Origin of the sequence: Nonomuraea sp. NPDC049649 (genome assembly GCF_040675175.1) — a bacterium.
Taxonomy (GTDB): Bacteria; Actinomycetota; Actinomycetes; order Streptosporangiales; family Streptosporangiaceae; genus Nonomuraea.
In genome coordinates this window covers 222,065-265,634 of record NZ_JBFAOH010000008.1, presented here as the reverse complement: position 1 = coordinate 265,634, position 43,570 = coordinate 222,065, and the positions used below count along the sequence as shown (strand labels likewise).

The 43,570-nt window shown below is 72.8% G+C and carries 39 protein-coding genes (1 of these 39 only partly in view); 10 read left to right on the top strand and 29 right to left on the bottom strand.

Going from position 1 to position 43,570, the window contains the following annotated elements; genetic code table 11:
* Positions 1–90: 90 nt before the first annotated feature.
* From AB0J42_RS14325 to AB0J42_RS14290, 8 genes are read right to left on the bottom strand one after another with little or no spacing between them, the layout of a single operon-like run.
* Positions 91–1,401 carry a hypothetical protein gene (locus AB0J42_RS14325; protein WP_364293335.1) on the bottom strand — a complete coding sequence of 437 codons (1,311 nt, stop codon included), beginning with the start codon at positions 1,399–1,401 and terminating at the stop codon, positions 91–93.
* The gene (locus AB0J42_RS14320; protein ID WP_364293332.1) at positions 1,401–2,354 is read right to left on the bottom strand and encodes a DMT family transporter; all 954 of its coding nucleotides are present in this window, start codon (positions 2,352–2,354) and stop codon (positions 1,401–1,403) included. Before AB0J42_RS14320 ends, AB0J42_RS14325 begins: the two co-directional genes overlap by 1 nt.
* A gap of 21 nt (positions 2,355–2,375) precedes the next feature.
* The gene (locus tag AB0J42_RS14315) at positions 2,376–3,863 is read right to left on the bottom strand and encodes a PLP-dependent transferase (RefSeq protein ID WP_364293329.1); all 1,488 of its coding nucleotides are present in this window, start codon (positions 3,861–3,863) and stop codon (positions 2,376–2,378) included.
* A gap of 1 nt (position 3,864) precedes the next feature.
* Positions 3,865–4,554 carry a transglutaminase-like domain-containing protein gene (locus tag AB0J42_RS14310; RefSeq protein WP_364293326.1) on the bottom strand — a complete coding sequence of 230 codons (690 nt, stop codon included), beginning with the start codon at positions 4,552–4,554 and terminating at the stop codon, positions 3,865–3,867.
* Between the two features lie 6 nt (positions 4,555–4,560).
* Entirely contained in the window at positions 4,561–5,709 is a 1,149-nt protein-coding gene (locus AB0J42_RS14305) for an acyl-CoA dehydrogenase family protein (protein ID WP_364293323.1), read from the bottom strand.
* Between the two features lie 13 nt (positions 5,710–5,722).
* Positions 5,723–6,097 carry an ectoine synthase gene (locus tag AB0J42_RS14300; protein ID WP_364293321.1) on the bottom strand — a complete coding sequence of 125 codons (375 nt, stop codon included), beginning with the start codon at positions 6,095–6,097 and terminating at the stop codon, positions 5,723–5,725.
* A gap of 16 nt (positions 6,098–6,113) precedes the next feature.
* Entirely contained in the window at positions 6,114–6,386 is a 273-nt protein-coding gene (locus tag AB0J42_RS14295; RefSeq protein WP_364293318.1) for a hypothetical protein, read from the bottom strand.
* 1 nt (position 6,387) lies between these two features.
* Positions 6,388–7,788 carry an AMP-binding protein gene (locus AB0J42_RS14290; protein WP_364293315.1) on the bottom strand — a complete coding sequence of 467 codons (1,401 nt, stop codon included), beginning with the start codon at positions 7,786–7,788 and terminating at the stop codon, positions 6,388–6,390.
* Positions 7,789–7,964: 176 nt separating this feature from the next.
* Between AB0J42_RS14290 and AB0J42_RS14285 the strand changes: the two genes are divergently transcribed.
* The 4 genes from AB0J42_RS14285 to AB0J42_RS14270 all read left to right on the top strand — a co-directional run bounded on the left by AB0J42_RS14285 (position 7,965) and on the right by AB0J42_RS14270 (position 11,833).
* Positions 7,965–9,176 carry a hypothetical protein gene (locus AB0J42_RS14285; RefSeq protein ID WP_364293312.1) on the top strand — a complete coding sequence of 404 codons (1,212 nt, stop codon included), beginning with the start codon at positions 7,965–7,967 and terminating at the stop codon, positions 9,174–9,176.
* A 238-nt stretch (positions 9,177–9,414) separates the two neighbouring features.
* The gene (gene metK, locus AB0J42_RS14280) at positions 9,415–10,602 is read left to right on the top strand and encodes a methionine adenosyltransferase (protein ID WP_364293309.1); all 1,188 of its coding nucleotides are present in this window, start codon (positions 9,415–9,417) and stop codon (positions 10,600–10,602) included.
* 218 nt (positions 10,603–10,820) lie between these two features.
* Positions 10,821–11,381: a hypothetical protein gene (locus AB0J42_RS14275; protein ID WP_364293306.1), complete on the top strand. Its 561-nt coding sequence runs from the start codon at positions 10,821–10,823 to the stop codon at positions 11,379–11,381.
* Positions 11,378–11,833 carry a hypothetical protein gene (locus AB0J42_RS14270; protein ID WP_364293303.1) on the top strand — a complete coding sequence of 152 codons (456 nt, stop codon included), beginning with the start codon at positions 11,378–11,380 and terminating at the stop codon, positions 11,831–11,833. The genes AB0J42_RS14275 and AB0J42_RS14270 overlap by 4 nt, the downstream gene beginning before the upstream one ends.
* Positions 11,834–11,855: 22 nt before the next feature.
* Here AB0J42_RS14270 and AB0J42_RS14265 read toward each other — a convergent pair whose 3' ends face one another.
* The 4 genes from AB0J42_RS14265 to AB0J42_RS14250 all read right to left on the bottom strand — a co-directional run bounded on the left by AB0J42_RS14265 (position 11,856) and on the right by AB0J42_RS14250 (position 15,537).
* The gene (locus tag AB0J42_RS14265; RefSeq protein WP_364293301.1) at positions 11,856–12,581 is read right to left on the bottom strand and encodes an alpha/beta fold hydrolase; all 726 of its coding nucleotides are present in this window, start codon (positions 12,579–12,581) and stop codon (positions 11,856–11,858) included.
* Between the two features lie 19 nt (positions 12,582–12,600).
* Positions 12,601–13,341: a 4'-phosphopantetheinyl transferase superfamily protein gene (locus AB0J42_RS14260; protein ID WP_364293298.1), complete on the bottom strand. Its 741-nt coding sequence runs from the start codon at positions 13,339–13,341 to the stop codon at positions 12,601–12,603.
* Positions 13,338–13,658, bottom strand: coding sequence for a hypothetical protein (locus AB0J42_RS14255; RefSeq protein ID WP_364293295.1), 321 nt, complete (start codon positions 13,656–13,658; stop codon positions 13,338–13,340). The genes AB0J42_RS14260 and AB0J42_RS14255 overlap by 4 nt, the downstream gene beginning before the upstream one ends.
* Positions 13,659–13,926: 268 nt before the next feature.
* Positions 13,927–15,537 (bottom strand): acyl-CoA carboxylase subunit beta, encoded by a 1,611-nt coding sequence (locus tag AB0J42_RS14250; RefSeq protein ID WP_364293292.1) that lies wholly within the window; start codon positions 15,535–15,537, stop codon positions 13,927–13,929.
* 71 nt (positions 15,538–15,608) lie between these two features.
* Here AB0J42_RS14250 and AB0J42_RS14245 point away from each other — a divergent pair, with 71 nt between their 5' ends.
* Positions 15,609–16,007: a hypothetical protein gene (locus tag AB0J42_RS14245; protein ID WP_364293289.1), complete on the top strand. Its 399-nt coding sequence runs from the start codon at positions 15,609–15,611 to the stop codon at positions 16,005–16,007.
* A gap of 141 nt (positions 16,008–16,148) precedes the next feature.
* Here AB0J42_RS14245 and AB0J42_RS14240 read toward each other — a convergent pair whose 3' ends face one another.
* On the bottom strand, positions 16,149–17,114 hold the full coding sequence (locus AB0J42_RS14240) for a helix-turn-helix transcriptional regulator (protein ID WP_364293286.1): 966 nt from the start codon (positions 17,112–17,114) through the stop codon (positions 16,149–16,151).
* A gap of 115 nt (positions 17,115–17,229) precedes the next feature.
* Positions 17,230–18,237 carry a hypothetical protein gene (locus tag AB0J42_RS14235; RefSeq protein ID WP_364293283.1) on the bottom strand — a complete coding sequence of 336 codons (1,008 nt, stop codon included), beginning with the start codon at positions 18,235–18,237 and terminating at the stop codon, positions 17,230–17,232.
* 222 nt (positions 18,238–18,459) lie between these two features.
* Between AB0J42_RS14235 and AB0J42_RS14230 the strand changes: the two genes are divergently transcribed.
* The 3 genes from AB0J42_RS14230 to AB0J42_RS14220 are packed head-to-tail and all read left to right on the top strand — an operon-like array spanning position 18,460 to position 21,943.
* On the top strand, positions 18,460–19,962 hold the full coding sequence (locus AB0J42_RS14230; RefSeq protein ID WP_364293280.1) for a benzoate-CoA ligase family protein: 1,503 nt from the start codon (positions 18,460–18,462) through the stop codon (positions 19,960–19,962).
* Complete coding sequence (locus AB0J42_RS14225) at positions 19,959–20,747, top strand: tryptophan 2,3-dioxygenase family protein (protein WP_364293277.1); 789 nt, start codon at positions 19,959–19,961, stop codon at positions 20,745–20,747. The genes AB0J42_RS14230 and AB0J42_RS14225 overlap by 4 nt, the downstream gene beginning before the upstream one ends.
* Positions 20,744–21,943: a kynureninase gene (locus AB0J42_RS14220; protein WP_364293274.1), complete on the top strand. Its 1,200-nt coding sequence runs from the start codon at positions 20,744–20,746 to the stop codon at positions 21,941–21,943. Before AB0J42_RS14225 ends, AB0J42_RS14220 begins: the two co-directional genes overlap by 4 nt.
* Before the next feature lie 120 nt (positions 21,944–22,063).
* On the opposite strand, the gene AB0J42_RS14215 is transcribed toward AB0J42_RS14220, so the two are convergent.
* From AB0J42_RS14215 to AB0J42_RS14195, 5 genes are read right to left on the bottom strand one after another with little or no spacing between them, the layout of a single operon-like run.
* A complete protein-coding gene (locus tag AB0J42_RS14215; RefSeq protein WP_364293271.1) occupies positions 22,064–22,870 on the bottom strand; it encodes a TIGR03084 family metal-binding protein in 807 nt (268 codons plus the stop codon).
* A 20-nt stretch (positions 22,871–22,890) separates the two neighbouring features.
* On the bottom strand, positions 22,891–24,027 hold the full coding sequence (locus tag AB0J42_RS14210) for a carboxymuconolactone decarboxylase family protein (RefSeq protein WP_364293268.1): 1,137 nt from the start codon (positions 24,025–24,027) through the stop codon (positions 22,891–22,893).
* Between the two features lie 10 nt (positions 24,028–24,037).
* A complete protein-coding gene (locus AB0J42_RS14205) occupies positions 24,038–25,684 on the bottom strand; it encodes a GMC family oxidoreductase N-terminal domain-containing protein (protein ID WP_364293265.1) in 1,647 nt (548 codons plus the stop codon).
* On the bottom strand, positions 25,681–26,241 hold the full coding sequence (locus AB0J42_RS14200; RefSeq protein WP_364293262.1) for a DUF5987 family protein: 561 nt from the start codon (positions 26,239–26,241) through the stop codon (positions 25,681–25,683). Before AB0J42_RS14200 ends, AB0J42_RS14205 begins: the two co-directional genes overlap by 4 nt.
* Before the next feature lie 9 nt (positions 26,242–26,250).
* Positions 26,251–26,784 (bottom strand): SigE family RNA polymerase sigma factor, encoded by a 534-nt coding sequence (locus AB0J42_RS14195; RefSeq protein WP_364293259.1) that lies wholly within the window; start codon positions 26,782–26,784, stop codon positions 26,251–26,253.
* A 226-nt stretch (positions 26,785–27,010) separates the two neighbouring features.
* Between AB0J42_RS14195 and AB0J42_RS14190 the strand changes: the two genes are divergently transcribed.
* Together AB0J42_RS14190 and AB0J42_RS14185 are read left to right on the top strand one after the other, a co-directional pair.
* Positions 27,011–27,862, top strand: a complete 852-nt coding sequence (locus tag AB0J42_RS14190; protein WP_364293256.1) for a metallophosphoesterase — start codon at positions 27,011–27,013, stop codon at positions 27,860–27,862.
* Between the two features lie 208 nt (positions 27,863–28,070).
* A complete protein-coding gene (locus AB0J42_RS14185) occupies positions 28,071–28,841 on the top strand; it encodes a helix-turn-helix transcriptional regulator (RefSeq protein ID WP_364293253.1) in 771 nt (256 codons plus the stop codon).
* A gap of 29 nt (positions 28,842–28,870) precedes the next feature.
* Here AB0J42_RS14185 and AB0J42_RS14180 read toward each other — a convergent pair whose 3' ends face one another.
* From AB0J42_RS14180 to AB0J42_RS14135, 10 genes are all read right to left on the bottom strand, one after another.
* Positions 28,871–30,229, bottom strand: a complete 1,359-nt coding sequence (locus AB0J42_RS14180) for a cytochrome P450 (protein WP_364293250.1) — start codon at positions 30,227–30,229, stop codon at positions 28,871–28,873.
* Entirely contained in the window at positions 30,226–30,765 is a 540-nt protein-coding gene (locus AB0J42_RS14175; protein WP_364293248.1) for a flavin reductase family protein, read from the bottom strand. The genes AB0J42_RS14180 and AB0J42_RS14175 overlap by 4 nt, the downstream gene beginning before the upstream one ends.
* 22 nt (positions 30,766–30,787) lie before the next feature.
* On the bottom strand, positions 30,788–31,216 hold the full coding sequence (locus AB0J42_RS14170) for an acyl-CoA thioesterase (RefSeq protein ID WP_364293245.1): 429 nt from the start codon (positions 31,214–31,216) through the stop codon (positions 30,788–30,790).
* Between the two features lie 3 nt (positions 31,217–31,219).
* The gene (locus AB0J42_RS14165; RefSeq protein WP_364293242.1) at positions 31,220–36,955 is read right to left on the bottom strand and encodes a type I polyketide synthase; all 5,736 of its coding nucleotides are present in this window, start codon (positions 36,953–36,955) and stop codon (positions 31,220–31,222) included.
* Entirely contained in the window at positions 36,952–37,926 is a 975-nt protein-coding gene (locus AB0J42_RS14160; protein ID WP_364293239.1) for an enediyne biosynthesis protein, read from the bottom strand. The genes AB0J42_RS14165 and AB0J42_RS14160 overlap by 4 nt, the downstream gene beginning before the upstream one ends.
* Before the next feature lie 4 nt (positions 37,927–37,930).
* Positions 37,931–39,871, bottom strand: coding sequence for a CRTAC1 family protein (locus AB0J42_RS14155; RefSeq protein ID WP_364293236.1), 1,941 nt, complete (start codon positions 39,869–39,871; stop codon positions 37,931–37,933).
* The gene (locus tag AB0J42_RS14150) at positions 39,868–40,845 is read right to left on the bottom strand and encodes a DUF1702 family protein (protein ID WP_364293233.1); all 978 of its coding nucleotides are present in this window, start codon (positions 40,843–40,845) and stop codon (positions 39,868–39,870) included. Before AB0J42_RS14150 ends, AB0J42_RS14155 begins: the two co-directional genes overlap by 4 nt.
* Positions 40,846–40,997: 152 nt before the next feature.
* A complete protein-coding gene (locus tag AB0J42_RS14145; protein ID WP_364293230.1) occupies positions 40,998–41,990 on the bottom strand; it encodes a DUF1702 family protein in 993 nt (330 codons plus the stop codon).
* Positions 41,991–42,111: 121 nt separating this feature from the next.
* Complete coding sequence (locus AB0J42_RS14140) at positions 42,112–42,300, bottom strand: acyl-CoA carboxylase epsilon subunit (RefSeq protein WP_364293227.1); 189 nt, start codon at positions 42,298–42,300, stop codon at positions 42,112–42,114.
* Positions 42,301–42,353: 53 nt separating this feature from the next.
* Positions 42,354–43,570: the final stretch of an AAA family ATPase gene (locus AB0J42_RS14135; protein ID WP_364293224.1), read on the bottom strand. It continues 1,552 nt past the right edge of the window; only the last 1,217 of its 2,769 coding nucleotides appear in the window; its start codon lies beyond the right edge, outside the window — the gene reads right to left on this strand; its stop codon occupies positions 42,354–42,356.

Genomic DNA, 43,570 nt, shown 5'->3' with positions numbered 1-43,570 from the left:
GCTCGACGGTGTCCCCTACGACCCCGCCAAACACGGCGCCGCAGCAGCGCTCAACGAGTTCGTTGCTGCCTGAGGTTGACACAGGGAGTGTCATGACGGCTCCCCGACGTGGAAGACGCCCGCGGAGCGGACGTGCTTGTTGGTGGTGAGGCTGATGACGGAGCTGTGGCCGGCGGGGGCGACGCGGGCGTGCACCCCGGCGTAGCCGGCGGGCGTGTAGTAGAAACCGTAGACCGCGTGCCACGGCTCCTCGGCCGCGCCGGGGCGGGCGACCGGCTCGGCGCGGGGCGCGATCCGTTCCTGGACGACGCCGCCGGTCGCGGCGGCCTCGCGCAGCGCCTCCCGCCACTCGGCGTCGGTGCGCTCCCAGCCGGGTACGACCCCGTACCCGCCATAGAGGCCGCCCGGTTTGAGTATCAGCCGGTCGCGGCGGGCGCGGCACTCGTCGATCAGGTCATCCGGCGAGTCCCGGGTGAGCAGGCGGGTCCACGGCAGCACCCGGTCGATCAGCGCCCGCTCGGCGGCGGAGCAGGCGTCCCCGGCGGACAGCAGGGCCAGGCCGCCCTTCTCGCAGAACAGGTTGCTCTCCAGCGGGGTCCACAGCAGCAGGCCGCCGGACTCGTGCAGGCGGAAGAGCCGTTCGGCCTGGGCGGTCGCGCCCGCGTCGCCGAGCAGCTGGTCGGTGTCGAAGCAGCGGAACAGCACGTCGATCCGGTCCCCGGCGAGGTACGCCCGGCCGCCGCGGACGGTGAGGTCGCCCAGCTCGCCGAGGTGGCAGCGCAGCCCGGCGCCGCGCAGCGCCTCCCGCAGCGGGCTCCAGGTGCCCGCCCACTCCGCCAGCGCGCCGGGCCCCTCGACCAGCGCCACGACGGGCTCACCGCCGGCGGCCTGCCGCAGCGCGTCCGCGAGCAGCGTCGGGCTGTGGGTGTAGCCGAGCCGCCGCTCCGCCGCGAACGCGGCGAACGCCTCGTCGCGCAGGAACGCGCGGGGGACCTCGCCGCTGCGGTCCCACCCGCCGAGCTCGCTGCCGATGCCGATCTCCAGCAGCCGGTACGCGGTCCCGTCGTGATAGACGTCGGCCCGGCCGCAGGCGGGGGGCGGCGTGCCCAGCCGCCGCATGAGCGCCGACCGTTCGCCCTCGACGCCGACGGCGGCGGCGAACCGGCCGAGGTCACCCCCGAACAGCCGGCCCGGCAGCGCGAGCAGCAGCTCGACGACCCGCGACAGGTCCTCGGCGAAGGCGCGCAGCCCGGCCTCGGGCAGGAACAGCGGCCGGTCCAGGTAGGCGCCGTCCCACGCGGACAGCGAGGGCAGGCGCTCGGCCTGCTCGACTGCCCTGCCGAGGCGGGACCCCGGCGCGGCGGCGGCGTCCAGGTAGGCCCTCGTCACCCGGTCCGTCATCACGCCACCCCCGCCGCGTCCTCGGGGGCAGGCAGCACGGCGGGCGGGGGCCGCCGCTCGTGCCTGGCCCGGACCACCACACCCAGCGTCACCAGGGCCGTGATGCCGAGCAGCCCGGCGAAGGTGAGCGGCGAGGGCGTCAACCGGCTGTCGAAGAGCTGCAGCAGGAAGGCGAAGATCGGCGACAGGGTGCAGACGAGCGCGGCGGTGATCGGCTCGACGTGCTTGATGCCGACCTGGCTGAGGTAGTTGGGCAGCGCGATCCCGATCAGCGCGATCACCGCGGCGGGCAGGAACGCCGCGCCCAGCATCGGGTCGCCGCCGGTGAGCACGAACACCCACGAGACGGCGATGGTGCCGAAGTACCGGACGGCCAGCGACGACGACGGGGTGAACCCGGCGTCGCTGAGCCGCTTGGAGTAGATGACGTTGCCCGTGCAGCCCAGCCCGCAGGCGATGGTCAGCGCCAGCCCCAGCGCGGCGTGCTCGGAGTCGAGCGTGCCCAGCCCGCTCAGCCCGCTCGCCGAACCCCACATGAGCAGCCCGATCAGCGCCAGCACCCCCAGCGAGACGGCGATCTCGGTGCGCAGCACCGGGGGTCCCTTGCGCATCAGCGGACCGGCCAGCGCCACCAGCGCGGGGCCGATGGCCAGCGCGATCACGTTGACGATCGCGGGCTCCAGGTACTTGAGCGCGTACAGCAGCGTCAGCCACGTCAGCGCGGTCACGATGTTGATCGCGATGACGTCGTGCCGGTGCCGGGCCATCGGGCGCAGCACGCTCCGCACCCCGTTCCGGCCCGTCTCCTGGATCAGGAAGTAGGCCGCGGCCAGGGAGAAGGAGATCGCCGCGACCGCGAACGGGTCGAGCGACTGCAGCCGGTTGCCCGCGTACACGTCGACGGCGGCGAGCATGACGCCGTAGGCGACGAGCGGGGGGAGACCGCGGGCCATGTTCGACATCGGCGAGTCCAATCAGTGCTGGTGGAGGGCCTGGGCGAGCGCTTCGGCCAGGAGTCCGGCCTGGGCGCCGCGGTCGCCCGCGTACAGCCGCAGGAAGGGCGGCTCGCCTTCGGCGAAGGCGTCCGCGGCCGACAGCCTCGGCACCGAGAAGCCGAAGCTGGCCCCCTTGGTGAGCTGCGCGCCCGACAGCCGGGCCCGCTCGATCGCCCGGTCGATCACCGCGTTCAGCCCGTCCTTGGTGTTGTGGTCCGGGTCGTGGAAGAGGAAGGTGACGCAGCCTCCGGCGAACCCGAGGTCCCGCGCCACGGCGGCGTCGGGGTGGTCCGGGAGCGAGGGGTGGCACACCTGGCCGGCCGCCTGGACGCGCGGGTCGGCACCGAGCAGGGCCGCGATCCGGCGGGCACCGTCGCCGATGCGCCGCATCCGGGCGCGGTAGGTGGCCGGCTGGAACCGGGGGAACATGTCGGCGGCGTGCCGGTAGAGGATCGAGCCGCTGTTGCGGCGCAGCAGCCCGAACCGCTCACCCAGGTGGGCCGGGTAGGCGACCAGCCCCGCCATGTTGGAGTCGAGGCCGAGCTGCATGTACTTGGAGCAGCTCTCGTAGTAGAGGATCTCCACGGCGTCGTCGCCGGCGAGCAGGCCGGGCGGCAGCATGCCGGAGGTCATGGTGCCGTCGACGACCAGGGTGATCGGCCAGGTGACGACGGCCCGCAGCCGCTCCACGAGGGCGCCCAGGTCGATCATGCGCTGCTGGGCGGTGTTGGTCAGCGGGTCGGCGAACACGCAGCGCGGCCGGTGCCGCAGCACGTCGGCCACCAGGTCGTCGGTCTCGTACCGGGCGGCCCAGCGGATCTCGACGTGCGGCGGCAGCGCGGACAGCTGCTCGGCCGCCTCGAAGTAGACGTAGGGCGCGATCAGCACCGTGTCGCCGGGCCGCAGCCGGTCCCGGAGCAGGAACGACTCCACCAGCGAGTACGCGGCGACGCCGGAGGAGGTGACGCTGAGCCCGTGCCGGTCCGGGGTGAGGCCGAGCGTGTCCAGCAGCTGGCGCTCGACCCGCTCCACCGCGGCGTGCTCGTACCGCTCGTAGTTGACCTTCGGGGAGTCCTGCTGGGCGAGGTCGAAGAACTGGACGGCGCCCGCCTGCGCGTACGACGCCGAGCACCACTCCAGCGCGTCCCGGACGTAGGCGAGCGTGGCCAGGCCCCACCGCAGGACGCCCTCGGCGGTGGACAGCGGCTGCCCGGCGACGTCGTCGGCCGCCACCAGGGCGCTGCGCCGTTCGGCGATGCACCGCCTGGCGTACTGCGCGCTCTCCGCCAGGTGGGAGATCACGGGCTCGTCGTAGGGCAGCCCGCGGCTCCGGCAGTAGGCCACGTGCTCGTCGAGGTCGAGTTGCGCCCGGTACAGCCCGCGCAGGCAGGAGTCGAAGTGCTCGATCAGGTCCACCGCCTGGTCGAGCAGCCCGTCACGGCCCGCGGTGAGCAGCGGCCCGGCCATGTCAACGGCTCCGCTGGTCGGCCTCGACGACCAGCGAGCCGCTGGTCGTGGCGTGCTCGCCGGCGAACAGGCGCGGGTGCGCCGCCCGCAGCCCGTCCACCACGAGCCGGTACGGGAAATCGGCGAACTCCCCGTGCTCGCCGAGGAACTCCATGTGCCGGCGGCCCTTGCGGTCGTAGGGGTGGTACATGCTGTCGGAAGTGCCGTCGAACTCCAGCGGCGTGATGCCGTACAGCCGGCACAGCAGCTTGTTGAAGACCGGGGTGGCCCGCACCCAGCGGCCGTCCAGGAGCACCGAGTTGAGCGCGTGGAAGCGGAACACGTCGCCGCCGACCAGCTCGCGCAGCCGGGGCGAGGCCAGGTGGTTGCGCACGTCGGTGAGGACGATCCGGCTGGGGATGCCCGCCGCCCGGCACACCGCCGCGTAGACGATGGACTTGTGCACGCAGAAGCCCTGACCGCGGGCGATGATGGCGCTGGCGCGCAGCCCGGCGCGGCTCAGGTCGGCGTTGTAGACCTCGTAGTCGAGCCCGTCACGGACCGCGTAGTAGAGCGCGACCGCGTTCTCCTTCGGCGTGCCCCAGCGGCCGGCGAGCGCGTCCGCGACGAACGCGGTGACGGCCGGGTGGTCGTGGTCGAGGAACTCGGTGACAGCCAGGAGCTCCCCGGGCGTGGTGTCGACGATCATCATTTCGCCTTACGTTCGCTGGATTCCGAGCATGCGGGCGATCTTGTCCCGCTGGATCTCCGAGGTGCCGGAGTAGATCGTGCCTCCGGTGGCGTCGCGGAGCTCCTTCTCGATGCCGTACTCCGTGAGGTAGCCCCGGGCGCCGAACACCTGCACCGCGTCCGCCGCGGACCTCAGGTTGGCCTCGCTGGCGAGCAGCTTGGCGATGGCGATGTCCACCATCACGTCGGCGCCGGAGACGAACCGCTCCGCGGTGTCGTACAGCCATTTGGCGGCGGTCTCGACGCCGATCCGCATGTCGACGATCTTGTCGGCGATCAGCTGGCAGGAGCCGATCGCGGCGCCGAACTGCGTCCGCGACCTGGCGAACTCGGCGCACCGCTCCATCCGGTGCCGCATCGCCCCGACGCTGATGATGAAGGAGCAGAGGATCTCCCACTTCATCACGTGGTCGAGGATGAAGAAGCCGCGGCCGGGGCGGCCGACGACGTTCGCGGCGGGCACCACGCAGTCGTCGAAGGTCACGTCGCAGAAGGGCGAGGTCCGCAGGCCCATCTTGTCGATCGGCGGGCCGACCGTCAGGCCGGGCGTGTCCCGCTCGACCACGAACGCCGTCATGCCGAACGCGCCCTGCTCCGGGTCGGTCTTGGCGTAGACGAGGAACAGGTCGGCGACCGGGCCGCTGCTGATGAAGCGCTTCTCGCCGTTCAGCACGTACGAGTCGCCGCGCGCGATCGCCGTCATCCGCATGGCGGCGGCGTCCGAGCCGCCGGTGCGTTCGGTGATGGCGTGGGCGCCGATGGCCGAGCCGTCGCAGATCCCCGGCAGGTAGCGGGCCTTGAGCTCGGCCGACCCGAAACGCTGCACGGGGATCCCGGTGCTGACGACGTGGGTGGACACGGCGAAGTTCAGGCCGCTGTCGCGGCAGCCGTACCCGAGCCCTTCCAGCACGTACATGGTGGTGAGCAGGTCCTGCCCGGACCCGCCCCATTCGGTGCCGAACGGCAGGCGGAGCAGGCCGGCCTCGGCCAGGAGCTTCCACTGGGCATGCGAGAACTCCGCACTCCGGTCCCGCTCCAGGTGTCCCTCGCCGCAGGCGGCGAAGACCGCCGCGAAGGATTCGCGGAGCCGTTCCTGCTCCTCACTCCACACCCGCATACCCGCGCTCCTCTCAGTACTGGGAGAAATCGAGCCGGCTGAAGTCGTGCCGTTCCTGGCCCTCCAGGGCCGGCGCGAAGACGCAGATGAGGCGCAGGTCCTCCAGCGGCGAGGCGATCAGGTAGTGGGCGTCGTGCTGGTCGAGCGCGTAGACGGTGCCGGGCTCGATCGGATACTCGTTGCCTTCGGAGTCGACGACCATCCCGGTGCCGGAGACGCAGTAGCAGGCCTCCAGATGGTTCTTGTACTGCAGCGGCGACCGGGTGCCCGCCCACACCGTGGTGTCGGTCAGCGTGTAGCCCATGTTGTCGTCGGCGACGAGCAGGCGGCGGCTGATGCCGTTGCCCCACTCGACCCCCGGGACGTCGTAAACCCTGCGGACGATCATGAGTGGTCCCCCTCGGTCAGTTCTCGGCCAGCGCGGGCACGGGCTGCCGCGCGGTGCGCTCGACGAAGCGGCGGATCGCCGCCACGCAGACGACGTCCTTGAGCGAGACGTCCACGTCGTCGAGCGGGATGTCGTAGGTGTCGGCCAGCCAGTTGACGATCTTCAGCAGGCTCAGGCTGTTGACCACCCCGTTGGCGACGAGGTCGTACTCGTCGTCGAGCTCCTCGGGGGTGACGTCGGGGATGAACTCCCGGACGATGTACTGCTTGATGGCGTACGAATGATCCACGTCAGCTCCCGTTCCGGAGGTTCTCGATGATGGATCGCCGGTCGGGCTTTCCCGTCGGCGTCGAGGGCAGCGGGTCGTCGACGACCTGGATGGTGCTGGGGATGGCGGCGCGGGGCAGCCGGGTGCGGCAGTAGTCCCGCAGCGCGAGGCTGTTCAGCGCGCCGGGCGCCGTCCGGCGGACCACGGCGTGGATGCGCACCCCGGCCAGCTCGTCGGGGACGCCGACCACGGCGGCGTCGGCGGCGGCCTCGTGCGCGAGCAGCAGGTGCTCCACCTCTTGCAGGTTGACCCGGGTGCCGCGCACCTTGACCTGGAAGTCGTTCCTGCCGACGAGGGTGAAGACGCCGTGCTCGTCGCGGCTGACCACGTCTCCGGAGCGGAAGCGGCCGTCGGGGAAGGCGTCGCCGCCCACGTACCCGCGGGTCTGGAACGGCGTGCGCACCAGCAGCTCTCCGGTGGCGGGGCCGTCGAGCACGGCGCCGGTCTCGTCCACCACGAGCGCCTCGACGCCGGGCAGCGGGCGGCCGATCGGCACGCTCTCCTCGGTGCCGGTGATCTCGTACAGGAAGCTGTCGTTGGTCTCGGTGCAGCCGTAGACGTTGTAGAGGCGGGCGCCGGGGAACAGCTCCGGCAGCCGGCCGAGCAGCCGGGGGGAGAGCTTGTCGCCGGTCACGATGACGTGCCGGACTCCGGGCAGCGGGCTGTCGGACGCGTCGGCGATCAGGCGGTACAGCAGGGGCACGCCCTGGACGACCTCCACGCCTTCGCTCTCCACGAGCGCGGCCAGGTGGCGGCCGTCGGAGGCGCGTTCCTGGTCCACCAGGACGACGGTGCCGCCGGCCTTGAGGGTCGCCCAGACGTCGAGCAGGCACAGGTCGAAGGTGAGCGGCGCGTAGTTCAGCACCACCGTGCCCGGCCCGATGCCGAACCGGCCGCCGGCCCAGTCGGTGAACCGGTCGACGGCCCCGGCGTCGAGCGGCACGATCTTCGGCACGCCGGTGGAGCCCGAGGTGGTGAGCATGAAGGAGACGTCCTCGCCGACCGGCGGGCCGGCGGTGAGCCTGGTGGTGGCGGGGCCGTCCAGCAGCGCGGCGCATCCGGCCCGCGCGAGCAGCGCCTCCAGCGCGTGCTCGCCCAGCTCGGCGGAGGCCAGCAGGACCGGCCGGCGGGTCAGCAGGCAGGCCGCTATCACGGCGATCGTCTCGGGCGACTTGACCGCCCGCACCGCCACGCTCGCGCCGGGCGGCAGGTCCAGGGCGCGGAGCCGGGCGGCGGCGCCGGTCGCCATCGCGTGCAGCCCGGCGTAGCTGACGCGCTCGCCGTCCAGGACCAGGGCGACCGCCTCGGGCTGGACCCGGGCACGCTCCAGCAGGCGGTCCGGCAGCGAATGAGAGCGCCCCACCGTGAGTCTCCGATCCGGCCCGGAGAGCGGAAGCCGGGCACAGCAGCATCGTGTTACCTCGGCGGTGCGCGGGACATCTCCCAGGTTGCCCAGCGTCGACACGCTGGGAGAAGCCGCCGCGGGCGCCGCGTGTCACCCTGGTGGCCGTCCCCCTGCCGAGCAGAGAGGTGTCCGCGATGCGCGCGTCCGTCCTGTACCTCGGATGGTGGGAGGAGACGGCCGACTCCCTGGCCCGTCACGGCTGCGACGTCACCTTCGTGGTGCCGGCCGCGGAGAGCGGGGCGCCCGCCCGCCACGGGTTCACCGGGCGGACGGTCGTGGTCCCGGACGTGACCCGGCTGGACGACGTGGTGGCCGGGCTGGCCCGGGACGGGGTGGACGTGCGCGGCTTCGACGCGGTCTGCTCCGAGCACGAGGAGTGCCTGGTCCAGGCGGCGGTGCTGGCGGCGGCGTACGACCGGCCCGGGATGCCGGTGGCCACGGCGGTGGCGCTCCGCGACAAGCTGGTGCAGAAGCGGCTGGTCCGCGAGGCGGGGCTGGCCGTCGCCGGCTGCCGCACCGCCTACGAGCTGCCGGAGACCTACCCCGGCAGGCCGTTCGTGGTCAAGCCGCTCGACGGCGTCTCCACCCAGCACACGCACGTGGTGCGCGGGCCGGAGTCGCTGGAGCGGGCCAGGGCCGCGGTCGCGGCGTCGGGGCGGCCGGGGCCGTGGCTGGTCGAGGAGTTCATGACGGGCGCCGAGATGCACCTCGACGGCGTCGTCAGGGACGGCGCCGTGCTGTTCCTCGGCCTGTCCCGCTACCTGCAGAACGTGATCGAGATCCAGGACGGCGGCCTGGTCGGGTCGGTCACCGTCGACCCGCTGGCGCACGCCGACCTGTACGGCCGGGTGCGGGAGCTGGCCGCGACCGCGCTCAACGCGCTCGGCCACACCGACGGCGTCTTCCACCTGGAGCTGTTCGACCAGGGGGACCGGCTCGCGTTCAGCGAGTGCGCCGGGCGCATCGGCGGCGGCATGGTGCTGGAGACCACCCGCGCCCGGTTCGGCGTGGACCTGTACGACGAGTGGACGCGGGCCCTGCTGGGGCTGCCGTCGGCGATCGGGCCGGGCCGCAGCGCGGCGGAGCGGGCGTACGGGTGGGTCCACCTGCCCGCCCGCCCGGGCCGGGTACGGGCCATGCCGGGCCGCGAGGACCTGCTGGGCCTGCCCGGCGTGGAGGCCGTCCAGCTCCGGGTGCGGCCGGGCGACACCGTCCCGGACACCAGGGCCGCCTCCAACGCGCGGGCGGCGACCGTGATGCTCTCCGGGACGTGCGAGGACGGGCTGGCCGAGCGGATGCGGACGCTCGCGGACTGGTTCCGCGACAGCGTCCGGATCGAATCCTGACGCTCCGCACAGCGAAAGAACACCGCCATTCCCGGCGGCGTTATCGTCGAAAGACCAGATCATCGGGAGCTGCATTTCCGAGACGAATTCCGGATGGTCTGACCCGGGAAATCCGAGATTCGAATGGAGTCCCGATGCCGCGCATTCGCATCGCCAAACCCAAGCCCCGGCCGCCCGCCACCGACCTGGACCTGCGCACGCCTTCAGGCCGCCGGCTGCCCTACTAGGAGGACGGCCCGTGACACGCCGCCTGTTCACCTCGGAATCGGTCACCGAAGGCCACCCGGACAAGATCGCCGACAAGATCAGCGACACCGTCCTCGACGCCATGCTGAAAGAGGACCCCGGCAGCCGCGTCGCCGTCGAGACGCTGATCACGACCGGCCTGGTCCACGTCGCGGGCGAGGTCACCACCCGGACCTACGTCGACATCCCCGGCCTCGTCCGGCAGGCGATCCTGGAGATCGGCTACGACGCCTCCGGCAAGGGCTTCGACGGCGCCTCGTGCGGGGTGTCGGTGTCGATCGGCACCCAGTCGCCCGACATCGCGCGCGGCGTCGACGACGCCTACGAGCACCGCGAGGAGGGCGTGGACGACGCGCTGAACCGGCAGGGCGCCGGAGACCAGGGGCTGATGTTCGGCTACGCCTGCCAGGAGACCGACGAGCTCATGCCGCTGCCGATCACCCTGGCCCACCGGCTGGCCAGGCGGCTGACCCGGGTGCGCAAGGACGGCACCGTGCCGTACCTGCGGCCCGACGGCAAGACGCAGGTGACGGTCGAGTACGAGGGCGACCGCCCGGTGCGGCTGGACACCGTGGTGGTGTCCACCCAGCACGCGCCCGGCGTCGACCTGAAGGAGACGCTGGCCCCCGACATCGAGCGGGAGGTCGTCGCCCCGGTCGTCGCGGAGGCGGGCATCGCCGCGGAGGGCTGCCGGCTGCTGGTCAACCCGACGGGCCGGTTCGAGATCGGCGGCCCGATGGGCGACGCCGGGCTCACCGGCCGGAAGATCATCATCGACACCTACGGCGGCATGGCCAGGCACGGCGGCGGCGCCTTCTCCGGGAAGGACCCGTCCAAGGTCGACCGGTCGGGCGCCTACGCGATGCGCTGGGTGGCCAAGAACGTGGTCGCGGCCGGGTTGGCCGGCCGGTGCGAGGTGCAGGTGGCCTACGCCATCGGCAAGGCGCGGCCGGTGGGCCTGTTCGTGGAGTGCTTCGGCACCGAGCGGGTGCCGCAGGACCGGATCCACGACGCCATCCTTGAGGTGTTCGACCTGCGGCCGGCCGCGATCATCAGGGATCTCGACCTGCTGCGGCCCGTCTACGCCGAGACGGCCGCGTACGGGCACTTCGGCCGCGCGGGCTTCTCCTGGGAGGCGACCGGCCGGGCGGACGCGCTGCGGGAGGCCGCCCGGCTCTGATCGGGAAAGCCTTCTTACCGGAGTACGGGAAACGGCGGCGGGAAATAATTTCCCCGCCGCCTTTCCGCATAATTCGGTGCCATTGAATCCGGGCAGCAATCAGGAAGTTGCCCGCCCTCGCCCGGCGCGCTGAGACTGAAATTCGCGCTGCCCCGGCGGAGCCGTTCCATCTCATCCCTCGGGGCGTGACCGACACCCCCGAGAGACGAGGTTCCGTCATGGCCGTACCAGCGGTGTCAGCGAAGCAGGAGAGCGGCTGGCTGCCAAGGCTCAACGCCGGCTACCACAAGCCCGCGCTCGCCGTTTATCTCTTCATCGTGGTGGCCCACTGGGCCGAGCACGTCGCCCAGGCCATCCAGGTGTACGTGCTGGGCTGGCCGCTGCCCGAGGCCCTGGGCGTGCTGGGCATCCCCTTCCCGTGGCTGGTGACCTCCGAGTGGATGCACTACGGCTACGCGCTGCTGATGCTCGTCGGCCTGCTCATGCTCCGCCGCGGCTTCACCGGCCGGGCCCGCACCTGGTGGAACATCTCCCTCGCCATCCAGGTCTGGCATCACCTGGAGCACCTCATCCTGCTCGTGCAGGCGCTCGCCGGCACCAACCTGCTCGGCCGCCCCGCGCCGGTCAGCCTCATCCAGCTCCTCGTGCCGCGCATGGAGCTGCACCTGTTCTACAACGCGCTGGTCTTCGCCCCGATGGTGGTGGCGATGCTCATGCACCGCAAGCCCCGCCCGGCCGAGCGCGCGGGCATGCGCTGCGACTGCGCACTCGCGGCATGACGGCGGCCCCGCCGCGGCGGCCGTCCGCCTTCTCCGTCGCGCTGACGGCCCTCGCGGTCCTGCTGCTCTACCTGGCCGTGCCGAACATCGGCACGGTGATCCGGGCGGCGCGGGCGGACGGGGCGCCGGGCGTGTTCACGCCCGTCCGGCTGTCCTGCGTGCAGCATCCGGGGCACGAGTCCTGCTTCTGGTCGGGCGAGTTCCGCTCCGACGACGGCACGATCGTCCGTCAGGACGTCGAGATGTACGGCAGCGACCGCTACACCAACCGGGAGGGTGAGCAGGTCCCGGCGGTGGACATCGGCCTCGCCCACCGGGTCTACGGTCCCGGCGGCTCCAACGAGTGGGTCTTCACGGCCCTGCTCCTGCTGGCGGGGCTGGCGATCCTGGTCAAGCTGTACGGCGGAGCCGTGCGCGGCCTGCTGGCCCGCCCCGAACGCGTCCCGGGCTAGCACCGGGACACGGCGGCACCCGTCAGACCGGCTCCGCGGCGAGGCCGGACAGCAGGTCGGCCAGCGCGCCGGGGGCCGAGAGCATCGGCCAGCAGCCGGTGTCGAGCGTGTGGAAGTCCCAGGTCGGCTCGGCGCGCAGGGCCGACACGTCGGGGGCCACCCGGCCCTCGAAGTGGTCCTGGGAGCAGATGACGTAGCTGCCCCGCTGGCGCGCCAGCGGGGCGCTCAGCGTGGCGGGCTCGGCGACGGTCCGCCCGGGGTGGCCGACGAACCGCCCGGCCAGCCACCGCGCCTGCGCGCGGGTGAGGCCCTGCCCGTCGCCCACCACCGTGTGGTCGGGGGCCGGCCAGCGGCCTCCGTTGGCGGCGATGAGCCGCAGCTCCTGGCCGCGCAGCCGCTCCGGGAACGCGTGCAGCATCGACCTGCCGTGGTGCGGCAGGAACCCCTCCACGAGCACCGTGCGGGCCACCCGGTCGCGGGCCCGGTCGGCCACCTGGCCCGCCACGAGCCCCGAGTAGCCGTGCCCCACGACGACGACGTCCCGCAGGTCCTCCGTCTCCAGCAGGTCCAGGATGTCGCGTACGTGGGTGTCCAGGCCGACGCCGGAGACGTCGGCCCGGTCCGAGGCCAGCCCGCGCAGCGTGACCGCGCGAGCATCGTGCCCGCGCAGGCGCAGGCGGCGGACCACCGGCTCCCACACCCAGGCGCCCGCCCAGGCGCCCGGGAGCAGGAGCAGCGTCCTGTTCACGCGGATCACCCCTCTCTCGTCACGCGGCCGGGACGGCGACCGGGCGGGCGGTGCTGAGGTGGGTCTCCACCACCTGGACGCCCCGGCCGCCGATCACCGCGATCGCCCCCACGTACCCGGGACCGGGCGACAGACGGCGGAACCGCACCTCGGCCGGCGGGATGTCGAGCGGCCAGCTCAGCAGCTCGGGCTCCTCCTCCGGGCCGCTGACCTCCACCTTGTTCGGCGAGATCCGCAGGCCGTGGCCGGTGGCCTTCAGCGCGGCCTCCTTGCGCACCCAGACCTTGGTGAAGGCCTCGTACCGGCCGGCCGGGGGGAACGCCTCCAGCGCGGCCCGCTCGCGCGGCGTGAGCGCGCCCCGCGCCAGCTCCTCCACCGGGGTGGCGGGCACCGCCTCGACGTCCACCCCCACCGGCCCCTCGGTCGTCAGCGCCACCACGACCCGCTCCCCCGAGTGGGAGACCGAGCAGTGCAGCGGCAGCTCCGCCCTGATCTGCGGCTTGCCGTGGTAGCGGTCGCAGTCGGGGCAGGCGCGGTCCACCACGACGTCCTCGGGGCGGATGCCGAGCTGGGCGGCGCACGTGGTCCGCAGCAGCCACGACCCGGTGAGGAACCGCCTGCGGTCGGCGTCGCGGCGGAACCGGGCGGCGCGTTCGAGCTCGCGGTCGCTGAGCACGGCCATCAGGCTCTCGGTGGGCCGGTCCTCCGGGTCGGCCCACCAGACGTGGCACTCCCCGGTGCCGACGACAGTGACGATCATGGGTCCTCCTCGTTCGTCCCGCGGCACGGCGGGACGGCTGACAACTCATCGGGCAACGGCTTATGCGGCAGGGTGTGGCAGGACACCAGCTCCCACCGGTCCACCTCGGGGTTGGTGAGGATCTCCGTGACCTGCTCGCGCACCCGCGCGCAGGTCGTCGGCTCGTCCGGGCAGACGCGGATGACGATGTCTCCGCTCGCCTGCGTGAGGTCCTTCTCCCAGGTACGGGGCAGCAGCGCCATGATGCGGATCCCGTCCACCGGAGAACCGGGGATCGGCAGCCCGTCGACCTGGCGCATCGTCAGCTGGATCAACATGGCACGCCCCGCGTCCCTGCGGGTGCCCGCGCGCTGTTCAGGGTGAACGTCACGGGTGTCGCCGGGCGGGGCTCTGAGGCGACCATGCGGTTTCACCTCCATCTCGTGATTCGCGTCCTCGGCCTTCCACTGTCGGCTCTGAGGAGGGCGCGATCCAGAGATGGAGGTGTCAGCAAGCTGCCGCCGGCCGCCGCATGCTGTCAACGGCCCCGGGAAACGCCGCGGCCCGCCACGTCAGGAGGAGACGCGGCGGGCCGTCATGGAGGTGCTACAGGGGAAGGTTCCCGTGTTTGCGGGCGGCCGGGTGCTTGCGCTTGTCGCGGAGCATGCTCAGGCCGCGCGCGACCGCCGAGCGGGTCTCGGCGGGGTCGATCACCGCGTCCACCAGGCCGCGCTCGGCGGTGTAGGCGGGATGGACGAGCTCGCGGGTGTACTGCTCCAGCAGTTCGGCGCGGCGGGCGGCGGGGTCGGCGGCGGCGGCCAGCTCCTTGCGGTAGATGATGTTGACGGCGCCCTCCGCGCCCATCACCGCGACCTCGTTGGTGGGCCAGGCGAACGACAGGTCGGTGCCGATCGAGCGGGAGTCCATGACGATGTACGCGCCGCCGTACGCCTTCCTGACGATGACCTGGATCCGGGGCACGGTCGCCTCGCAGTAGGCGTACAGCAGCTTGGCCCCGTGCCGGATGACGCCGGCGTGCTCCTGGTCCTTGCCCGGCAGGAAGCCCGGCACGTCGACGAGCGTCACCAGCGGGATCGAGAAGGCGTCGCAGAACCTGACGAACCGGGCCGCCTTCTGGGAGGCCGCCACGTCCAGCACGCCCGCGAGCATCATGGGCTGGTTGCCCACCAGCCCCACCACGGCGCCGTCGATCCGGGCGAAGGCGCAGATGACGTTCGGCGCCCAGCCCCGGTGCAGTTCCACGTAGTCGCCGTCGTCCACCAGTTCGGCCATGACCAGCCGCATGTCGTAGGGCTTGTTCGGCTCGACGGGCACGATGTCGGCCAGCCGGGGGCGAGACTCCCGGGTCGCGCCGCAGGACGGCAGGTCGGGCGGGCGGCTCAGGTTGTTGGCGGGCAGCATCGACACCAGGTGGCGGACGGCGGCCAGGCAGCTCTCCTCGTCCTCGTGCACGAACGTGGCCAGGCCGGACAGGCTGCCGTGCACCTGGGCGCCGCCCAGCTCGGCGTGGGTCACCCGCTCCCCCGTCACCGCCTCCACCACGTCGGGCCCGGTCAGGTAGAGCTGGGCGGTGTCGCGCACCATGAACGTGAAGTCGGCCAGCGCGGTGGAGTAGGCCGCGCCGCCCGCGCACGGGCCGAGCACCACGCTGATCTGCGGGATCACCCCCGACGCCTGCACGTTGCGCTGGAAGATGCCGCCGTAGCCGTGGAGCGACTGCACGCCCTCCTGGATCCTGGCCCCGCCGCTGTCGTTCAGCCCGATGAAGGGCGCCCCGGCGGCGAGCGCCAGGTCCATCACCTTCTGGATCTTCTGCGCGTGCGCCTCGCCAAGTGAGCCGCCGAAGACGGTGAAGTCCTGCGCGTACACGAACACCTGGCGGCCCTCGACGGTGCCGGATCCTGCCACGACCCCGTCGGTGTGCGGGCGCTGCCGTTCCATGCCGAGCCCCTGCGCGCGGTGCCGGCGGAACTGCTCGATCTCCAGGAAGGAGCCCTCGTCCAGCAGCATGTCCAGCCGCTCGCGCGCGGTGTACTTGCCCAGCGAGTGCTGCCGCTCGACCGCCTGCGGGCGCCCCCGCGCTATCTCCTCGCGGGTACGGCTCAGCTCCTGGCGCAGCCGGTCCATGGAGCGGGGTTGCGGGGCGGCGGCCTCTTCGCGGATCTCGGGGGAGATGTCCAGGTCAGAGACGCTCATGGGCTTCCTCCTCGGGCTCCGCCGGTCCTCTCCAGTTAAAGATCGGGGGCCTTTCCATGTCACCTCCTGCTGTGCGCGACCCGGCCGCGGATGGCAGGAAGGTGAAACCCGGCTGCAGCATGCTGCGCCCCGAAGTTCTGGTTTCCGACCCCGCCGGAGCGCAGAGTTGGAGATGTCAGGAAAACGGAAAAAAGAAAAACCACCGGGAAAGAGGCAGTGAAATGACGAAGCAGCTTATTAACAAGAAGATTTCCCAGTCGATTTTCGCGCTCGCCTCCGGCGCGCTGGTCTGGGCCGCGGGCGTCACCGCCTGCTCCGTGGTCACCGGCGTGGACACCCCGACGGTCGCCGTCGCAGGAAACACCTGGCCCGCCCCTGTGCAGGGTGACGGCAACACCTGGCCCGCCCCCGTGGACGGCGATGGCAACACCTGGCCCGTCGCGGTGGCTGACGGCAACACCTGGCCGTAAAACCTACGCACCCGGGAATTGCCGCAACCGTTGAAAGAGACCGAGGAGGTGATAGAGCCGGGACACCGCAGCGCCGATAAAACAAAACCCCCGCGACCGGGCGCCGGTCACGGGGGTTTGTTTTATTGCCGTGGCAGGAAATCAGATCCAGTTCTCCTCCTTGGCGCGCAGCGCGGCCTGGAAGCGGTTGACCGCGCCGAGCCGGGCCATGAGGTCGGCGACGTAGCGCCGGTAGGTCCGCACCGAGATGTCGAGCTCGCGGGCGGCGATCTCGTCCTTGTCCGCCGTCGCCATCACCGCCAGCACCCGCTGCTCCATCTTCGACAGCGTCGGCTCCTCCGCCGGCGGGTCGATGTAGTCGCCGAGCGGGGTGGCCGCCTTCCACAGCCCCTCGAAGTAGATGACCAGCTGCGAGACCAGGCCCGGCTCCCGTACCAGCAGGGCGCCCGTGGAGTCGTGCTTGGGGTCGATCGGCACGACGGCCACGCTCCGGTCGTACATGAGCATGCGGTCCATCGGCTGGTCGGTGATGCGCACCTCGGCCCCCAGGTTGACCAGCTCCCGCAGGTAGGACACCATCCGCGGGTCCTCCAGCGCCTGCGGGTGGAAGATCTCGCGCAGCGACAGCCCGCGCCGCAGCGAGCGGGTGTCGAGCGGCAGCGCCGACTCGATCATCACCTGGTTGAACGGGCCACCCGGGTGCAGGCAGAGCGTCTCCTTGTACGAGAAGAAGGCGAGGTCGTCCAGCCGCTGCCGGACCCGCGCCCCGCTCTCCACCCGCTCGATGTCGAGCACCACCGACGCCTGGTCGCCCTCGCGCTTGTCCTCCAGGAAGCCGGAGATGGCGTCGCGGGCGGCGAAGACGCGGCGGATCTCCGCGTTCAGCTCTTCGAGGCGCTGCTCGACCAGCCGCTCGATGGCGATCCGCGGCTCGGTGGCGATGACCCGGTGGCGGTCGGTGAGGTCCAGCATCGCCAGGCGGTCCAGCGTCTCGATCGCGGCCTCGACCGTGTCGGGGTCCATGCCGAGCGCCTCGGGCACCGAGCCCACGCTCTCTCCGCGGTGGCGCAGGAAGTAGCGGTAGACCTCCTCGGCTTGAGGAGTCACTCCTATGACTGTGAGATCCACAGGCCACCTCCCGGCCCTGGACGCCCAGGCCGTACCCGTTCCCATTATCGGAAACGGGCCAGGAGGGGCTGACTCGTAACGTGCGGACCTGCGCTCAGGGGGTGGGGCAGGGAAGCGGGGTGGCGGCCCCGGCGGCGCGGTAGAGCGCCGCCCCCGGGCAGACGACCTTCACGGCCTCCCCGGGTCCCGCCTCCACGGCGACCGGCTCGTGCCCGAACCGGCGGGCGGCGATCTCGGGCCAGCTCGACGGCCGCAGCCCGCCCAGCTCGTCGACCAGCCGGGGTCCGGCGTCGGCGGCCCGGCCCTCCAGGTAGGCGGCGTAGTCGCCTTCGCGGTGCCAGACGGCGAAGCGGCGCAGGCAGTCGGCGAGCGGGAGCGTGCTCCACGGCTGCGCCTTGGCCGCCATCGCGCGCAGGAACGCCTCCCCGACAGCCGCCTTCACCGTGCGGCCCGCCGCGACGGCCAGCGTCGCCCCGTCGCCGCCGACGACCACCAGGGCGATCCGGGCCCCGGGCGCGGACAGCACGAACGCCGACACCCGCAGCCCCAGCCGCCCGGCCGACGCCATCACGCTGTCCGGGAGCAGCCGGTCGAGGTAGGCGGAGACCCGCAGCAGCGGCCGGCTCGGCCCGGCCCACCACCGGATGACCACGTCCTGGGCCAGCACGTCGGCGATCGCCTCGGGCACCCCGTGGTCCACCACGCCGGCGGTCGCCGGCTCGACCAGGCACTCCTGGTCGCCCGTCCAGACGACCTCGACCGGCAGCCGGTAGCGCTTGCCGCTCAGCAGGCCCACTCCTGCGACGCTCGCCCGTACGCTCTCGGGCGGGTCGGCGAGGAAGTCGGCGAGCCGCAGCTCGGCGGCGACGTCGCCCGCCTGGTCGCCGCCGGGCAGCGTGCGCAGGTGGTGCAGCGCCCGGAGGCGGGCGCGGGCCCGGGCGACGGTCTGGGCCTCGTATCCGGCGAAACCGGCGGTGATCACCGCGAGCCCGGCGTCGGGCAGCTCCGCGTAGGCCAGGTGGACGGCGCCGCCCAGGCAGTCGGCCACCTCCCCCGCGGCGTCCGGCGCCCTGGTCACCGGCCACGAACGCGTGGGTGCCATCAGCTTCTCCTCAGCGCTCGTGAGCCGACCCCTTTCCTCAGTACAGTCGCGGCCCGGCGGCCCGGTCAACGATCCGGCCGCCATCCCGCAATCCCGGAGAAGGCTGTCAGCAAGCTGTCACCGCCACCAGGTTGCTGCCTCGCCCGCGCCTCCCCCGGCGCCGCTCCGGCAGGCACCGTGGAAGGCGGAAACATCCGAGCAGAAGCATGGAGAAGGCCTGTCATGGAATCCTTCAACATCGCCGAACGATTCCTCGATCGGAGCGACGGCAGCAGGACCGCACTCATCACCCGGGCGGGCCGGATCGACTACAGGCGGCTGCGCGCGCTGGCCGCCCGGACCGGCAACGCGCTGCGCGCCCTCGGCGTCCGGCGCGGCGACCGCGTCCTCATCGCGGCGGACGACGGCGCGGAGTCCGTCGCCACCTGGTACGGGACGCAGCGGATCGGCGCGATCACCGCCGAGGTCTACACCTACCTGCGGGCCAAGGACTACCGCTATTTCGCCGACTACGTCCGGCCCCGCGTGGTCGTGACCGGGCCGTCCGCCCTGGAGCAGCTGCGCGCGGCCGGCGTGCCGGGCCTGGTGGTGACGGGGGTGCCGGCCGAGGAGCTGCGGCCCGGCGAGCGCCACCTGGACACGCTGGTGGCCGAGCAGCCCGACGAGCTGGACCCGGTGCCGGTGGCGGCGGGCGACGTGGCGCTGTGGAAGTTCACCACCGGCAGCACCGGCGCGCCGCGCGCCTGCGTGCTCCCCGCCAGGAGCCCGCACCTCAGCTTCGAGTGGTACGCCCGGGGCGTGCTCGGCATCGGCCCGGACGACGTGGTCCTGCCGGTGCCGAAGCTGTTCTTCGGCTACGCCCGCGACCTGACCGCGCTGTTCCCGTTCGGCGCCGGCGCGGCCGGCGTGGTGTTCCCCGAGCGGACCACCCCCGACACGATCTTCGACCTGATCGCCGAGCACCGGCCGACGATCCTGGTGAACGTGCCGACGATGATGAGCGCCATGCTCGCCCACCCCAGGGCCGCCGACGCCGACCTGAGCTGCCTGCGGCTGTGCACGTCGGCCGGCGAGCAGCTCCCCGCCGACCTGCACCGCCGCTGGCTCGACACCTTCGGGGTGGAGGTGGTCGACGGCATCGGCTCCTCGGAGGCGTACCACGTGTACGTGTCGAACCGGCCGGGCCGCGCCCGCCCCGGAACCCTGGGCCAGGTGGTGCCCGGCTACCAGGCCCGGGTCGTGGACGAGGACGGCGCGGAGGTGCCCGACGGCCAGGTCGGCCGGCTGGAGATCACCGGGGAGGCGGTCGCGCTGGAGTACTGGCAGCGGCCGGAGAAGACCGCCGAGACGTTCGTCGCCGAGCACACCGTGCGCTCCGGCGACCTGGTGACCAGGGACGCCGACGGCTTCTTCCACTACCGGGGCCGGGCCGACGACCTGCTCAAGGTGGGCGGGGCCTGGGTGGCGCCCGCCGAGATCGAGAACTGCCTGCTCGAACACCCCGCCGTGGCCGCCTGCGCCGTGGTCGGCCACCGGTTACGCGGCCTGACCCGGCCGCACGCGTACGTCGTCAGATCCGCAGAGGTCGAGGCGGCCGAGCTGAAGGCGTTCGTGCGGGCGCGGCTCGCGGCGCAGAAATATCCAAGGAAGATCACCTTCGTCGGCGCGCTGCCGCAGACCGCCTCCGGCAAGATCGACCGGCGAGCCCTGGAGGTGGCGTCATGACATCCGCCGTCGGCACCGAACTCACCTACTCCTCCTACCTCGAACTCGACCAGGTGCTCACTGCCCAGCGGCCGCGCACCCCCGCCCACGACGAGGTCCTGTTCATCGTCGTCCACCAGGTGCACGAGCTCTGGTTCAAGCTGCTGCTGTACGAGCTGGCCGAACTGCAGCGGCACCTGGAAGAGGGCGCCAGCGGGCAGGCGCTGCACACCCTGCGGCGCTCGCTGGCGATCCTGCGGATCGTGACCGACCAGATGGACGTCATGGACACGCTCACCCCCGCCCAGTTCGCCGCCTTCCGCGGCAGCCTCGGCACCGCGAGCGGCGCGCAGTCGGCGCAGTTCCGCGAGCTGGAGGCGGTGCTCGGCCGGCGCGAACCCCGGATGCTGCAGGGCCACACCGGGGAGGCGCGGGCGCGGGTGGAGGCGGCGATGAGCCGGCCTGCCGTCTTCGACTCGCTCCTGCGCCACCTCGCCTTCCAGGGCTACCCCATCCCCGGCGAAGTGCTGTCCCGGGACGTGACCCAGCCCATCGAGCCGTCCCCCGCCGTGCAGGAGGTGCTGGTCACCGTCCACCGCGACGACCTGGTGGCGGCCCAGATCTGCGAGGCGCTGATCGACCTCGACCAGCTCTTCCACGAGTGGCGCTACCGGCACGGCCGGATGGTGCTGCGGGTCATCGGCACCAAGAGCGGCACCGGCGGCTCGTCCGGCATCGGCCACCTTCAGGCCACGCTGGCCGCGCGGCTCTGGCCCGACCTGTGGGAGGTGCGGAGCCGGTGGTGACCGACCTGGCGGCCCGGCTGGCGCCGCACTACAGCAGATTCGACGTCGCCCGGCGGCTGCTGCTGACCGGCCACTCGCACCAGGCGTGGCCCGACGTGGCGCTGGCCGGCCAGATCGAGGCGTTCGACGACGCCGCCCTCGAAGCCGACGCCAAATGGGGCCGGGCGATGGCCAAGGCCGACGAGGTCCGCGCCGGTTTCCGCCGCTTCCTCGGCGACCCGGCCGCCGAACTGGCGCTGGGCGGCAACACGCACGAGCTGGTGCTGCGGTTCCTGTCAGCGCTCGACCTGCCCGCCCGGCCCCGGCTGGTGACCTCCGACGGCGAGTTCCACACGCTGCGCAGGCAGCTCGCCCGCCTGGCCGAGGAGGGTTTCGAAGTCGTACGAGTCCCCGCCGAACCCGCCGAGACCCTCTCCGAACGTCTCGCGCTCGCCGTGGACGACCGCACCGCGGCGGTGCTGGTGTCGGCGGTGCTGTTCGAGACGGCCCGGATCGTGCCCGGCCTCGGCGACCTGGCGCGTGCCTGCGAACGGCGGGGAGCGCAGCTCCTCGTGGACTCCTACCACGCGCTCGGGGTGGCGCCGTTCCCGCTGCGGGAGCTGCCGGGCGCCTGGGTGGTGGGCGGCGGCTACAAGTACCTGCAACTCGGGGAGGGCAACTGCTTCCTGCGCGTCCCGCCGCACGCGGCCATGCTGCGGCCCGTCATCACCGGCTGGTTCGCCGAATTCGCCGAACTGTCCGCGGGGCCCTCCCCGGACGCGGTGCGCTACCCGTCGGGCGCGGCCCGCTTCGCCGGTGCGACGTACGACCCGACCAGCCACTACCGGGCGGCCCGCGTGTTCGGCTTCTTCGCCGAGCAGGGACTCACCGGCGATCTCCTGCGCCGGGTCTCGCAACGGCAGCTCGCCCGGCTGGCCGCCCGGTTCGACGCCCTCGACGCCCCGGACGACCTGATCACCCGCGACCGCGCCGCCCCGCTGACCGCCTTCGGCGGCTTCCTGGCGCTCCGCTCCCCCTGGGCGGCGGTGCTCTGCGAACGCCTCGCCGCCCGGGGCATCCTGACTGACAGCCGAGGCGACTTTCTCCGCATCGGCCCCGCCCCCTACCTGTCGGACGCCCAGCTCGACACGGCCATCTCCGCCCTGGGCGCCGAACTCGACACCTTGCGCCGCACCCACCGCCCGATCGCAAGCTGACCCGGCCCCGCCTCTACCTATGGACGCGCAACTCGGCCCCGGGCCGAACGAGCTGCCCCGTCAGGCGGCCCCGCCCCCTACCTGTCGGACGCGCAGCTCGACCCTGGGGACCGGACCCCGTCAGGCGGTGGGGACGCGGGCGAACTGGCCGGGGGCGCGGCCGGCGCCGGCGGGGCCGCGGTAGGCCTGGGCGATGTCCAGCCAGCGGTCCGCCTCCTCGCCCACCGCCGTCACCGCGACGTCCGCGCGGTGCCGCCGCCGGGTCACCAGCAGGCAGAAGTCCTCCGCCAGCCCCGAGATCCGGTTCTCGGCGTCCTCCGGGCCGTACGCCCACAGCTCGCCCGACGGCCCGGTGATCTCGAACCGGAACTGCACGCCGGGCGGGGTCAGCCCGCGCGACAGGTAGCCGAAGTCCTGCGTGAGCACCGCGAACACCACCAGGTGCCGCAGCCGGTCGGTGCGGACCAGCTGCACGCCGAGCGCGTCGGCGATGTCCTGGCCGTGCGCGAACTGCTCCATGATCCCGGCGCACGCCAGCACGATCGGCGGCAGCGGGTTCACCAGCCACGGCACCGTCTCGCCCTCCGGCACGGAAGCGAGCCCGGAGACGGCCGCCTCCCGCTCGGCCCGCCACTTGGCGAGCAGCACGTCGGGGGTGTCGTTCTCGTACGCCTTGAGCGCCGCGTTCACGGCGCCGTCGAAGTTCTGCTGCGCGCCGGCGGTCATGGCCGTGAACGCCTCGCCGTCGGTGGCCGCCGCCGCGGCCAGGCGGAAGATGAAGGCCAGGTGGGCGACCTGGTCGGCGACCGTCCAGCCCGGCGCGGGGGTGGGCAGGCGCCACTGCTCGGCGTCCAGCCCGGCCACCAGCCGGTCCAGCTGATCACCGTCGGCGGCAAGGTCGTCCAGCACTACCTGAAGCTCGCTCACGTGCGTGTCCTTTCACTCGGTCACTCGGCGATCGATACGTTTCGTACGGGTGCCGCGCACCAGGCGCCCACCCGGCGCGCGGCGGTCAGGCTCGCCCAGGCGGTGACCTCGACCAGCGCCCGCTCGTCCGGGACGGCGCGGCGGAAGTCGGCGACCACGCCCGCGTCCACCTGGTAGGAGGCCAGCGCGGTCAGCAGGGCGAGCCTGCCCGCCCGGCGGTGCCCGGCGCTCAGGCCCGCGACCGCCTCCTCCACCCAGTGACGTCCCGGCCCCGGCGCCTCCCCGTCCCAGGCGGCCACCCGATCGGCGACCAGCTCCCGTACCTCTCCAGGCACCGAGCGCCGGCCGTGCTCCTCGATCACGGCGGCGGCCCGCCCGAACGCGCCGCCCAGGTTCGGCACCGCCGCCGCCCACCCCAGATCGGCGGGCAGCGGCGCGGCGGGCAGCAGGCCCAGCGACCCGCCCGGCGTCACGGGCCGCCTCGCCGCGGGTCGCATGGCCCGCCCGAACAGTCGCATCGCCGGGCCGTGCGCCGCGCGCGGCACGTTGGGCGGCAGCGGCGACTCGCCGAGGAACACGTTGACCATGCGGTTGATGTACTGGAACGTCACCACCACCCCCACCAGCTCCGCGCCCACGGTGTCGCCGGGAGGCGGGATGGAGGCCGTGCGGGCCGAGGACGTGAGAGCGGGCGGGGCTGACTCCCCAGGGGCGGCGGAGGTGGTGAGGGCCGGCGGGATGGAGGCCGTGCGGGCGGTGGAGGCGGTGCGGGCCCAGGTGGTGAGGGCGGGCGGGGTGGAGGGGGTGAGGGCGGGCGGGGTGGAGGGGGTGAGGGCGTGCAGGGTGGCCGTATGGACGTCGACGCAGTACGGGCAGGTGTTGGCGGCCGAGACCTCCGCCGCGACGGCTTCCTTGGCCGCGCGGGTCACCGTGCCGGAGGCGAGCAGCGACTCGGCGAGCATCAGCCAGCACGCCGCCATGACGGGCGGCACCGGTGAGTGGAGGATCACGGGCGGGGCGAGCATGCCGAAGTCGCGTTCGAGTCCGGCGTACACCTCGGCGACCAGCCCGCGCGCGGCGCGCGGCCGTACGGGGGTGACGTGGCGGACCTGCGCCAGCGCGCCCGGCGCCGTCATCCGGCTGAGCGTCCTTCCCACGGCGGCCTCCTCAGTCGCGCAGCAGGGCCGGGACCAGGGCCGAGGTCCCGCTGCGGCCGCTGGTGGAGCCGTCCGGGGCGGGCGCCCCGTACTTGACCGCGACGCCGCGCTCGCGGGCGGCGCGCACGATGCCGGGCACCGCCCGTTCCGCGAGCGCGGAGATCGTCATGGCGGGGTTGACCGTGAGCGCGCCGGGCACGGCCGAGCCGTCGGTGACGAAGATGCCCGGGTGGCCGCGGAGCTCGTGCCGGTCGTCGAGGGCGGAGGTGTGCGGGTCGTCGCCGATGCGGCAGGAGGCCAGCGGGTGGACGGTGTAGGCGCCGACGAGGTCGTTGGTCCAGGGGGTCACGGTGGCCAGGCCGTCGCGTTCGAGGATGTCCTTGCAGTCGGCGTCGGCCATCGCCCAGGCGGCCCGCGTGTTGGCGGTCGGGTTGTAGGTGAGCCTGCCGACGCCGAGCATCTGCTGCGAGATCCGGTCGGCGTTGCCGCGCGGCGGCGGCGGGCCGAAGACGCCCTCGTTGTCGTCCTCGATCATCTGGAAGATGATCAGCCAGGACTGCCAGCGTTCCAGCATCTCCTTCTTGCCGAGCCCGAACCAGTCGGCGTCGCCGGTCAGCGCCAGGATGGTGCCGAGGCCGGGCGGGAAGTAGAGCTGCTCCAGCGAGTAGCGGGTGTACTCGGGCAGCGACCCGTCGAGCCGGTCCCAGTTGGCCACGGTGGGGCCCTTGCCGATCTGGTTGGCGGCGTAGGCCAGGCCGTCGCCCCGGTCCAGGCCGAGCACGTCGCGCACGCGGTCCTCATTGATCACGGCGGTGTTGAGCCGTTCGCCGTTGCCGGAGAAGTAGCGGCCGACGGCGTGCGGCATCGCGCCCAGCGCGGTCTCGCTGCGCTGCAGGATGACGGGGGTCGCGGCGGCCCCGGCGGCGACCACGACCACCTCGGCGTCGATGCACCCCTCGCCCTCGGTCAGCCGGTAGTCCTCGCCGTGCACGAGCTGGTAGTGCACCCGGTAGCGGCCGTCCCCGGTCCGCTCGATGCGCTGTACCTCGTGCAGCGGCCGGATCTCGGCGCCGTGCGCGACGGCGGCGGGCAGGTAGTTGAGCAGCAGCGACTGCTTGGCGTCGAACCGGCAGCCGGCCATCATCCAGTTGCAGTTGACGCAGGTGCCGGTGTCGACGGCGGCGGGCACGGGGTTGGCGGTGCGGCCGGCGTGGTGGCAGGCGGCGGCCCACAGGCCACCGGCGTACGACACGTCCTCCCAGCCCTGCTGGGTGATCGAGATCGACTCGGCGACCCGGTCGTACCAGGGGTCGAGGGTGTCGCGGCTGAGCGAGGCCGGCCACATCCGCCGGTTGATGCTGCCGCGCCGCTCGAAGACGAAGCGGGGCGCGCGGGGCATGGCGGCGAAGTAGACGACGCTGCCGCCGCCGACGCAGTTGCCGCCCAGGACGCTCATCCCGTCGCCCACGACGAAGTCGAAGGCGCGGGTGTAGGACGAGCCGAGCTTGAAGTCGTGCTCGAACTCCTCGGCGGCCAGCGCCGGGCCGCGTTCCAGGATGACGACGCGCGCGCCGCCCGCCGCCAGGTGGTAGGCGGGGATCGCGCCGCCGAAGCCGCTGCCGATCACCAGCACGTCCGTACGCTCGACTGCGTTCATGCGGGGCTCCCTGAGGCGGTGGTGTGGGGGTGGAGCCGGGCGAGCGGGCGGCCGTAGGACCAGGCGGAGTAGCGCCACAGGCCGTCGGGGCCGGGCGGGGTCACTCCCATCGCGGTCAGCCCGGGGTGCCCGGCGGCGAGGGCGTCCGCGGTGTTCAGGTGCGCGGCCGAGTCGTACGCCATGTAGCAGAACAACGCGAGCAGCACCCACAGCGACTTCTCGGGGTGGCCGGGCGCGGTGAGCGCCCGCACCAGGGCGGTGCGCTCCTCGAACGGCAGCGCCACGAACGCCGGCGCGTCCCCGTCGAGGGTGAGCCCGCGCTGGGCGGCGAAGGCGCGGGCGTGCTCGTCGAGCGAGCGGGCGTAGCCGGTCAGGTCCTCGCTGATGCCGGTCGCGTCCCATTCGATCAGCTCGATGGCGCCGGCCGCGACGGCGCCGCCGGTCGGGCTGGCGCCCGCCACGGCCCGGTCGCCGGGATGCCGCCTGGCGCCGGGCACGATCGTGTCCGCGAACGCCTCCAGTGTCGCCGTCCTCGTCTCGTCCGGGAGTGTGCCCATGCGTGTCCCCTAGCTAGGTGGGCGTTCGGTGGTCGCGCGCGCCTGCTCCTTCTGCGCTTCCAGCGCCGTCCGCAGGACGCCGAGCGCCCGCACGGTCTGGCTGCGTACGGTGGACGACTCGTTGCCCAGCACCCGGGCGGTGTCCTCGACGCTGCGGTCCTCCCAGAACCGGAGGAAGATTGTCGCGCGCTGGCGCGGGCCGAGCGCGGCGAGCGCCTCCTTGAGCATCATGCGCTCGCTCACCTGGGCGTACGGGTCGGAGGCGGAGACGGGGTCGGGCGGGACTCCGATGAGCACCTCGCGTGACCACCGGCTGGCCCGGCGGTCGCTGATCAGCAGGCGTCTCATGATCTGCCGCGCGTACGCCGCGACGCTGTCGCGCCGGTCGAGGTCGTCCCAGTGCTTGTGCAGCGCCAGTAGCGTCCGCTGGACGAGGTCGTCCGCCTCGTGCCAATCCTGGGAGAGCCGGAATGCTATGCGTTGCAGCGTCGGCCTTGCCTCCCGCACATAATGCGCGAATTCCTGTTCGCATGTATCGGCCATAATTCAACACCCCCAAGGGCCGGCCGCCGCTTCTTTTCCGGCCACTTCAGAATTCAATGGGGAGGCGGCCGTCACAACCCCTAAGGAACGCCCGTACTCCCTTATCCGGAGCGGCCGTCGCGGCGCGTACGGCGGTGTGCGGGCCGCCCCCTAATCGCGGCGCCGCGACCCCGGTTTCGGCGGCCGGGCCCTGCCCCGGGCGGCGAGCGCCACCTACTCTCGGCGGGTGAGCACCTCGAAGAACGGGGCTCTGCTGGGCATCAGCGACCTCCACGTCGGGTTCGCCGAGAACCGCGCGGCCGTCGAGACGCTGCGCCCGCGGACCGACGCGGACTGGCTGGTGGTGGCGGGCGACGTCGCCGAGCGGCTGGACACGTTCACGTGGGCGCTCACCCTGCTCAAGGAGCGGTTCTCCACGGTGATCTGGGCGCCGGGCAACCACGAGCTGTGGACCCTCCCGGAGGAGCCGGAGCTGCGCGGCGAGGAGCGTTACCGCGAGCTCGTGCGGATCTGCCGCGGCCTGGGGGTCGTCACTCCCGAGGATCCCTATCCGGTCTGGCGGGGCGCGGGCGGGCCGGCCACGGTCGTGCCGCTGTTCCTGCTGTACGACTACAGCTTCCGGCCGCGTGACAGCACGGCGGCGGAGGCGCTCCGGCTGGCCCTTGAACAGGGGATCGTGTGCCGGGACGAGTTCCTGCTGCATCCGGAGCCGTATCCGAGCCGGGAGGCGTGGTGCCGGGCCCGGGTGCGGGAGACCGAGCTGCGGCTGGACGCCCTCGACCCCGGCCTGCCGACCGTGCTGGTCAACCACTATCCGCTGCTGCGGGAGCCGACCCTGATCCTGCGTCACCAGGCGTTCGCGCAGTGGTGCGGGACCGAGCTGACGGCCGACTGGCACCTGCGCTACCGGGCCGCCGTCGTCGCCTACGGCCACCTGCACGTGCCGGTGACGAGCTGGCACGACGGGGTGCGGTTCGAGGAGGTGTCGCTCGGCTATCCGCGCGAGCGGCGGCCGCATCACCTGAAGGGGCGGCTGCTGCGGCAGTTGCTGCCCGCGCCGCGGCCGGAATGGGCCTGACCCCGCAATCCCGAAAAAGTCGGGCATTTATTAGAAAATCCGCCTTTTGGGTGCAGCTTTCCGGGGGCCAGATCGCGTGTACCAGATGGCAACCGAAAGGCATTCAACCGGGGCGTCCGCAGAAACGTCGCAATCCGAAGAATCCGGCGGCTGAAATCCGAAATCGGCCGGGATTGCTCGACCGGTCCTCCGGAATCCGGGAGGCCAGATGGACGACGTCATCGAACGAGCGGTCATGCGGGTCATCGAGAGCATGCAAGAGAATCACGGTGAACCGCTCACCATCGACGACATGGCGCGTACCGCGATGTTCAGCAAGTTCCACTTCTCCCGCGTCTTCCAGCGGGTCACCGGCCTGTCTCCGGGCAGGTTCCTGTCGGCGGTGCGATTACGCGAGGCCAAGCGGCTGCTCGCCGTCACCTCGCTCAGCATCACCAACATCAGCCACCAGGTCGGCTACTCCAGCGTGGGCACGTTCAGCTCGCGCTTCACCCAGAGCGTCGGCCTCTCACCCAGCAGGTACCGCCAGCTGATGAGCATCACCGAGCAGGACCTGCGCGACGGCGCCGCCCGCCGGCCCGAGGGCAGGACGGTCACGGTGCACGGCACCGCCGTGTCGCCGATGGCGGAGCGGCCGGTCTTCGTCGGCATGTTCCCCGGCCAGATCCTCGAAGGCCGGCCCGCCAGCTACGACCTGATCAGGCGGCCGGGGCCGTTCGTGCTGCGCGAGGTGCCCGAGGGCCGCTGGTACCTGCTCGCCCAGTCGGTCGCGGAGTCCCGCGAGGACGCCATCCACTATCCGCCGAACGGCGACAACGCGCTCTGGATCGGCCGGCACGGACCGATCGCGGTGGGCTCGAACGGCGCGACCCAGCGGGCCGACGTCCGGCTCCAGCCGATGCGCAGCCTCGACCCGCCGGTGCTCCTGGCCCTGCGCGACCTGCTCTCCACCTGGGACGACGGGGAAGGTCGCGGCTGACCGGCCGGGCGCACCGGCGCCCGGCGGGCTCAGGCCAGGCCGACCGTCATGGGCAGGCCGCCGCGGATCCGCAGCGACAGCATGGCCTCCGGGACCGCCCGGCAGCCGGGCACCCCGGTCAGGCGCAGCTCCCGGGTGATCATGGCCAGCACGAAGACGGCCTCCATCATCCCCAGGTGGTTGCCCACGCAGAACCGCGGGCCCGCCCCGAACGGGATGTAGGCGTACCGGGGCCGGTCGGCAGGCGCGTCGGGCGCGAACCGCTCCGGCAGGAACCGGTCCGGCTCCCGCCAGTAGGCCGGATGCCGGTGCAGCGTATAAGGACTGATCATGACGTCCGCCCCGGCCGGCACCCGGAACCCGCCGATCTCGTCCTCACCGAGCGCCACCCGCGTCAGCGCCCAGACCGGCGGGTAGAGCCGCATGACCTCCTCCAGCACCATCGCCGTGTAGGTCAGCCGGGGCAGGTCCTGATAGGTGGGCGGCCGGTCCCCCAGCACCGAGACGGCCTCGTCCCGCAGCCGCTCGCGGACCTCCGGATGCCGGTCGAGCAGGTGGAACGCCCACGACAGGGTGCTCGCGGTGGTCTCGTGCCCCGCCAGCAGCACGGTGATGATCTCCTCCCGGAGCCGGTCGCGGGCGTCGGGCAGGTGCCGGGTGGAGTCGATCAGCCGGGACAGCAGGTCCTCGCCGTCCGTCGAATTGCGCAGCCGGTGGGCCACCAGACTGTCCGCGATCCGGTGCAGCTCCCGCCGCGACCGGCGGAAACGCAGGTGCAGCGGGAGCGGCAGCCAGAGCGGCACCTTGCGCAGCGTCACCATCTCGAACATGGCCTGGTCCTGGACGCCCTCGAAGGCGTGCCCGATCGAGGCGTACGCACCCAGATCCGCGTCCAGCAGCGTACGGCCGAGCACGCCGAGGGCCAGCCCGGTCATCTCCCCCGCCAGGTCGACCGGGCCGCCGCCCGCCCGCGCCCGCAGCCGCTCCACCAGCCGCCCCGCCTCCTCGGCGATCACGGCGTCCTGCCGGGCCAGCCGCTTGTTCTGGAACAGCGGCTGGATGGTCCTGCGCTGCCGCCGCCACACCTCGCCGTGGCTGGTCAGCAGCCCGTCGCCGATCACCCGCCGGGCCTCCTCCAAGCCGATGCCCTTGCGGTAATTGGCCACGTTGTCGGCCAGCACGTGCTTGGCGTGGTCGGGGTGGTTGAACAGATAGATGGCCTTCGGGCCGATCGTCATCCGCACCGCGTCCCCGTACCGGGCCGCCGCGTCGCCGAGCAGCGTGAGCCGGTCGGTGACCAGCAGCCGGTAGAGGGCGGGAGCCGCCCACGGCGGCGGGCCGGGAGGCACCGCCCCGCCGCGCTTCGGACGGGTCCCGAGCGTGGTCATGCCGAGACCTCGCCCAGCTCGGGCGCGATCTCGGCATACCGGCCCCGGTGCACGAGCAGCCCGTCGGGCCGCTCCGACTGACGCACCGACAGCACCTCGCCGAGGAAAATCGTGTGATCGCCTCCCTCGTACACGCGCCACAGCTCGCACTCGAACGCGGCCGCGGCGCCGGCGATGAGCGGCAGCCCGGTGACCGGGCCGGTGTCCAGCTCCACGTCGGTGAACTGGGCCGGCCCGAGCGCCCGGTACCGGTCGGCGAAATGCCGCGCCACCGCCTCCTGATGGGCGGCCAGCACCGAGACGCCGAACGTCGTCGTCCCGCTGAGGCAGCGGTGCATCACCGCCCCCTTGCCGACGCACACCAGCAACAGCGGCGGATCCAGCGACACCGAGGTGAAGGAGTTGGCCGTCATGCCGTGCGGGACCGCGCCGCCCGTCGTGATCACGGTGACGCCGGTGGCGAACGCCCCGAACGCCTGCCGCAGCGCCTTGGCGTCCCGCACCTCGGGCAGTGCGGCTGATGGGTGGACTTGCACGCTGACCTCCTGGATGCGCGTCTTAGGACACGTACGGTTGAAGCGCGCCGACCAGGGACTCGGGGACCCTCGCGGGCGCTGTCTTGGTGTTGGGGCCGCGCATGCAGGCCACCCGCTGCCGGCCGCGGGCGATGAGGCTCTCGGTCCCGTCGGGATTCAGGCGGACGTAGTCGAAGCCGAACTCCAGCTGCGTCTGGGCCAGCTCGACCAGGCGCATCCTGATGGACAGCTCGTCGAAGGCGGTGATCTCGGCGAAGAACTCGCAGTCGACCTTGAGGGTGAACAGCTTGAGGTCGTCCTGGAGGTCGGCGAGCACGTCCGGCGCCCGCTCCTTGAGGAACATCTCCCGGCAACGGCCCTGCCAGCGCAGGTAGTTGACGTAGTAGACGTTCCCCACGATGTTCGTCTCCTCGAAACCCACCGTGTGGAGGTACTCGAAGTAGGTGCCCATGGACTACGACCGCCCTTCGGTCAGGATCGCCACGGCCACCGGGTCCGGCAGGCCGTGCACGGTGGTCACGAGCGTCGCGACCCGGACGCCGGGCGCGGCCAGCACGACCCACCCGTCCCGCCCGGCACCGCCCAGCGCCAGCTCCCCCGCCACCCCGGCCTGCCGGACGCACTCCGCCGCCGCCCGCGCCCGCGCCTCCGCCGCACCGAGGCTCTCCCCCGCCTCTCCGGCGATCGCCGCAGCCAGTTCCGTGTACGGCCGAGTCCCTTCAAAGACGCCCGGCCGCGCCCCGTTGACCCCCTTGACCGGACCAAGCCCATCCCCTGAGACCGCCATCCCGGAAGGCGCGACCCCGGCGGGCACGGCCTCCAAGGAGTCGGTGGTGGCAGAGGTGATGGCGCAGGCGACGGGGCCGGGGGTCGCGACGCAGAGGGTCAGGCCGGCGCCGGTGGCGAGTGCGTGGTTCCGGGAGGCCGCGCCCGCCCGGTCGACGGCCAGGTCCTCCCGGCCTTCGCCGGGCTCGACGGCGACCGCCGCCCGGACCCCGGTCAGGTCCTCCAGGGTGCGCTCCAGGTACGGGCCGAGGAGCGGTGCGGGCCACGGCCCGTGCCCGCCCTTCTTCCGCACCGCCTGCAGCCGCAGGCCCTCCCACCGCTCGACGACCTCGCCGTTGGCGGTACGTACCGCGATGTCGTAGATGTACGTGTCGCCGTCCCGCTCGCGCTCGGTGGCGCGGTAGCGCACCTCCCCGGCGGCGGCCAGCGCGGGCCCGCCGGGGTGGACCCGCGAGATGCCGACGGGCAGGAGCGTGGCGTCGGGCACGCACACCTGGTTGCCGTGCATGAGCGCGTCCCGCATGCCCGGGTCGCCCAGCAGCAGCCCGCCGGGGAGGAACCCGGCGAACCACCCGCCGTCCTCCCGTACCGCCAGTTCGGCGTCCACGTCGCGGGCGGCGGCGCGGTGGTAGCGCCGCAGCCGGTGGAAGAGCTTGCCCTGGAAGAGCACGTCCCCGTACATCTCGGTGGCCGGGTCGAGCGCCACGGGCGGCAGCCCGTCGCGGCTCCGCTCGGGCGGCCCGTCGGGCGGGTTCTCGCCGGTCAGGCGGAGGACGGCCCGGAAGTGGTCGACGGCGAAGCCGGTGTCCTGGCTGCGGATGGTGACGGCCAGGGTGTCCTGTCCGGTGACGGTCGCCGCGATCCGGAGCCGGGTGCTGCCGTCCGGGGGCACGATGATCGGCCGCAGGAACTCGGCGTCCTCGATGACCGGGGTCTCCGGCCGCCCGGTGACGGCGTGCGCGGCCTGGGCCATGGCCTCCATACCGAACACGGCGGGGAACAGCAGGTTGCCGTCGAGGAAGTGGTCGGCCAGGTACGGGTCGGTCCCGGCGTTCAGCTCGACCTCGCTGACCAGTTCCACGCCGTGGTAGCGGATCAGCGGGGCGCCGACGAAGCGGAGCAGCGGCAGCTCGGGCAGGTCGCGGCGGACGGTGTGGACGCCCTCGGTGCGCCCGCTGATCACCACCACGCCGGGCGTGTCCGGGTCGGCGAGCAGGCGGCGCATGGTCTCTACGCCGTCGGCGGCCGGGATGGGTGTGATGCCCTGTTCGGCCAGCCGGTCGACGACGGACAGCCGTTCGCCCATGCCGACCTCGGACCAGACCGACCATTCCATGCAGACGGCCCGGCAGCCGGGGTGCCGTTCGCCCACCTCGCGGGTGAGGTCGGCCAGCCACTCGTTGGCGGTCGCGTAGTGCGCCTCGCCGGGCAGCCCGGCCCGGCCGATGATGCTGCCGAAGGTGACCAGCAGCCGGAGCCGGCCGGGGTCGATCGCGTCGAGCACGTTGCGCAGGCCGCCGACCTTGGGCGCGAAGGTGCGCCGGAAGTCGTCGGGGCCGAGCCCGGCGAGCCCGGCGGGCTCGTTGCGCCCGGCGCCGTGCAGCACCGCGGTGACCGGTCCCAGCGCTTCCTGGGCGGCGGCGACGGCCTGGCGGACCTGACCGGCGTCGGTGACGTCGGCCATCGCGTAGTGCACGGTCAGCCCGGACTCGGTCATGCGCCGCAGGTTGGCGGCGAGTTCCTGGTCGTCGCCGGGGTCGGAGCGGCCGAGCACGATCAGCTTGGCCTCGCCGGCCATCGCCATCGCGCACTCGGCCGTGATGCCCTTGCCGCCGCCGGTCACCAGCAGGACGTCCGCGGCGGACAGCGGCTCGGTCTCGCGCTCTGGCCGTACGGGCAGCGCCCGCAGGGTCGGGACCCGGCGCACGCCGGCGGCGTCGTAGTGGACCTCCGCGAAGTCCGCGGTGGCCGCCGCCTCCGCCGCTACCCAGGCGACCGCCTCGGGTGTCGGCGGTACGTGCACGACCGTGGTGCGGACCCCGGTCTCCAGGTGGAGGGTCTTGGCCAGACCGGCAGCGCCCCGCCCGTGCTGGACCAGGACGAACCGGCCGCCGGCCGCCTGCGCCGCCTGGGCGCCGAGCAGCGCCTGCTCCAGATCGCTCTCCGCGCATTCGGGAGGTAGGCACACCAGCACACCGGAACCGATCTTCTCCCGTTCGAGGGCTTCCCGGAGCGGCTGGGCCGGCGCCGACCCGGCGGGCGCGTACACGGTCCACTGCCCGTCCGTCTCGGGTCCCGCCCGGCCGGGCCTGGGCACCTCGTCCAGGTCCACGGCGAACGCCCGCACCCACGGCGCGGCCCCGGCCACCCCGGCGGGCGACTGGGCGCGCGGCTCGGCCGCCATCCGGTCCAGCGCCTCGCCCAGCTCGCGCAGGCTCGCGGTGGCCAGGTTGGCCGGTGTCTGACCGGCCGGGACGCCGAGCCGCTGGGTGGCCTGGTCGATGATGTGCATGACGGTGACCGAGCTGAGGTGCAGCTCGTCGAGCGGCTTGCTGTCCTCGGTCACCAGGTCGAGGGGCAGCTCCGCGCGTTCGGCGGCGAGGCGGCGCAGCAGGTCGACGGCGGACTCGCCGGATTTCTCCGGTACGTCCGCCTCATCGGCTTGCGCCTTCTCGACCCGTACCTCCTTGACCCGCACGTCCGGAGCCTGCTCGGCCGGGCTGGCGAAGAACGACAGCTCGGCCCCGATCTCCAGCGGGCGGACCAGCCGCCCGTGGAAGAGCTCCTCGTGCGCGATGGCGACGCCCGCCACGTGGGCGGCGCCCGCCACGGCGAGGAAGGGCGCCAGCGACTCGCTGTCGGTGTCCAGCGAGATCGCGGGCACCTCGCTCAGCTCGGCCGCCAGGCCGGCGAGCACCCGGCCCGGCCCCACCTCGATCAGCAGGTCGAGGTCCTTGGCCGCCTCCTCGACCGCCTGGCTGAACAGCACCGGGGCGCAGATCTGCCGGTGCAGCAGCGCGGCGACGTCGGTGTCCGGGGCCAGCGAGGTCCCGGTGACGGTGGAGACCACCCGGCGCCCGACCCGGCCGAACCGCTCCTCCGCCAGGTAACCGGCGAGCACGTCGGCGGCCGGTGCCACCAGCGGCGAGTGGAAGGCGTGCGACACCTTCAGCCGGGTCCAGGTCAGCCCGTCCCGGGCGGCGGCGCGCCCGACCTCCTCGACCGCGTCCACGGGACCGGCCACGACGGTCTGGTTCGGCGCGTTGTAGCCCGCGATCACCACGGGCAGGTCGCCGATCAGCTCCAGCACGGTGTCCGGGCCGGCCCGGAGACCGGCCATGGTGCCCGAGTCGCTGTGCTCCTGCATCGCCCGGCCGCGCTTGCCCGCGATCCGCAGCAGCCCGGCCTCGTCGATCGCGCCTGCCCAGTGCAGTGCGGCCAGCTCGCCCAGGCTGTGCCCGACGGCCACCTCGGCCTCGACGCCGATCAGGGACAGCGCCCGCAGCCCGGCCAGCGAGCCGGTGACGATGCGGGGCTGGGCGACCGAGGTGGCGACCATGTCGCCGGTGACGGGCAGCCCGGCCGTGGCGTAGACCTCGGCGACGTCGGCGAAGCGCCGCCGTAGCGCGCCGCCGCCGGTGCCGCGGCCGGAGCCCTGGCCGGGGAACAGGTAGCCGATCTTGGGCTGGCGGGCGGCGTGCCCGAGGAACGCCCGGCCGTCCGACACGCTGTCCTCGCCGGACTCCAGCGCCGCGAGCAGCCGCGACAGCCGGCGTTCGGCGTCGTCCGGCGAGGTGACGACCGCGGCCGCGCGGTACGGCAGGCCGCGCAGCCTGCCGCGCAGCGTGGCGGCCAGGTCCCCCAGCTCGGCGTAGGAGAGCCGGGGCACGAAGGCGAGCAGCTCGGCGACGAGCCCGCGCACCTCCTCCCGCGAGGCGCCGTCGAGCAGCAGCAGCTCGGCGTCCTGGGCGGAGGCGGCGAGCATCCGGGCGCGGCTGGAGACCCGCCGGCGCGGCGCCGTGCTCTCGACCACGACGTGGGTGTTGATGCCGCCGAAGCCCATCGCGGTGACGCCCGCCCGCAGCGGGGCGCCGTCGGGCCACGGCTCGGCCGCGCGCAGCACGCGCAGCGCGGCCGGTTCCTCGGTGAGCACCTGGTGCGGCTCGACGCAGCCGATGGTGGGGGGCAGCACCTGCTCGTGCACGGCCATGACCGCCTTGATGAGGCCCGCCACCCCGGCCGCCGCCTTGGTGTGGCCGATCATGCCCTTGACGGAGCCGACCGCCGCGGGCGGCGCGTCCGGGGCGGCCTCGGCCCGCGACCGCGACAGCGCGGTCAGCTCGGTCGCGTCGCCGATCGCGGTGCCGGTCCCGTGGCCCTCGAACAGCCCGACGGTCTCGATGCCGAACCCGGCTCTCTCGTACGCGCGACGCAGCGCGAGCCGGTAGCCGCTCACCTCCGGCCGGGTGATGCCGCCCCGGCCGTCGGAGGAGATGCCCCAGCCGGCGATGGTGGCGTAGATCCGGTGCCCGGCGGCCAGCGCGTCCTCCTCCCGCATCAGGGTGACGACGCCGCAGCCCTCGCCCGGCCAGAAGCCGTTGGAGTGCCGGTCGTACAGCCGGAAGTCGCTCTTGGCCAGGGCGCCCGTCTTGGCGAACCCGATCACCTCGAACGGGTCGATGGACAGGTCCACGCCGCCCGCGAGCGCCACGTCCACGTCGCGGTCGGCCAGCGCCTTGGCCGCCGTCACCACCGACAGCAGCGACGACGAGCAGGCCCCGTCGACGGTGTAGCCGCCGCCGTTGAGGTCGAAGTGGTTGCAGATCCGCCCGGCGATGGTGTTGGACAGCCCGCCGGCCAGCGTGTCCTCGTCCACCGGCGGGAACGGGCTCTTGTAGACGGCCTCGTACCCGGCCAGGAACGTGGCCAGCCGGTCGTCGTCCCAGCCCTCCTCCTTGAGCGCGGCGGCGAGCGTCCGGCGGATGTACGGCCAGCGCAGGCGGAGCACGTTCGCCCGGGTGAACTCGCCGGTCAGGGTGTTGCCCACGACGACGCCGGTGCGGTCCCTGGGCAGGCCGTCGCCGTCCGGGAACCCGGCGTCGGCCAGCGCCCGGCCGGCCATGTCGAGCGCCAGCCAGTGGGTGAGGTCGGTGGAGCGGTAGGTGCTGCCGGCGATCCGGTGGGCCACCCGGTCGAACGTGTAGCCCTCGATGACGGCGGCGGTCTTGGCGTAGAAACGGTCGGGGGTGGCGGGGTCGGGGTCCCAGTAGTCCGACAGCCGCATGCGCTCGTCCGGCAGCCGGCGGAAGGCCCGGCGGCCGGCGACAGCGTTCTCCCACAGCTCGCGCGGCGAGGCGGCGTCCGGGTACCGGCACGCCATGCCGACAATCGCGATCTTCGTCATGCCTTCGCGACCTCTTCTTCGGCGGCCGGCCTGAGCGCCTCCTCGGCGGCGGCCCGGACCTTCTCAGCGTCCATCTCGCGCGCCTTGTTCACGATGTGCAGGGCCCAGAGGAAGCCGCCGCGGATCAGGCAGACGGCCGTGGTGGCGTAGAAGATCCCGTAGGGGATGTTCATGCCGATGAGCAGCCCGTACGTCAGAGCCACGCCGCCGCCGAAGGCGACCTGCGACAGCGGCCGGGACGGGCTGGTGCCCGGGTCGGTGATCATGTAGTTGCTGAACAGGATGAACGCGACGCCGGTCATCATGGCCAGGCCGCCGAGCATCGAGATGTCGTCGATGATCAGCCCGCGCACCACGGCCTGGAGGGCGAAGACGCCCACCCAGCCGCCGATCAGCCACATCCGGTTGGTCAGCTTGCCGTTGAGCATGGTGCCGCCGAGGATGATGACGGCCGGGATGATCCAGTCGAGCGGGTTGGTGACGTGCTCGGTGAAGTGGTACGGCGGCGCGATGCTGGCCCACGGGAAGATCAGCAGGATCACCGTGATGCCGAGGTTCGACGGGTTCATGAAGTGCCGCAGCCGTCCCCGTACCGGGGCCCGCAGCACCCACTTGGCGCCCACCGCGACGACGACGCCGAACATCATGACCAGCACCTGGTCGTTGACGTAGATCAGCATGTTGAGCGCGACCGAGGTGATGTGCGCCGGGTAGAGGAACTCGACCAGCCCGCGGAAGCCGTTGCCGCGGTAGCGGGGGGCGCGCCCTTCCTGGCGGGCGCCGATGGTCTCCAGCAGGATCTCCGTCGAGTAGCCGGTGGCCACGGCCACGAAGGGCCAGACCCACGGCTGCTCGAAGCCGAAGAAGACGTAGCCGAGGATGTTGAAGACGGTGATCGACATGGCGAAGTTGCGCAGCGCCGTGATCACCTTGGGATCGCGACGTACCAGGTTGTTCGGCTTGTCGGCCATGTCGTCACATCTCCTTCGCTTCTGAGCCGAGCTGGACGCGGTGCCAGCCGGGGGTGAGCTGGAGGGCCTGCTTGCGCAGCTGGCCCGACCGGTCGCGCCAGCTCAGCTGGACGTCGAGGGGACCGGACACGTGCTCGCCGAGACCGAGGTGGACGGCGTGCGCGCGCTTGCCCGAGTGGCCGCTGCCGCCGTCGACCCGGCTGACCAGGACGCGGCCGTCCGGCATCGTCACGGACACCTCGGCGCCGATCACCGGGGAGCCGGCGGCGGGCAGCTCGCCCTCCGAGGCGGGCAGGTCGTGCAGCAGCCGCAGCCCCAGGAAGGAACCGGCCTGCTCGCTGGTGTTCAGGTAGAAGATCGGGGCGTCGAACTGGCGGGCCACCGCGAAGTCGATCAGCCCGTCGCCGTTGACGTCGCCGGTGGCGATGCCCCGGGTCGGGATCGGCACGGCCAGCCCGAGCTGCTCCGACAGATCGGCGTAGCGGCCGTCGCCGCCCCTGGCGAAGAAGGCCAGCGTCTGGCTGCCGGCGATGTCGCCGCCCTCGGTGACGTTCGGCCAGGACTTCGGGTTGCTGGTCACGCCGTCGTTGGAGGCGGCCAGCTCCTGCAGCGGCGGCCACCGGTTGACCGCGCCCTTGATGAACCCGGTCGCCTGGACGATCTCCAGCTCGCCGTCGTTGTCGAAGTCCTCGATCTTGGGGTCCCAGCCCCAGCCGGACCAGGCGGTCCGCAGCTCGGCGCTGAGGTCCTTCCAGGGCGCCTCCCCGCGCTGGAACGCGGCGCGCAGGGCGGAGCGGTTCTCCACCTGGGAGATGAACTGGAAGTTGCTCTCCTGGATGCCGTAGGGCGTGGTGATGTTGCTGACGAAGAAGTCGTAGATGCCGTCGCGGTTGAAGTCGCCGGCGTCCGAGCCCATGCCCTTGAACGAGTCGTCGCCGAGCACCTTGGACTTGGGGATGCCGATGCCGCGGTCGCCGGACACCCGGGAGAACTGGATCTTGCCCGGGGTGGAGGTGTTGTAGAGCAGGTGGTCGGGGCCGAAGTCGTTGTTCAGCATCAGCTCCGGCAGCCCGTCGCCGTCGAGGTCGACGGAGGTGGCGCCGAGTTCCCAGCCGGTGGAGATGTCCGCGGGCAGCACCGAGTTGAGCCGGGCGTACCGGCCGTCGCCCAGGCCGCGGAAGAAGTAGTTCCCGCCGCCGTTGACCGCCAGGGACAGCGAGTCGTTCATCTCCACGCCGCCGTCGACCGTGTGGTCGAGGACGGGGCTGCCGTCGGGGAAGTAGTTGCCGACGAAGATGTCCTGCCGGCCGTCACCGTCGAAGTCGGCGACGGTGGCCACGTTGCTGTTCCACAGCTCCCCGCTGTACTCGGGCCCGCCGCTGTTCGGCACCAGCTCGACGGGCTCGAACGCCTGCGCGTCCAGCCTGGTCGCCTCGGGCCGCTGCAGGTGCAGGGTCGGCGTCCGGCCCCACCAGTAGACGAGCAGGTCCGTACGGGCGTCGTCGTTGAAGTCGCCGGGCACCACGCCCATCGGCGCCATCGCGTGGTTCATCGGCAGCGGCCCGTAGCCCAGCGCGAACGGCTCGTACCGGTCGCCGGTGCCCGGCGCCGGGGTCACGATCACCTGGTCGGTACGGGTGTCGACGATGATCAGGTCGTCGTCCTTGACGTTGCCGTCGAGGTCGTTGAGCGCGATCGCGGCGCCCACCGAGGAGATCCAGGCGTCGATGTGCTTGTAGGCCTGGTTCACCTTGCGGATGGTCTGCTGCGGGGCGCCGCCCGGCAGCGCGATGGCCATCGGCTTGAACGCGTACGATCCGGCCAGGTCGGCCTTGACCTCGTCGGACGCGAAGGTCGGGCGGCCCGCCACGAACACGGCGAGCATCAGCGCCAGCGCGACGACGCCCGCCGTCTGCTTGCGCAGCCATGTGGCTACCTTGGTCACGGGGTGACACCTCCATGTGAGACGAACGAGTCGGCGATGCGCCGGCGCCACACCTCGTAGGCGGGCAGGTGGCCCGATGCCGCCGTGCCGGGACGGGTCTCGCGGCTGATCTCGGCCGCGCGCTCGGCCGTGGTGCCGCAGATGACGCGGGTGGCCGTCTCCGTGTGCGGGAAGAGCAGCCCGGCGCGGATCCGCGCCTCGGCGGCGAACGAGCTGCCCTGGGCGAGCTGGGGACGGTACTGACCGGCGCGCTCGCAGAGCAGGCGCAGCTCTTCTTCCGAGGAGCCGCCCGCGTAGGTGGCGGCCAGGCCGATGCCGCTGTAGAGGTCGGCCCTGCGCTCCTCGGGGAAGCGCCCGGCCAGCGTGGTGACCTGGTCCACGTCGGTGCCGCCGACGAACCACAGGGCCCGGCCGATGCCCTGGTCGATCGCGCGGGCGGCGTAGTCCGCCTGGCCGGCGGGCCAGGGGAAGCGGGTCTCGCGGTGCTGCTGGTGGACGTACCGCTCGGTGTGGAAGTAGGCCTGGTGGAAGCCGTACCCGTCGTGCACCAGCCACAGCAGCAGCGGGTCGAGCAGCTCGCTGACCGGCCACAGGAACCGGGGCAGCCGGGCCATCGCCCAGCCGATCCCCACGTAGATCATGTAGTTGTGGAACTCGCCGCGCCCCGCCAGCAGCTTGTTGATGCGGGGCACGCCGCTGAGGGTGAGGCCGTCCATGATGGCGACGCCCATGCCGGCGCCTTCGTAGGCGAAGCCGCGGAACGGGGCGGGGACCTTTTCGAGCCGCTCCTCCGCCTCGGCGACGGTGCGGGCCTCGACGGCGTAGGCGTAGCCGGCGAGGAAGGTCTCGCCGACCTTTTCCAGCAATTCGGTGGACGCCGTATTCTTCGCCCAGAATCCGCGCTTGGCTAATTTAGTCTCTGCGACATCCGGCACCAGAATTCTGCGCCGCAATGACCGTAACGCGCCTGCCACACCAGCCTCCGCCGCTAATTTCCGGATATTTCCCTACCATTGACACATGTCGCATGACAGCCGGACAACTCCGGGTTTGCTCAGCTCAGCGGGCTGATCGAGGGCAGCACAGAGCGATATCACGCCACAGATGAGGTCAGAAATAAACGCGCTCAGAGATAAACGCCGTCGGCTTTCACCGAGAAATGCGCCCGGACACCGGCGCGCCATCTCTCGTAATCCGGCACCCCGCCGTGATTTCCGGGAGTGACCGCGGAATCGTCGGCCAGCGCCACCGCGTCCGCGACGGAGAGCCCGGTGAGCACCGCGCCCACCTCTTCCGTGTGCGCGGGTACACACCCCGAGTAGTGCCGCGCCTTGACCGCGAAGACCGACCCCTGCGCCAGGTGCGCGCGGTGCTCGCCCGCCTCCTCGCGCAGCGCCGCCGCCCCGCCCGCCGCGCCGCCGGCGAACGTGGCCGCCAGCCCGACGCCGCTCCACAGATCGGGCTGCCGTTCGGGGGCGAACGCGCGCACCGCCGCCGACACCTCGGGCACCCGGCCGCCGTGGATGAACCACAGGGCCCGCCCGATCCCCTGGTCGACCGCCCGCGGGAAGTAGTCCGCGCGGCCCAGCCAGGGGTAGGCGGCCGGCACCCGCTGCTGCTCGACCCACCGGCGCGGGTGGAAGTACGCCAGGTCGAAGCCGTAGCCGTCGACCGCCAGCCAGCTCATCGTGGGGTGGTACGGGGTGCCGCTCAGGTCGGGCAGCACCTTCTTCCACAGCGGCCGGGGCAGCCGGGCCATGGCGAACCCGATCCCGATGTAGGCCAGGAAGATGTGCGGCTGCCCCGGCCCCAGCAGCAGGTCCCTGGTCCGCCGGCCGCGTCCCGGCCCCATCGCGTCCAGGACCGTGAAGGCCATCGTGGCGCCCTCGTACGCGAAGCCGCGCAGTTCCACGTCCACCATGGCGAGCCTGCGCTCGATCTCCCACTGGTCGCGGGCGTCGATGCCCCATTCGAAGCCGCAGACCACCGCCTGCGGGACGGCCTCCAGACAGGCCGTCTCGGGCGAGGCCGGGACGTCGAATCCGCGCCCGGCGAACGTCACGTCGGCCAGCGACGGCGCCAGCACGAGCCTGCGCAGCGAGCCGAGAAGAGTGGACATGGGCGTCTCCCGTCGGATCCCGGTCGTGTCGGTCTCAGGATGCGCCGGGGGCCGATGACGGGTTTTTCGCAGAATGCGCCATCGGCTCGCGGACGGCGGAGAGAGCACGAAAGCGGATGTGTCACGCCCACGTGCTCAGCCGCCAGCCGTCGCCGCCAGCCGCCGGATGCGGCCGGCGGACCTGGTGGGCCGGCTCGGACCAGGCCGGCCGCTCGGGCTCCTCGGCCTCGGTCAGCCGCTGGGCGAAGGCCAGGGCGATCGCTTCGAGCTCCTCGGGGGTCGCCCGCCCCCGGACCACGATGATGTCCATGCCATCGACGCTCACCCCGGCCGCGCGGCGGGCGCAACTTCCGTAGTGCCCGGTCAGGGCAGCGCCTGGTCCCCGAACTCCACCACGAGCGGCAGCTCGGCCCGGCGGTTGATGTGGAGCTTGCGGTAGGCGCGGGTCAGGTGCTGCTCGACCGTGCTGATCGTGACGTACAGCTTGGCCGCGATCTCCTGGTTGCTGTAGCCCGCCGCGGCCAGCGCGGCGACCCGGCGCTCCGCGCCGCTCAGCTCGCCGATCCGCTCCCTGGGCAGCGGGGCGGGCAGATCCCGGGCCTCGGTGGCCCGGCTCAGCGCGCTGATGATCGGCTCGGCCCGGCACTCCCCGGCCGCGGCCCGCGCCCGGCCCGCCACGGTCCCCGCCCTGCGGTACTCGCCCACCGCCTCGTACGCCTCGACCAGGTCGAACAGCACCCGGGCCAGCTCGTACCGGTCGCCGGCGAGCTGCAGGTACTCGGTCGCCTGCCGGAGCAGCGCCGGCCGGCGGGCCGGCTCGCAGGTGGCCGCCTGCAGCCGCAGGCCGATCCCCCGGCTGCGGTACTCCTCCGGGCCGCAGGCGTTCAGGTGCGCCTGGACCAGGCGCCGGGCCTCGTCCGTCCGGCCCATCCGCAGGCACGCCTCGGCGGCGTCCGCCCGCCACGGGATCAGCCCCGGGTGGTCCAGGCCCCAGGCGACCATCAGCTCCCCGCAGCGCATGAAGTCGTGCATGGCCAGCGCGAAGGACTCGGTCGCCAGGTGGTAGCGGCCGCGCGCGTACAGGTAGTGCAGGCCGAACCGGGTCTGGAAGGTGGCCTCCGGGATGGGCCGGTCCAGCGGCTCGCGTACCGCGTCGTACCGGCCCATCGCGGTGAGCGCGGTGATCAGACCGGCCAGCGGCCCGCCGATGGACGCTCCCCAGCTGCTCATCGGGATGGAGTCGAGCGCGAGGCGGGCATGCCGCTCGGCGGCGGGCAGGTCGCCCTGCCGGATCGCGATCTCCGCGCGGATGGCGGCGAGCCTGGCCCGCCGGCTCGGCGCCTGCTTGGCCGACGCCTCGGCGCTGAAGAGGTCGCAGAGCGGCGCCGCCCGCTCGCAGCGGCCCGCGTACGTGAGGGCGAGCAGGGAGTTCTCCACCACGTCCAGCGACATCTCGTCCAGGCCGGTGCCCTCCAGGATGCGCTCCACGGTGCCGAGGCCGCTCTCGCTGGGGCCGCGGGTCAGCACCTCCGCCAGCGCCAGGGTGGACTCCAGCCGCCGGCTGACCGCCACCGGCACCA

What these genes read in the sequence shown, in the direction of transcription:
- AB0J42_RS14275 (WP_364293306.1), top strand. Translation starts at nt 10,821, where the DNA reads ATGGCCGTACCAGCGGTGTCAGCGAAGCAGGAGAGCGGCTGGCTGCCA.
- AB0J42_RS14165 (WP_364293242.1), bottom strand. Translation starts at nt 36,955, where the DNA reads ATGACGAAGATCGCGATTGTCGGCATGGCGTGCCGGTACCCGGACGCC.
- AB0J42_RS14145 (WP_364293230.1), bottom strand. Translation starts at nt 41,990, where the DNA reads ATGTCCACTCTTCTCGGCTCGCTGCGCAGGCTCGTGCTGGCGCCGTCG.
- AB0J42_RS14325 (WP_364293335.1), bottom strand. Translation starts at nt 1,401, where the DNA reads ATGACGGACCGGGTGACGAGGGCCTACCTGGACGCCGCCGCCGCGCCG.
- AB0J42_RS14260 (WP_364293298.1), bottom strand. Translation starts at nt 13,341, where the DNA reads ATGATCGTCACTGTCGTCGGCACCGGGGAGTGCCACGTCTGGTGGGCC.
- AB0J42_RS14315 (WP_364293329.1), bottom strand. Translation starts at nt 3,863, where the DNA reads ATGGCCGGGCCGCTGCTCACCGCGGGCCGTGACGGGCTGCTCGACCAG.
- AB0J42_RS14270 (WP_364293303.1), top strand. Translation starts at nt 11,378, where the DNA reads ATGACGGCGGCCCCGCCGCGGCGGCCGTCCGCCTTCTCCGTCGCGCTG.
- AB0J42_RS14200 (WP_364293262.1), bottom strand. Translation starts at nt 26,241, where the DNA reads ATGGGCACACTCCCGGACGAGACGAGGACGGCGACACTGGAGGCGTTC.
- AB0J42_RS14305 (WP_364293323.1), bottom strand. Translation starts at nt 5,709, where the DNA reads ATGCGGGTGTGGAGTGAGGAGCAGGAACGGCTCCGCGAATCCTTCGCG.
- AB0J42_RS14180 (WP_364293250.1), bottom strand. Translation starts at nt 30,229, where the DNA reads ATGACCACGCTCGGGACCCGTCCGAAGCGCGGCGGGGCGGTGCCTCCC.
- AB0J42_RS14250 (WP_364293292.1), bottom strand. Translation starts at nt 15,537, where the DNA reads ATGAGCGTCTCTGACCTGGACATCTCCCCCGAGATCCGCGAAGAGGCC.
- AB0J42_RS14310 (WP_364293326.1), bottom strand. Translation starts at nt 4,554, where the DNA reads ATGATGATCGTCGACACCACGCCCGGGGAGCTCCTGGCTGTCACCGAG.
- AB0J42_RS14225 (WP_364293277.1), top strand. Translation starts at nt 19,959, where the DNA reads ATGACATCCGCCGTCGGCACCGAACTCACCTACTCCTCCTACCTCGAA.
- AB0J42_RS14140 (WP_364293227.1), bottom strand. Translation starts at nt 42,300, where the DNA reads ATGGACATCATCGTGGTCCGGGGGCGGGCGACCCCCGAGGAGCTCGAA.
- AB0J42_RS14235 (WP_364293283.1), bottom strand. Translation starts at nt 18,237, where the DNA reads ATGGCACCCACGCGTTCGTGGCCGGTGACCAGGGCGCCGGACGCCGCG.
- AB0J42_RS14160 (WP_364293239.1), bottom strand. Translation starts at nt 37,926, where the DNA reads ATGGCCGACAAGCCGAACAACCTGGTACGTCGCGATCCCAAGGTGATC.
- AB0J42_RS14230 (WP_364293280.1), top strand. Translation starts at nt 18,460, where the DNA reads ATGGAATCCTTCAACATCGCCGAACGATTCCTCGATCGGAGCGACGGC.
- AB0J42_RS14205 (WP_364293265.1), bottom strand. Translation starts at nt 25,684, where the DNA reads ATGAACGCAGTCGAGCGTACGGACGTGCTGGTGATCGGCAGCGGCTTC.
- AB0J42_RS14300 (WP_364293321.1), bottom strand. Translation starts at nt 6,097, where the DNA reads ATGATCGTCCGCAGGGTTTACGACGTCCCGGGGGTCGAGTGGGGCAAC.
- AB0J42_RS14320 (WP_364293332.1), bottom strand. Translation starts at nt 2,354, where the DNA reads ATGGCCCGCGGTCTCCCCCCGCTCGTCGCCTACGGCGTCATGCTCGCC.
- AB0J42_RS14255 (WP_364293295.1), bottom strand. Translation starts at nt 13,658, where the DNA reads ATGTTGATCCAGCTGACGATGCGCCAGGTCGACGGGCTGCCGATCCCC.
- AB0J42_RS14195 (WP_364293259.1), bottom strand. Translation starts at nt 26,784, where the DNA reads ATGGCCGATACATGCGAACAGGAATTCGCGCATTATGTGCGGGAGGCA.
- AB0J42_RS14285 (WP_364293312.1), top strand. Translation starts at nt 7,965, where the DNA reads ATGCGCGCGTCCGTCCTGTACCTCGGATGGTGGGAGGAGACGGCCGAC.
- AB0J42_RS14185 (WP_364293253.1), top strand. Translation starts at nt 28,071, where the DNA reads ATGGACGACGTCATCGAACGAGCGGTCATGCGGGTCATCGAGAGCATG.
- AB0J42_RS14170 (WP_364293245.1), bottom strand. Translation starts at nt 31,216, where the DNA reads ATGGGCACCTACTTCGAGTACCTCCACACGGTGGGTTTCGAGGAGACG.